The following is a 55,368-nucleotide window of genomic DNA, read 5'->3' on the forward strand; positions in this document are numbered from 1 at the left end:
ACGTTACTCACCCACCCATGACCTAAGTCAGGTTTGAGTGTGTGACGACACAGCTGGCGGGGTGGCGGACTCCCCACAGTGCCCTTAAATGCAGGGCTGATTCCTAGGAATAGACCTTGAGCCCGAAGTGATTCATGATGTGACCTAATTCCATAGCCATCGTAATCCGGTTATCTGTGGTCAGAGAGCCGGAGTAGATACCCACGGGGTAGTACTGACCATCAATGAGCGCATAGACTGCCCCGCCACTATCACCGAAATAGCCGTCGTTTCCGAAGAAGAAGGCACCGATCTCTGGTTTCGCAGTGAGGTAATTGCCGCAGGAGTACCCGCGGGTAGCACCAATGCGACAGATGGTTGGCTTTATCCGATCGACTTGTTCGAGGGACAACCAACCATTGACCTTGCCCTTGAGCGCTGGTGTCGCGGAGTACTGCGCGGCGGGGTTGGTGATCTGGATAAGGCCGATGTCAGGTGAAGAGATATAACCGTCCCGGTTGGTGTTGCGGGTCTCTACGGTCATCTGGCCGAAGAACACGGGGTTGCCCGCGCGGTCTCGGTAGTAGAAGCGGTGACCGGGATTGCCGCAGTGCCCAGCGGTGACAACAAAAACGTTGTGCCCATCGCCCACAATATGACCTGCAGAGCATTTCTTCTGTTCGTCGTGGTTGTAGATTGCAGATCCAGGCTCGACGCGTCCAGCGTTGGTGAAGTACTGAGCAGCATTCCGGTCGGAGACATAAATCTCCGGCTGCAGGTTTCCTGGAAGCGTGATGCCGCCATCCCCTGTGGGAGCAAAGGCATCAGCGAGGCCACCTATATCAAGCTGCGATGACCCTGAGCTGAGCTGCGCCAAGCCCATCTGGGCCTGTGCTGCAGGAGCCCAGAGGCTCACAGCGATGGCAGCTGCGGTGACTGTAGAGAGAATGCGAGAGAGAAGTTTCATGAGAGAGTAGTCCTGTTGGGGGTCTAGCCCAGCTTGCCGCGACCTAATCGGAGCAGAGCAGAGGCAATGGAGGGGCCTTCCTCACCAAGCTCATCACGGAACTCATTGAGAATGGCAATCTCGCGGGTATGAACCAGACGTGTACCGCCGGAGCTCATGCGAGTCTTACCTATTGTGCGTGAAATATCAGTGCGGCGCTTGATAGCGTCAAGAATAACGCGGTCAAGCCGGTTAATTTCTTCGCGGTAGCGCTGAATTTCGGCATCGCTTAACGGATCGTCCGTCCCAGACGGCATACGGATGTCAAGCCCGTTATCCACCACGTTGGGGTCGTGGTGCTCTGGGTTCAGACTCGCGGAGGAAGAATCAGCATGTGAAGCGCTCATGGCATCAGATTTTGCCACCCCTCCAGACAAAAAGGAATCACTTCTGGTGGTTCCGTGGTTTGTGCAGGTGACATGTTGTTTAGGGGGAATGTCCGGCGGGGCTAGTAGGTTGGAGAGCATTATGAACAACGAATCTCCTTTTAGCCCTCGTCCCTCCGCGCCACAGTCCTCTTCACCGTTTAGCCCTGCCCCTAAGGAACCAGTTGCAGACGACGCCTTGTTTGGTCTGCCGCCAGAGCCACCAATGGAGCCGGAACCAGAACCAGAAGAGCCGGAAAGGGGCGTTGATCCCCTGCTGGAAGGACTTAACCCACAGCAGGCAGAGGCCGTAACCCATTCTGGCTCGCCGCTGCTTATTGTTGCCGGTGCAGGATCCGGCAAGACGGCAGTGTTGACGCGACGCATCGCCTTTCTTATGCGCTCGCGCGGAGTAGCTCCTTGGCAGATTCTCGCTATCACCTTTACCAACAAGGCAGCTGCAGAGATGAAGGAGCGCGTCGGCCAGCTTGTCGGCCCGGTGGCTGAGCGCATGTGGGTCTCAACGTTTCACTCCATTTGTGTACGCATCTTGCGTAACAATGCGCAGCTCGTGCCGGGGCTGAACACGAACTTCACCATTTATGACGGTGATGATGCACGCCGGTTGCTCACCATGATTGCCAAAGACATGCAGCTGGACCTTAAGAAATACTCTGCTCGCGTTCTGGCTAATCAAATTTCGAACCGCAAGAATGAACTTATCTCTCCAGAGGAGGCACGCGCTGAAGCGGAGAAGACGAAGAATCCCTTCGAACTCACCGTGGCGAAGGTTTTCGAAGAGTACCAGCGCCGCCTGCGTGCAGCGAACTCAGTGGATTTTGATGACCTCATTGGTGAGGTTGTGCGCATCTTCAACCAGCACCCACAGGTGGTGGAGTTCTATCGTCGCCGCTTTAGGCATGTGCTTATCGACGAATACCAGGACACCAACCACGCGCAGTACGCTCTCGTATCTGCCTTGGTAGGTAGGGGAGAGCTTCCCCACGATGCCCCTGAATTGTGCGTGGTGGGTGACTCGGACCAGTCCATTTATGCCTTCCGCGGAGCCACGATTCGTAATATCCAAGAATTCGAGCGTGACTACCCGCAAGCACACACGATTCTTCTGGAGCAGAATTACCGGTCGACCCAAACCATTTTGAATGCAGCGAATGCGGTCATCGCCAAGAACGAGGGCCGGCGCAAGAAGAATCTGTGGACGGCACACGGCGAAGGCGAGCAGATTGTTGGATACGTGGCGGATAACGAGCACGATGAAGCTCGCTACATCGCTTCTGAAATCGATTCTCTTGCGGATAAAGGGAAGTCCTATTCCGATATTGCGATCATGTATCGCACGAATAATGCCTCCCGTGCGCTTGAGGATGTGTTCGTGCGTTCCGGCATTCCCTACAAGGTGGTAGGCGGAACACGCTTCTACGAGCGCCGCGAGATTCGAGACCTCGTGGCTTACCTGCGCATTATGGATAACCCAGATGACACGGTGAGCCTGCGCCGCATTATCAATGTTCCCAAGCGCGCCATCGGTGACAAAGCCCAAGCACAGATTGCCCTGCATGCGGAGAACCTAGGCATCAGTTTTGGTGCTGCTCTGCGGGATGCTGCGGAAGGACAAGTCGCTGGGCTGGGCACACGCGCGGTCAATGCCGTAAGCAAATTTAACGAGATGATGGACGGCGTGCGTGAACAGCTGCCGGGCATGACCAATGAGGTCACCGGCCAGCCGGACCTAGGGGAGCTGCTGAATGCACTGCTTGATGCCACCGGCTACCGCGCCGAACTGGAAAACTCTAACGACCCGCAGGACGGGGCCCGTCTGGATAACCTCAACGAGTTGGTGTCCGTGGCTCGTGAATTCAGTTCAGAGGCAGCCAACCAGATGGCGTTTACGGGCGCGGATGCGCAGGAGACTCCTGAGCTTGCGGAGGGCGAAGCCGCGCCGGGTTCGTTGCAGGCCTTCCTTGAAAAAGTCTCGCTCGTGGCGGACGCGGATCAGATTCCGGACCACGAATCCGGAGTCGTCACACTGATGACTCTGCACACCGCAAAGGGCCTGGAATTCCCGGTGGTCTTCCTGACCGGCTGGGAGGACGGCCAGTTCCCGCACATGCGCTCTTTAGGTGACCCGAAAGAGCTCAGTGAGGAACGCCGCCTTGCCTACGTGGGTATTACCCGCGCTCGGGAGCAGCTCTACCTCACGCGCGCGATTCTTCGTTCGTCGTGGGGCAACCCGGTGACGAACCCGGCCAGCCGCTTCCTCGCCGAGGTCCCGGAGGACCTCATCGACTGGCGCCGTGAAGAACCAGACAGCTCGCTGTCCAGCGCGTGGGGCGGAGATGATTCTTACCAGTATGGGCGCAGCTTTGGCTCGGACAGCGGATTCTTCCGCTCCCGAGGACGCGGCGGCCAAGGCGGCTACGGCTCGCGAGGCGCTACGTCTTCCCCTTCGCAGCGCAAGCGCAAGCCAGCTTCGGCCACATCAATGCCGAAGAATAACCATCTCAATTTAGTTGTAGGGGACCGCGTCAACCATGCGAAGTACGGGCTGGGCACGGTCATCGAGGCCTCCGGAACCGGTGCGCGCGCAACGGTTACCGTGGACTTCGGTTCAGCGGGCAAAGTCCGCCTCATGCTCATCGGCGGTGTGCCGATGGAAAAGCTCTAAACGAGCTTCTAGATGAGGATGCCGCGCTCGGCGAACCACTCCACTGGGTCAACGGCTGCGCCGCCGCCTGGGTGAACCTCGAAGTGCAGGTGCGGGCCGGTGGAGTGGCCCTCGTTGCCAATGACAGAAATCTGGTCGCCGGCTTCCACGCGGTCGCCCACGTTGACCAGGAGCTGGTCGCTGGGCATGTGGCCGTAGACCGTGATGGTTCCGTCATCGTGCTGAATGCGAATCCAGTTGCCAAAGCCCTGGGCTGCGCCAGAGGAAATGACCTCGCCGTCCATGACGGCGTAGATCGGGGTGCCGATGGGGTTCGCCACATCGATACCGTTGTGGAAGGTACCCCAGCGTGGGCCGAAGCCAGAGGTGAACGTGCCGGACGTCGGAAACACCACGGTGTTGCCATTCGCATCCTCGCCGCGAGTAGGGGTGAGACCGGAGTGATCGCCATCGGGGGCGAAGGCCTCTGCGAGTCCAGGAATACTAGATGGGTCAAGAACGATGTCGTATCCGCTCTCAGTGGCATTGACGGTAGGGACGGATGCGCCGTTCAAAGCGCCGGCCGTTGAGGTGAGCAGTCCCGTGACAGCCTTGAAGAGGTCTACTTTGGACTCTTCGTTGATGTCCGTCTCGACAGTCCCCTTGGAGGAGCCATCGGAAACGTCCACGCTCGCTGCGGGTTCGGCGGCGAACGCCGGTGCTGCAACGGTCGCGGTCGCGCTTGCGGCCACGGCGGCGAGTGCGCAGAGGGTGCGCTTCATAACTTCACGTCCTTATGTGCTGCTCTGGCTTGCTGTATCGGTGTCTCTCAGCGAGGCGGTCCTCGCACGGAAACCTGTGAGTGATGGGATGCGGCCATAACAGCCGCTGTGTGCCGCCCGGCCAGCGACACGCCAACGCTGAAACGCCGTCGTGTGAGCCCGTGTGGCAACGAGATACAAACTATCCCGGGCAGACCCCCTGCGCAATGGGAGAAAATGCAGGTAAACACAGGGATTGTTCGAAAATTTATCGAACAGCCCTGCATGTTACGTGTGTGACGGGAGTGAAAATTGTTACAAGGGTGAAGTAAAGGTTTAAAGAATGGGGGTGAGTAATGGGGGTGTACTCATGACCAAAGCCCTGGCCCACCTAATGGTGAGCCAGGGCAGAGGTTGAGGACATTAGCGTGACAGTAGGGTCACGATGGGGCCTCTATGTCAAAGACCTACTCTCACTACGATCACGGGCAGTCAGTGCTGCTCCCTCGCGCGTCCGGTTTACGGCGGCGGCAAGCGCGGCAGCCACCAGCGGAACCACGAGCACTGCGAGGAGTGACCACCAGTCCGGCACGAAGTAATCCTGTCCGCGCAGCGCGTATGGCGGTGGATCGAATAGATAGCGGGGGTTGTCTGCAAAGACATAGGCGCCTATGTGACCGGTCAGCACACCGAAGAGCATGCTTGCTGTGGCCACCAGCCACGTCTGCCAAGCCGATACTCGAGACATGAGTGTGGGCTCAGCGCCGATGGATTGGAAAACATTGTTCTCCTGCCGCATGCTCGTCGCAGCGTTGGCAATGATGAGCACCAACACAATCAGGCAGATTAGCCCCATAGCGAGTGCGGGGTAGAAGCGCACGTCTTCGACGGGCGTCGAGGCCCAGCTCAAGAAGTACTGGGAGTGGGAGGCTTGGGTGGCGACGTCGTCAAGCTCCTGGCGAGTCTTGTCATCCGGAACCTCGTTAAAGGCAATCGCTCGACCAACGTAGAACGGCTCCATCCCCAACGCCGCACCTGCTTGCGGGCTTACCAGCGCGATATCGCGCGCCATGGTGGGCAGAGCCTCCGCGATAGGAACGGTGGCAGAGGTTGTGTCGCTCTTCTCTGTAGCCGAGAAATCCTTAAAGGTGTCCACAGTGACCGTGCCCTCAGTGTGCTCGCCCACGTGGGAATTGTGGGGCAGGACAATGCCTCCGGCATCGAGCGTGCGGGCAGCAGCCTGGCGATCCTGCTCCGAGTCGAAGTGCCACAAATCTAGCTGCGTGGAGTCAGCCTGGATAAGCCGTGAGTCATTGGTTAACGGGTTGTAGACAAACATGGTCATCATCTCGTGCGCGCACTCTTCACGGGCCTCCGGTGATTCATCAGTGCGGCGGCCTTGAGAGTCGATGAAGACAGCCCTTTCCACGGGAACCGTGATGTCAACCTGCTTGCAAACAAAATCAAACTCGGTGCTCAGGCTGTACACCTCTCCCGCATCCTGATCCCAGTAGGACGCGTTTTGGGAAGGATAGACGTAGTAGGGGTGAATAGAGCCGGGGGAAGTGTTGGTTGCGGCCTCGGCAGCCGCACGTTCGTCCTCATTCGACTCCTTTACCGGTTCGCCATAAAGCCCTCCCTGAATAAGTGCGGAGGTCTCTGGCATGACGGTCCGCTCCTCGGCGCGGCTCTTGGCGTTGGCGGTCATGATGGATACGCCGAAGACTGTGGTGGTGAAGGTGATGGCAACGATAGCGATGGCCGTCGGCAAGGCATGCATACTGCGACGAGTGAGCCCGCGGCCGGCAAGGCGCAGGGGCAAAGGCCCGCGGCGAACAACCGTCGAACACAGGAACACGAGAGCCGGCGCCGAGCCAGCGATGGCGATAACGCCAAAAAGCACAATGAGGGTAGGGAAGGACTCGCCCATCCTGGTGAAACTAAAAAGCAGGAGCAGTGGCAGCACCACAGGGCCGATGGCCATCCACGGCCGGAAACGCAGCAGGCGGTCGGGAGCGCCGCCCTGAATCGCTTGGGCTAAGGCACTGCGCTGCGCCAGCCACGCCGGGACGATGGAAACGATGACCGAACCAACGACGGCGACCAGCCAAGCGCCCACGCACTCAGCCCATGGCAAGCGGATGGGGAAGTCCGGATAGCGCACCAGCCATGCGATCCATCCGCCACTCAGTCCCACGGCAAGTCCGAGTGTGGCACCGATGATGCCCATGAAAAAGCCGTAGGCCATGACCGCCAGCATGATGTGGCGTGGCAACGCGCCCTGGCTCGACATGAGCGCGTAAAGGCGGGTATTGCGCCCCATGGCGAGGGTGAACACAGGAGCAAGGAGGAAAAGGATGAGCAGGCCAGCAATGATGTAGATGCTGGCGAAGAACACAAAGAACACAATGGCTTCGAGTGCTTCCGAAACCGACGGGTGATCGCTCTGAGTCGGAAGGGATCTGTCGAGCTCTGGTCCCCATAGGCCGAGGCCCTTCTCGGCGGCCTGTGCCTCCATCTCCGGGGTGAGCGGCTCAGTGCCGTCGATAACCCAGGTAGTGTGCGATGACGCAGACGCATGCTCCGGGATATCACCCAACGCAGGGGCGGTGACGAAATCGGCGTTATCGGGCCCAATGGCGGCCACCGTGGCCTGACGCTCGCCCTCAATGTCTCGGCCGAGGAACGTGACGGTATCACCCACCTTTGCGTCAAGGTCACGGGCAGACTTGCGGGAGAGGACGATCTCGCTGGGGCCGAGGCCGAGCTTATCGACGACCTCTTGGATCTTCTCCGGCGGGTTTTCCGCATCGAACTGTGCGAGCCAGGAGTTGGTGGAACTCTCACCCCGCAGAATCGAGGTGTTGTAGTAGGTAGTGATGGGCGAGATGGTGGAACCCGGGGGAAGAATGTCAGCAGCTAGCTGGGGCACATCCGCGTTGGTGACGTCCTTCTGGTCTTGGCGCACCTGAATGCTGCGATCCACGGAAAAGAGCGAAGTAGTCAGGCTAGTTGATTGTTGAAACAGTGAGAAACCAACCACGAGCGCAACCGGCAAAGCAATGAGGATGACCGCCGCGAACGTGCGCCACGGGTGACGCCAGAGGTCACGTCGTGTTGGGCGGGTGGCAGCATTAATGGCTGACATGTTAACGCGCCTCCTCGCCGGTGAGGCGGCCATCGCGGACCATGACTACACGATCGGCCCAGCCGGCAAAGCGCGGTTCGTGGGTGACCAAGATGCCTGATGCACCGGCGTCAATGCGAGAGCGCAGGACCTTCATGATGTCCTCACTCGTTGCGGTATCGAGGGCGCCGGTCGGCTCATCAGCGAGCAGCACCTTGCGTGGGCCGATGAGCGCGCGAGCGATGGCGACGCGCTGCGCTTGGCCACCAGAGATCTCCTCGGGGAAGCGGTCGATGGTGCCGTCAAGGCCGACCTCACTGAGTGCTTCCTCAACTGCCTCGCGGCATTGCGCAGGATTGAGGCCGTCCAGTTCCAGAGGAAGGGCGACATTCTCGCCGACAGTGAGCGACGAGACCAGGTTGAAGTGCTGGAATACGAGGCCCAAATGGCGGCGGCGGGCAAGCGCGGCCTTGGACTTGGAGAGCTGGGAGGCATCGGCGCCGTCGAGAAGCACGCGGCCCGACGTCGGCGGTTGAAGCAGGCCAGCGACATTGAGCAGCGTGGACTTACCCGAACCGGACGGTCCCATAACGGCGACGAGTTCGCCGGGGGACAGTTGGAGGTTTACAGAATCCAAGGCAGTGACCTGACGGGCACCGCTACCAAAGACACAGGTGATGTTCTCGAGTTCGAGCGGGTAGGGCGTGTTCCGGGATGCTGGCACTGATTCTGGGGTCATTTCGGGGCCTCTTCTGAAGACGTGGGGGCGGATGGGTTGGTGAGGGATTCCACGCGGTCGAGCCAGCGTGAGAGGGATTCCAGGTCGAAAATTTGCCGTTCAACAGCGAGGCGTTGAGCGCTGCGTTCGGCAGGAAGTTCAGCGGCCTGACGGTTGAGCTCACGGAGTTGGCGAACGGTGGCGAAGCGCTGGGCGTCTAGCACGGCGATGACATCGACGTCTGAGCGGCGAGCCGCGAGGGTGACTTTCAGAACGAGCTCGTCGCGCTCGATGCTGTCTTTGTGGGTCGTGGACGTCCACCATTCGGTAAGCTCGGTGCGCCCGGTGTCGGTGATGGCGTAGCTCGTCGCACGGCGCCCGGTAGGCCCAGTGAGCTCACCATCGGTGGCGATGAGACCATCGCGCTCGAGGCGGCTCAAGGTCTGTGCTACCTGGCCCATGTTGAGTGGCCACAGGCCATCGAAGGAATCAGCAAAGCGGGTTTTGATGTGGCTGGCTGTAGCGGGTTCCCCGCTGAGAAGAGCGAGGACGGAGTGTTTAACGGACATGGTCACCTCCTGGCGGAGATGCGGAGAAAAGTTGGTGCATACCCGGTAAGTTACTCGGTAACCTTCGGTGTGGTCAAGGGTTTGGGTTAAGACGGGGGTAAAAGGTTAAAACGCCGAACGGCGGCCCGGAACATGTCTGCTCGGAGCCGCCGTTCGGCGTAAAGGAAGGTCTATAAAGCAGTGAAAGCTTTAGGAGATGTTGACGCCGCGCTCTGCGAGCCACGGGATGGGGTCTACAGCGCCTTCACCGGTGGGGTGAATTTCGAAGTGAAGGTGGGAGCCGGTGGAAAAGCCCTCGGAACCCATGCCTGCAATCTTCTGGCCGGCATGCACGCGCTCGCCCACAGCAACGTCGAGGGTCTGCATGTGGCCGTAGACGCTCATGGAGCCATCATCGTGCTTGATGCGGATCCACTGGCCGAAGCCGGAAGCCGGGCCGGAGTCGATGACGGTGCCGTCCATGACGGAAAGGATGGGAGTGCCGACTGCGTTAGCGATATCGATGCCAGAGTGGAAGGAACCCCAGCGCGTGCCGAAGCCAGAGGTGAATACACCCTCGGCCGGGCGAGCGACGGAAGGCGCACGGTTGGCCTCATCGGCCGCGGCGCGGGCATTGGCGGCCTGGATGGCCTTGTCGAGCTGTGCGGAGAGATCTGCAACCGGCTTAGACTCGGCGATGGCGAGAATCTGGGGTGCGGCATCCTCGATGGACGTCTGAACGTCCTTCAGCGGATCGGTATCTGCCTGAAGGGCGTAGTCGATGGACTGAGTCTTGGTCTCCTCAGCTCCACCCGACTGGATGGTGCCTGCGGCTGCACCACCTACGCCAGCGGTGGATACGGCACCAGCGGCGACGGTGACGACTGCAATGCGTCCCTTCGCGGTCTGCGAGGTGGTGATCTTGCGGTGGCGACCTGCGCTCCGCTGAGTCTTGCTTCGCATGAACTCTACTTCCGTCTTCATTCACTATCGTCCGTCCGGCGCAAACGTTACGTTCTCTGCCGGTTGGTTATCCGATTGTGACCTTCCTGTTACCAACGGAATGTAACAGTAGCGTCTCAGGAAAGTTAGAGCAACCCGGTTTGCGGTTTTTCTTGTTTATGTGCCGTAAATCCTAATAGTAGTGGTACTGGATGTAATCTGTGTGAAGACTGTGGTGACCAAGCGGGGGTAGCGCAAGTGAATTTGCAATTATCTTAGAGTTTAAGGCTGCAGGCTTAAAAATTGCAGGCGCTGCTGGGGCTTTTGGCCCTCCTTTTTCGAGTGCCAACCACGGCCTGGCAATCATTTGGCTCTAACCTCGCCGCGCCACCCCCGACGGGGGAGGGGAGCGTGGCAAAGTGGACGCCAATGAATAAGAACACGAGTCCCCAGTCACGGTCGGCCACGCGGCCGCGCAGCCAGATGCGCGGACATGGCCAGGATAGTGAGCGAACTGAGCGCCCCACGCGCCGCGATCGCCGCGCGCCGGCGCAACGGATTAAGGGTGCCGAGTCCGCTAAGGCGAAAGCTCGTCGCGCCCAGGGGCCCACCACGCTGCGGGAGCGTATCCGGCGCATGCTCATGGTGGTCGCCGTTCCCAATCTGGTGGTCGTGCTGAGCATCATCGTTGTGGTCATTGCCGCACTGTTGCTCACGAGTTCGCCCTCGGCGTGGTTTAACACCATCGTCGCGGAAGCCTGGATGGTCTTTAACCTTGCACCCATTCGGGCCGGGGGAATTGACCTCGGTTTCTTGCCTGGTCTGCCCGCGGTGTTGCTGGCATGGTTGGTTGGCCGCCGCGTACGGGTGGCTATTAAAGACAAGGTCAGTATCAATGACCTCCTCGTGCTGACCGCCTGCGTCTTCGCGGTTCCTTTAGCGTTAACGTGCCTTGCGTGGCTGATGCTGTGGGACGCGGGCAAGGCCTATGACGTCTCCCCGCCGGCCCTCTATGTTGTGCTACCTCGCATGCTGTTGCTCCATGCGGCTGCTCTCATTGGCGGTATGGGCACTCGCCTGTGGAAGGCTCTGGCCAAGCGCAGTGGGGTGCCGCGTGTGCTTGTCGACGCCTCCCGGATCGGCCTTAGCTACCTCGGCTACCTGGCCATCGTGAGCCTTGTCCTCGTTCTCGTTCTGTGGGCGGTGGGCTGGCAGCGCCAAGCCGACATGCTGGCTGCGTATCCGGTCCTCGACGCGATGGGCACGGCTGGGCTAGTCTTGCTCAGCATTCTTTATCTGCCCAATGCCGTCATTGCTGCGGCTTCCGTGCTGAGTGGCTCCGAGCTACACGTGGGGCCGGACACGAGTATCAGCTTGTTTAGCGGCCATATGGTGCCGCTGCCGCCGCTGCCACTGGCAGCCGCAGTACCGCCGAGTATTAGCTCCTGGGCTGTTGCGCTTTTCGTGCTTCCCGCGATTGCTGCCGGCGTGGCCTTCGCGCGGCGCCGAGCGATCGTGAATTTTCAGGTGGCCTTGGTCGCAGCCGTTGTTGCCGCTGTCGCTGCTTTCGCTGCAATTTACGGTACCTCTGGCACTCTCGGCGTCTACGGTTATACCGGCCCTGAACTGTGGACGGCCGTGGGGCTTATTGCCCTGTGGTGCCTTGTCGTCGGTGCTGGTTTCGCCGCCGCTAATGCTCTCATGGCCTGGCTCTCTCGCCGTGGAAGCGAGGGCGACGCCGCGGTTGCCGCAGAGGAACCGTCCTCTGCGAAGGACACTGAGCACACTGAGCGCGCAGGGGATGCAGAGGACGCGAAGAACACAGAACAAACAGAGGGCACTCGCCCCGCGAATGCTGTGCCAGTCTCAGCGCTGCTCGGAGTCAATTCGGAAAGCCCAGAGGACGCATCCGAGAGTTCAGAAGACCCAGATGTTATTGACGCCGAGGTGGTCGATGCGGAAGACGTCGATAAGGACGACGAAGAGCCAGAGGCCGAGGAGCACACTGCGGACGTGACCGACTCGGATGAGTCAGATACTGAGGAGGGTGATGAGGGGGACGTCGCCAAGCGCATGCCCGCAGACCCTGACCTGGATGAGGACGACTCCCAGGGTTAAGTAATTCTCTGTTTGCTCCCCGCAGGCGCTAGGCTGGAGCGCGTGACTACACCGCACCAGCCCGCTGCTTCTGCCCGCCTCAACGTCGTCGTTCTGGTCTCTGGAACCGGCTCTTTGCTGCAGGCCATCCTTGATGGTCAGGACGAGCACTTTGGTGTGGTGAAAGTTATTGCGGACGTGCCTTGTCAGGGCATTGAGCGCGCACAGGCAGCGGGAATCGCCACTGAAGTTGTGGAGATGGGTAAAGATCGCGCCGAATGGAATAGACGTCTGGTTGATGCAGTAGATGCTGCACAGCCAGACGTTGTTGTTTCTGCGGGCTTCATGAAAATCCTAGGTAAGGATTTTCTGGACCGCTTTGAAGGTCGCACCATCAATACTCACCCGGCACTCCTGCCCGCTTTCAAAGGAGCACATGGCGTGCGCGATGCGCTGGCCTACGGTGCCAAGGTCACAGGCTCGACCGTCCACTTTGTAGATGCTGGCGTCGATACGGGCGCCATCATCGCCCAAGAACCCGTGCGCGTGCTGCCAGAGGATGACGAGGCCAGCCTGCACGAGCGCATCAAGGTGGTCGAGCGAGAACTTATTGTCACTGTCCTGCGCGCTATCTGCGTGCAGGACGCAGCAGTGACCATTGAGCTTTAACAATCGCTGCAACAAACGTTAGGAAGGCTAGAGTCCCCACACCATGAGCGAGGATCGTAAGAACATCAAACGCGCACTCATTAGCGTCTACGACAAGACCGGTTTGGAGGACCTTGCCCAGGCCCTCGACAAGGCCGGCGTGGAGATTGTCTCCACCGGTTCCACCGCGAAGAAGATCGCGGATCTGGGCATCGAGGTCACCCCGGTGGAAAAGCTCACCGGCTTCCCCGAGTGTCTGGAAGGCCGCGTCAAGACCCTGCACCCGCGCGTGCATGCCGGCATCTTGGCGGATACCCGCAAGGAAGACCACCTCAATCAGCTCTCCGAGCTCGAGGTTGAACCTTTCCAGCTCGTCGTGGTGAACCTGTACCCCTTCCGTGAGACCGTGGCTTCCGGCGCTGACTTCGATGGCTGCGTGGAGCAGATCGATATCGGCGGCCCGTCCATGGTGCGCGCGGCCGCGAAGAATCACCCATCGGTTGCCGTGGTGGTGGACCCGGCTCGCTACAGTGATGTGGCCGATGCTGTGGCTAAGGGTGGCTTCACTCTGGATGAGCGCCGTGGCCTTGCCCGCGATGCCTTCTTGCACACCGCTGATTACGACGCCGCGGTGTCTGCATGGTTCGTTGACCAGCTCAGCGAGGGGGAGGCGACCACCCCGCTGCGCTACGGCGAGAACTCTCACCAAAAGGCCACCGTGACCCGCATTGGTACCACCGGTTTGGCCAATGCGAAGCAGTTCAACGGCAAAGAGATGAGCTACAACAACTACCAGGACGCCGACGCCGCCTGGCGCGCCGCCTGGGACCACGAGCGCCCCTGCGTGGCCATTATCAAGCACGCCAACCCGTGCGGCATCGCGGTGTCTGAGGAGTCGATTGCTGCTGCTCACCGCGCGGCCCATGCCTGCGACCCGATGTCCGCCTTCGGCGGCGTTATCGCCGTCAACCGGGAGGTCACCGTGGAGATGGCGGAGCAGGTCAAGGAGATTTTCACCGAGGTCATCGTGGCGCCGTCCTATGAAGAAGGCGCCATCGAGGTTCTTAAGGCCAAGAAGAACCTGCGCGTGCTGCAGGCAGAGCACGAAGCACCGGAGGAAGAAGTTAAATTCATCTCCGGCGGCATGCTCACCCAGGAGCCGGATACCTACCAGGCCGAGGGCGATAACCCGGCCAACTGGACGCTGGCTGCGGGCGAGGCTCTCAACGAGTCCGATCTTGCGCAGCTCGAGTTCGCCTGGCGCTCCGTTCGTGCGGTGAAGTCCAACGCCATCCTTTTGGCTAAGGACAATGCCACCGTCGGGGTGGGCATGGGCCAGGTTAACCGCGTGGATTCCGCCAAGCTCGCTGTCGAGCGCGCCAACACGCTGGCCGACGGCACCAACCGCACCGAGGGATCCTTCGCCGCTTCCGATGCCTTCTTCCCGTTTGCTGATGGCCTAGAGGTTCTCCTCGAGGCTGGTATTAAGGCCGTGGTTCAGCCGGGCGGATCCATCCGCGATGAAGAGGTCATTGAGGCCGCCAAGAAGGCTGGCGTGACCATGTACTTCACCGGAACCCGCCACTTCTTCCACTAGAACTTTGCCGGTGGCGTCACTGCGCGTTTAGTGAGGCCACCGCAAAGCCAGTATTGTCAGCGGGGTTTCCGTCTTTATCTTTGTACGTAAAGGTAAACCGCAGCTCCTGATGCTCGCCGACGTGGATGGGCATTTCAAGGGCCTCATCCGCGGGGACATCGAAGGTTGCGAGCTCGGAGCCGTCGCTCCCAGTGACGGTAACACTCGCGGTGGCCACGTCCGTGTTGACGCGGTCATCGATAAAACCAAAGACCGCATTGAGCTGGCTTTGACCTTGTGCCAGCTGGATATCGGCGATATTGGTGCTGCCCCCGCGGGAGACATAGGAATCCGGGAACAGTGTACGAGCGATGACCGCATCTTCCTCGGTGAGGTCGGTATTGATGCCTCCGTGCGCGCCAATCGGGTTTCCCGCTAATGCGGCAGTTGTCGTCGGTTCTGCGGATGCGCCTGCTTGTTCACTTTCTGAGGAGTCGCGTCCCCAGATAAACCAGGCGCCTACTCCCAATGCAATAGCGAGGACGACCAATATGGCGATGAGCGCGGCTATCGCGCCACTAAACTTTCCTTTGCCCTTCGGGGAAGATGGGGTGGAGTACGGCGTTGCTTGTGGGGGCTGCGGTTGGCCCGGGTAGTGAGAGTGTCCCGGCGGTGGAGTAGGCGCGCCACCAAAGACTGGCTGAGCGTTCGCACCACCTCCACCGGCAGGGGAGCCTGAATGAGGGCTCTGATACGCCCCCGCTGTGTGCGGGCGGCTTCCGAACGGCGGCGGGGCACCAAAACCACCGGGCGTGCCGGGGTTATTGGTGCCACCACCTGGCTGACCAAAGCCGGGGCGGGGAGCACCAAAACCGGAGTTAGACCCGGAGTGTCCTGGTGGCGTGCCTGAAGGTCCAGGAGAAAAAGTCATGGGTTCGTGAAAGCCTTTCCGCAAGCGAGGGAAGTGTCTTTAAACAACTTAAACCGTATCGCGCACAACGCGCGGGCGTCCCGGCAGATTCGAGGGATACTCCCCGTGGGTGTGGGGCTGGGCTAGAAGTTTAATCACTATAGTCAGGGCAACACTGTGCAAAGATAGAAGACACCGTATATGCGGTAGCGACAGGCACTACAGACACTGTAGAAACGGAGGCTCCGGTGACTGACTCAGAACACAACCACGGTTTCGGTGCGCCCCGGCCGCAGGGACACGGCGGTCAACCGAACCAGAACCGCAAGGACACGCACCCAGAAACCGTGGACTTTGAATCCCCGCTGTCACAAGAGCGCCAATACTCCAATCCTTTCGCCGCGCCAGCTGATCAGCAGCCCACCCAACACTTTTCCGCCCCGCAGGCACAGCCGGGCCAGCCGGGCCATCAAGACTGGACTGGCCACCAGGGGCAGCAGAACCAGCAGGGCTGGGCTGGTCACCAGGTACAGCAGGATCAGTGGAGCGACCAACAGCCACCGGCCGGCGGCTATAACGCTGCGTACCCGCAGCAGGCCGCTGCCCACTCCGGGTCCTCCAACGGCGGAAAGATTATCCTCATCGCCGTCCTTATCCTGGCCGTTCTGCTCGTCATTGCTGCGCTGGCCTACCTCTTCTTCTTTAAGAACTCCGCGACCAGCAATCAGGCCCAGCCGCCGCTGACCACCGAGGCGCAAGTCTCTGAGGAGACCGCCGGCGGCGAAGAAGAGGCAACCTCCGCCGCAGAGACAACGACCTCCGAAGAAAAGACCACCAGTGCCGAACCGGAAAAGCGCCCCGAACACCCAGCGCTTCCCGACGGCGCACAGCCGGTCAACGATGCTGCACGTAACAACGAACCCGGCGGCGATTTCAATAATGTCTACCGCGGATCCTCGGTAACGACCGAACCTTTCGCCAACATCGTGCGTGATGAGTACGTCAAGCACTACGTGGATACAAAGGAGCTTAACGCGACTATCGACGCCTACAGTCCCATCACCGAGCAGACCTACAGAATGGACTGCTCCGACAACGGTAAGTTTGTCACCTGCAAGGGTGGCAATAACGCGATTGTGTACATCGTCTAATGCGCCGCATCCACAACATTCGCACAGCCGCGCTCGCCACTGCGACCGCCATGTCCGTCGCCCTGCTGAGCGCCTGCACTATTGGTGATGTCTCCGGTAACAACGATGCCGAGACCGCTCCCCGGGGCGCCGAAGGGGAATCGGCGCCGCAGCCCACGCTGCCTGAATCCACAACCGCACCCGCACCCGTCACCACGGAGGACCTGCCCGTGATTGAGGCCACTGACCCGCAAGAAGCCCTCGACGCCATTGCTGCGGACAATCCCGGAACGGGCATCGCCGTGGCCGGTGGGGGAGGAGTATTCGCTGCTGGCATGACGGATCCCGTTGCCGCGTGGTCAACCGCGAAGGTTCCCCTCGCCATCGCCGCTGAGCACGCCGGGGTAGCGGAAGAAGGCACTGTCACCCAGGCAATTACATACTCCGACAATGCTGCTGCTGACTCGTTATGGGAAGCCCTGGGCGGCGGACAGGAGGCAGCACAGGCCACGCAAGAAGTCATCGGTGGAACCTCGGTGCCCGCCACCCCGCCGCGCCCAGGGTTTAGTGCCGTTGGTCAAACGCAGTGGTCGGTAACGCAGCAAGCAGAGTTCGTGGCATCCCTTGGCTGTATGGACGGCGCGGAGCCAGTCCTCGCCGCCATGGGCCAGCCCGATCCCGCCCAGAGCTACGGCCTGGGCACCCTTGAGGGCGCCGTCAAGAAAGGTGGCTGGGGCCCAGCCGAAGATGGATCCTATGAAGCGCGTCAGATGGGCCTTGTGACCCTCGGCGGCCACACCGTTGCCGTGGCCATCTACGCCAGCGCCGACTCCGGGGACTACGGCGATGCCCAGCAGATGCTCACGCGCCTCGCCGCCCAGCTTGAGTCGGCTGAGGTCGAGTGGCCGGCAGCTGGCTGCCAGCAGGGAGCGGTGTAGCTACCGGCGCCATGCCCCTCGACCACGGCTGGACTTACTTTGGCCAGTAGACGTCAAAATCTCCGGTCTTGCCATCAATGTCGTAGTGCTCGCTATGGATGGTGAGTACCGAGCCGGTATCGGCACCACTCGTGGGATCGAGAATCGCAACGCTAAAGTCGGTCCCCTCACCCTTCGCTGGGCCAAAGGCAGCGCCGCTGGACCAGATGCCGCGGTAGAAGAGAGAATCCTTGCTCTCGCAGATGACAATGTGCGAATCATCATCCGCGCTAGCAGCGGCAAAGACCATTTCTTCGCCTTGCTGGCAGCGTGCCTCGGGAATATCTGACCAGCCAGCAGCAGTCAGTCCAGGCGGCACGTCGGCGGTATCAGCGGATTCCTGCGGCGCATCCTCGGAAGCGCTAGCTTTCCCACTTACATCGTCTTCCGAGGAATCGGAGCCGGACTCGGTTTCTGACTCCATCGTCATGGGAGCAGCGTCGGAGGATTGCCCGCTCGTTGGTACCTCCTGGCTGGTGGATCGCACGTCATTCCAAATGATGAAGCCAGAGATAGTCAACGCAATGAGGATGGCGATGGCACAAATAATTGGCACGTTGTTGCGCTGCTCAGAGGCAGTCGACGCCGGGAGAGCAGAAGCCGGGGTAGGGGTAGGGTGCTCGGAAAAAGAATTGTTGCCAAATCCTGGGGTGGTCATAGAGTCCTTGGAAAGACGATTGAGAACAACAGAAATCATAATCGTTGAGTCCGAACCACCATTATCCCAGGGGGAGTACCCTCCATTCGGGGGAGACGCGACACGGCAACATCATGAGACCTAGTGCATATGGTGCAATGGTGCGGTGACTAGTTCCTATTTCGTTCAGTGGCTAACCCAGCATAAGCGCTACACCACGGTGTACCTGCTGGGTGAAGGCGGCATGGGTCAAGTCTTTCACGCAACGGATCCAGATCTCTCCCGTGAGCTAGCGGTTAAGGTGCTGCTGGACGACGTCCGCGATGAAGCCTCCCGCGCTCGTTTCCACAACGAGATGAAGGCGCTTACCCGCATTGGTAGCCACCCGGGCGTGGTGCAGTTCTATTCCAAAGAATCGACGCCGCGTGGCGACGATGTCATGGTCATGGCGTTTATTAACGGTGGAACGCTGGCGCATGCGATTAAAGATCGCGCTCGTACTGGCCAAGGATTCACCGTGAAGGAGGTCGTGTACTACCTCACGCCGATTGCCTCAGCCTTGGACTATATGCATCATGAGCTGCATCCCGGATGGGTGCATCGCGATGTTAAGCCCGCAAATATCCTACTCAGGAAGAATCCCGGTAGCCTTCCGCCGGCTGTGCTTTCAGATTTTGGCATCAGCATTGAGGAAGGGCAGTCACGCCTGACCAAAATTGGGCACATCGTGGGAACGGAGAAGTATCTAGCGCCGGAGAATAAAGGTCATGCTTACGGCGATGATGATTTGTCTGCGCGTGCCGACGACTACTCTTTGGCGCTCATCGCTTTCGAAATGCTCACGCTCCATCACCTCAAGGACACGATGCCACGCAGCGAGTGGCGTAGTGAGCGCCGCCTTCCAGACCTATCGAGTGCGGCTTTTTCAGATGTACTAGCCCCCGACACCGCTGCAGTGGCTAGCCAGGTACAAGATGTGCTGAGTAAGGCCCTCGATAGTGTGCCTATGCAGCGCTATGCCACAGCAGAAGAGTTCATTCAAGCACTGGAGAAGATATCAAGCACTTCTTCATCTAACGTGCCCCAGAATTCGACCACGGCACATCGGGAACCGCGCTCGGAGCAAGCATCACCTTCGGCGCCTACGCAGAAGTGGCCAGAGCCCCCGCAGCCCACCGAAAACATGCGGCCTACTGGATTCGTGGCACCCGCAAATCCCATTTCCACAACCGCGCATGTGCGGCCATCAACTCCCGTGACTCCGCCAAGTCCCGTAGCCCGGAGACAGTCGGGGGGTTCTTTGGCACTGAGCTCAGCGCCGAAGAAAGATAACGGCAACGCCCTAATCATCACCGCAACAGTCGTGGTCATCATCCTTATTTTCCTGGTGACCTGGGCAATCGTGGCATAAAAGGAAGTGTCCTAGAAGCTGGGTGGAAGTTCCCGCTACACTGAAGGACAATTTTTGCGGTACAACTTTCGCGTTGTGTCCGGAGTGTTTTTAACGGAGGTGACTATGAACACGCAACAGACACCCCAGCCGCAGCAGGTGGCACGGGGCCCGAGGCTGCGTATCGATGACCTGATCGGCGGCGTGAGGATTGTCGCACCAGGAGAAGAAGTTATCGTCGGCCGCGCAGGTGATTTCCGCGTGGGCGAGGGAGACCTTACCCTTCACCGCCACCTCTTCCAACTGTGGTACGGCGGGCAGGGATGGATGATCAGCAACATTGGTAGCCACATCCCGTTGCGCATCGAGCTACGTGGAGTCAAGGGGTTCTCCCGTATCGACCTTGGACCGCGAGCAGTGGCTGCGGTTCCACCAGGACCGTCTCGAATTACATTTGAGACTCCGGAATGCCCCTATGAGCTGTACATCGACGTCGAGAACTCCAATGTTGCGCGGCGTACAAGGCGCGAGCAGGAGATGGAGGAGGAGCGTACCCGCACCCGGCATGTGCCCAATGATGAGCAGGAAGAGCTGTTGCGCCAGCTAGCCAGCTACCTTAAAAAGCCAGGCTCGTCAGACGCTGATATCCCTTCAGTGCGCGAGATCTCCGATGCCCTCGAATGGACAGAAAAGAAGACGAACCACAAGATGGATCGCCTCGTCGACAGCCTCAAAGCGGATGGAGAGAAAGTCTATAAACCCTATAAGACGTTCTTGGCGCACTACGCCATCCGCCACGGACGCTAAAAGCGGCCTAAGACCGTTGGGGTTTAGGCGCTGGGGCTTTGGACTGCTGGGGCCGCGCTAGCGCGTGGCCTTCTTGCGGTCCGCGGCGGCAGCGGCGGCCGAGGAGATGGAGTCGTTACGGTTCTTGAGCAGCTCCAGAGTCGTTGCCTCTGCATTGTCCGGGGGAGTGGCGCCGAGGACGGCCAAGGCGGCGTCGGCAAGCATGGCGGATTGCTCCGGTACCCGCTGCGCGGCATCAAACGGCGCGGTGCCGTTGTTGGGGCGCATCTCAATAACTGACAGTGCGATATGGAAGGGCAGCTCGATGCGCGGGTCATCCGTGCCCACAAGGCCGGCGGCGGCGGAACGGAAATGTTCCTTCAGGCGGTCACGCTGCACGTGGTACTCACCAAATTCGGGGGAATTAGCCACCGGCAGCTGGTACAGGCGGCCTACGTTCCACGCAGAGGTCAGCAGCAGACGGGACTCCGCAGCAACGAGGGACCACAGGCGTTGCGCTGGCGCCGCATCGGAGGCGGCGAGCTCTTCTGCGAGCTCAAGAGAAGGCTCAATAGTGGAGTTCAGCAGAGTAAGGAAAATATCCGTCTTGGACGGGAAGTGATAGTACAGCGAAGCCTGACGGATACCTACGGCATCGGCAATCTGGTGCGTGGAAGTCGTGGCGAAACCCTGTGTGGTGAACAGCTCGGATGAGGCGTCGAGGATTTCCTCGCGCGCGGTGTTGCCCCGGCGGCGCGGGCTATTCTTACGCGGCCTGCCAACGGTACCTGCCATCAGGCGGACTCCCTTCGGTGAGCGTCACTCATTAATTATTTTCAGCTTAACTATCGTACTCCCTACAGCGGGAAGCAGTGAATTCACTACCCAGCTATACTGCCTACCACCCTACCGTGCCGTGCCACAATGGCTTCCACAGTTGCAGAAACCGTTCGGCACGCGGAACCATAAGCGGTGCGATCCAATGGGGGAAGGTCACCAAGGGCGACGCTGTGCTTGTCGACGCCCTCGTACCAGCGCCCCAACTCCAGCGCCATGCCCGTGCCCCACGCTAGGCTCAGGCCTTCGGCCTCACTGGCGGTGAGCAGTTCGCGCTCGACACCAATAGCCAAACGGTCCGGTGTCGGGCGCGGGGCCGGGGCAGCCCAGCGCGCAATGGCTGACACGGGAGCTAGCAACGTGGCACGGATGGCGACGTCTGCGGCGCGGTCAGGCAACCCATCAACGAGAGTGAGCGGGGCTGGGCGCTTCGCCAAGGCATCGGCGTACAGTTCCTCTTCACCGCCATGACCCACGGGTAATCCAGCATCGGCGCGCGCGGACGTGGTTTCCTCCACCGCAGAACACTTCAGCCCGGCCTCAGTAATGACACCTTCGAGCTGCTCATCCTCACCGAGCCACGTGATGCGCATAGAAGGGAGCAAATCGCCGCGAGCAGCTGGCCCGGTCAGGCGCACTGGGCTGGAGAGGCCCGGAGACCGCACGAGATCTGTCACGATGCGGGAAAACCAGGCTGCGAGTTCGAGGCTATCGGCGCGGTGCGCTGTGGCATTACGCAGGAGGTCCTGTGCCTCTTCCAAAAGGCCGCGGGCATGCGCGGGGGAGTGGCAGTGGGCAGCTAGCTCGCTCAGATCAGTCAACGACTCGTGCAGCGACATGAGGTTCAACGCCCCTTTCGGTCAGGGTGATTCTTGTCTTCAATGTAGCAGCACAAGGGGCACGAGCAGCGCGGTGGGTGGTCTGAGTTAGGTGTGCGGCTGCGGGCGGAAGCGAAGAAAACGACAATCGCCGCCCCAGTTCCTCCATATGAGAAACGAGGCGGCGATTGAGAAGCTCTTTTGTCCTGTCCTAGTGAGTCACGAGTACAGCGGCAAAAGTGCGCTGTTGAAACCAGCTAGTGTTTAGCGGGACGTGAACGGCAGGAGAGCCATTTCGCGTGCGTTCTTGACGGCAGTAGCAACCTGACGCTGCTGCTGCGGGGTCAGACCGGTGACGCGACGGGAGCGGATCTTGCCACGATCGGAGATGAACAGACGCAGGGTCTTGATCTCCTTGTAGTCAACCTGCTCGATGCCTTCAGCCTTGAGCGGGTTCTTCTTCGGGCGGCGGGTCTGCTCCATACGGAACTTCTTGTGGTTATTACGCTTGACAGCCATTGTGTGGTTACCCCTTTACCAGCTGGACTTGCGAACGCCCGGCAGCTCACCACGGTGAGCCATGCCGCGCATACGGACACGGGACAGACCGAACTTGCGGAGGTAACCGCGCGGGCGGCCATCGGCGGCGTCGCGGTTACGGACGCGGACGCGGGCGGCGTCGCGCGGCTGACGGTTCAGCTCGAACTGCGCCTCGAGGCGCTCGTCGTCCGGGGTGTTCGGGTTCTTGATGATTGCCTTGAGCTCAGCGCGACGCTCCGCGTAGCGGGCGACGATTTCCTTGCGCTGCTCGTTCTTGGCGATCTTAGACTTCTTAGCCATAGATTATCGCTCCTCGCGGAATTCGACGTGCTTGCGGACAATCGGATCGAACTTCTTGAGAGTGATGCGATCCGGGTTGTTGCGCTTGTTCTTGCGGGTCACGTAGGTGTAGCCGGTGCCCGCGGTGGACTTCAGTTTGATGATTGGACGGATATCATTACGTGCCATCGTTAGATCTTCTCCCCACGTGCGCGAATCTTGGCCACAACGGACTCGATGCCGTCACGGTCGATGATCTTCATGCCCTTGGTGGAAACAGTCAGGGTGATGGTACGGCCCTCGGAGGGCAGGTAGTACCGACGACGCTGCACGTTGGGGTTCCAACGGCGCGAGGTGCGGCGGTGCGAGTGCGAGACCTGCTTGCCGAATTCCGGCTTGCGGCCCGTTACCTGGCAAATAGCCGACATGGGTCTTCTTTCTCCTAGCCGCCCACATCGAAAGCGACTAACGGAGTGCCTAATCCGCGGTGAGGCGCGGCGCTCGAAAAGTGAGGTTGAGCAGGAGGCATAATTCCGTTGAACACCAGTTGATGAGGGCGTAAAACGATTACTTTGACAACAGCAAGGGGAAATCTTACATGCCAGCCAGCTCAGAACCTAATCGCTGATCAGTGCCGCGGAGATACCTGCTGGGGAATTGCAGGGTGGATAACGCCATTATAGAGGTAAGGGAGTAAGCGGCTACGCGCCGATTTAGGTTTTAGGGCCGGTGGCCTGTAGGATATTCCGAGTTGTCGGCGCAAGCCGCACAGTTTGTAAGCATTGAGACCCAACTCGGGCACGATCCTTACGCGCACAGTTGAATATCGTCAGCGCAGCAACTCAAGCAATGCGCAGGCCATGTTCCTATCGTGCGGAGAGAGGGAACCGACCCGTAGTTCAACCCTGAGGGAATCGACATATGAAGAAAGATATCCACCCGGATTACCACCCGGTGGTCTTCAAGGACGCCGGTACCGGCCACTCCTTCCTGACCAAGTCCACCGCTACCTCCGACCGCACCGTTGAGTGGGAAGACGGCAACGAGTACCCGCTCATCGTCGTTGACGTGACTGCTGAGTCCCATCCGTTCTGGACCGGTGCACAGCGCGTCATGGATACCGCTGGTCGTGTTGAGAAGTTCAACCAGCGCTTCGGCGCAATGGCTCGCCGCAAGAAGAAGAACGCGTAAGGAGGATAGGAAAAGATGGCAACTCCTAAGTTTAAGAAGTCCCGCGCGAATACCCACTCTCGCCGTTCCCAGTGGAAGGCCGACAACGTCGCCCTCCAGGAAGTCACCATTGACGGCCAGACCGTTCGCATCCCGCGTCGTCTGGTGAAGGCTGCCAAGCTCGGCCTCATCGACGTCGAGCAGTTCTAAGGTATTAAGCCTGCTGCGTGACTAGCATCCCCGGAGCATTCATTCATCCTGAGTGAATGTCCGGGGATTTTTGCTTCTTTTACTCGCCTTTCCTCTCTTACTACCGATGTTAACGTCCGTGCAATGGAAGAGGATGTGACTTTTTCCCTTAAGGGGGGATTTAAGGGGGCGAAAAAATTCTCTTCGCTTCGTGAAAATGCCCTTCATAAGTCATAATTGGCTCTATGAAGATTCTAGTCGTGGATGATGAGCAAGCCGTACGCGAATCGCTTCGCCGATCCTTGAAGTTCAATGGCTACGATGTAGCGTTGGCTGCCGATGGTGTACAGGCTGTTGAGGCAGTGCACCGGGATAACCCTGAATTGCTCATCCTCGACGTCATGATGCCGAACATGGACGGCCTTGAGGTGTGCCGCACTCTGCGCAGTGAAGGCTGGGACCGTCCAATCCTCGTGTTGACCGCTCGCGATGGCGTTTCTGACCGTGTCGCCGGCCTTGACGCAGGCGCCGATGATTACCTGCCCAAGCCTTTCGCGCTGGAGGAGCTCCTTGCCCGAGTGCGTTCCTTGGTACGCCGTGCGGCAGCTGACTCCATTGGCTCCAAGCAGCCGGTCGAGACTCAGCTGAGCTTTGAGGACCTGAAACTCGATGCTGATACACGTGAGGTAACTCGTGGCAGCCGTCAGATTTCTCTGACCCGCACGGAGTTCGCTCTGTTGCATCTGCTGATGGAGAACCCCCGCAAGGTGCTTTCCCGCAACACCATCCTCGAAGAGGTGTGGGGTTACGATTTCCCGACCTCGGGCAATGCGCTGGAAGTCTACATTGGTTACCTGCGTAAGAAGACTGAAGAAGATGGCGAACCCCGACTCATCCATACCGTGCGTGGCGTGGGCTACGTGATGAGGGAGGCCACCGCGTGATTCTCCGAAGGCCCGCGCCTCCCGCGGTGCCTTCTGAAGCTTCATCGGCTACCACTGAGGTAGCCATGACACCCGGTCGCGGGTGGGCTTCACGGGCGTCACTGCGATGGCGCCTTTCTCTCGTTACCGGTGTCGTAGTAGCCGTCTCTGTGGCGGTCACGACGTTGGTGACGTACTGGTTGGTAGCAGTGTCGATGACCGCCAGCGTGGACAAGCACATGGACCAGCAGGCCGGTGTGTTGATTCGCCAGGCCCAGGACCCGAGCTTTGTCGACAACATTGACCAGGTGATCGCGTCATTCAAGTTCTATAACCCTGACACGCGGGTGTCTATCTCCCCGGCATCGGAAACCTTTGCGTATGGCGATGCGCTTCCAGTTGGCGGCGATTTTAAGCGTGATGGTGACACTACGGAGACTTCCATCCGTACGGTGGGCGGCGAGCGTGTCTTGGCCAGGATTCATGATGGCGGGGCCGCAGTGGTGTTGGCGCAAGACCTAAAGCCTACCGAAGAGTTGATCTCTGCTGTTGGCTCCGCCTTGCTCATGATTGTGGCCTTCGGTGTATTGTTGGCCATTTTTGCCGGCATGGTGGTGTCGAAGACAGGCATGCAGCCGATTGCACGCCTCAAGCGCGCCGTGGATTACGTCACCCAGACCAACGACCTGCGCCCGATTGAAGTTGTGAGCAACGATGAGATGGCGCAGCTGACGGTGTCCTTCAACCGAATGCTGAGTGCCCTCCGGCACGCACGTGTGCAGCAGTCCCAGTTTGTCGCGGATGCCGGCCATGAGCTTAAGACCCCGCTGACCTCGATGCGTACCAACATCGAGTTGCTCATGATGCTGAACAAGTCTGGTGGCGGCTTCGGCATTAGCGACGAAGATCGCCGTGACCTTGAAGAAGACGTGATGGCGCAGATGTCAGAGCTCTCCACGCTTATTGGTGACCTCGTGGACCTTGCCCGCGAGGATGCGACGGAGAAGGAGCCAGAACCAGTCGAACTTCATGAGGTTCTGGAAAACTCCCTCAACCGTGCTCGCCGTCGCCGCCCAGACGTTGACTTCCGTGTGCGCTTTATCCCGTGGGGGCTTGACGGTGACCCCTTCGCCTTGGGGCGCGCCACGCTCAACCTCATGGACAACGCCGCTAAATGGTCCCCGCCCACCGGCACGGTACGCGTATCCATGCGCCAGGTGGCAGAGGATAAGGTGTGTTTGCGTGTCGACGACTCCGGTCCAGGTATTGCTCCGGAAGAGCGCGAAAAGGTCTTTGAACGCTTTTATCGCTCCGCGGAGGCTCGCTCGATGCCGGGTTCCGGTTTGGGCTTGGCCATCGTCAAGGCCGTTGTTGAGCGCCACAATGGCGTCATCACCATCAAGGAATCCGCTGATGGCGGTACACGTATGGAGGTCATTTTGCCCGGCTATCCGGTCGAGGGCGATGCCATGGTGGATGGCCTCGAAGAGCAGCCCAATGAATTTCAGGCAGCGAACTCTGCTGACCGTGGTCAGATCTTCGCGGAGCGCTGGTTCAACCAAGGCTAGTTTGGGTGTTCCATCCCAGTTCATTGCACACAGGAAATGTTCAGCATCTCGTAGCAGAAAAGCAGTGCAGCTACAGATCTACGCCAGCACAGTAGGGCACACTAGATGGCATGAACATGAGGAACTCAAACATGGATAACTCGCAGGATCCCCGCCGCACTCACGCGGGAAGCGAGTCTACTGGTTGGAACCAGCCCCGCACTGATGCTCAAGGCGCACAAGGCTCCAACGGTTTTGGTAACCGTCCGAGTGGCGGCCACCACATGAACCAGATGAACCAGGGCGCAACGGGAGCTCCGTCCTCGCCAGCATCCCGCACCCCCCAGGCCCCGTACAGTGGCCAGACACCCGCCAACAACCAGGGGCCGTACAACGGCGGCACCTATGGCTTTGGCGGACAGCGTCCCCAGACCCAGCAACCTTACGCTGGTCGCGGTTTCGAGACTCCTCAGTCGACGCTTCAGAACGAGCAAGCATCTGAGAACCAGCAAGCATCTGGTGTACACATTGTGCCGAATGAGCAGCAAGATAAGCCCAAGCGCAAGATGGGATTGGGCACGGCACTGGCGATGATGCTCGTGGGAGCAGTGGCAGTCGGAGGTGTCACCGGCGCTGTCGTGGGTGCGATGGGCACTAATGGCGACTCCACCTCAACCGTCAACGAGGTTCTGCAAAATCAGCCGGTGGCCAACAGTACCGGCAAAGAACCTGCAGCAGGTTCAGTGGAGGACGTCGCATCGAAGGTACTACCTGCAGTGGTATCCATCTTCAGTATCACTCGTTCAGGTGGTGCTGAAGGTTCTGGCTCTATCATTTCCCCGGACGGCTACGTATTGACTAACCACCACGTGGTTGCCGGTGCTGACCAAGGCGGACGCCTTGAGGTCACGATGAATGACGGTTCACACCACACCGCGACTTTTGTGGCGTCGGATGCAACGACGGACGTTGCGGTCATTAAGATTGATGACGCCAAGGATCTTCCTTTCCTGCAGTTTGGTGATTCCGACTCAGCAGCTGTGGGTCAGGAAGTCGTGGCAGTGGGTTCCCCGCTGGGACTCAATGCAACGGTGACGTCTGGCATCGTCTCAGCGAAGAACCGTCCGGTGCGTGCTTCACAGGAGGGCGGTGAGTCATCGCTTATCGACGCCATCCAGACCGACGCCGCGGTCAACCCCGGCAACTCAGGTGGTCCATTGGTGGACATGGAAGGCAACATCATCGGTATGAACTCGATGATTGCCTCGCTGTCGGGTGGTACGGGTTCAGAAGGCGGTTCTATCGGTCTGGGCTTTGCCATCCCGTCAAACTTTGCCAAGCGTATGGCCGATGAGCTTATTAACAATGGCAAAGTGAAGCACCCCACTTTGGGTGTGAAGGTACGTGCACAAAGCGATGTCTATGGCGCTGAAATCGTTGAGGTTGACCCCGATAGTCCAGCGGATAAGGCGGGGCTGAAGTCAGGCGATGTTGTCACTCGTGTCGATGACCGTCTCATTGAGAGTTCTGATTCCCTCATCGCGGCAACACGCTCGCAGGAATTTGGTGCGACCGTCACTCTTGAGGTGACGAGCCGAGACGGTGAAGATTCGCGAAAGGTAGAGGTAACGCTGGCGAGCGAGTAAGTTTACAGATAACCGCGCGGCCTAGAAGCCTCTGTTCCTCTAGGCCGCGTAGCGACCACCAGACGCCCGACATAGAGACGACGCAAAACAACACCGAGACGACACTAAGCCTTCGGTCTTAAGGAGACACCGCCTTGGCAGAGACAACCGACACCACAGACTTGCTGGGACGCGACGCCCCCCACGAGTTGGATGACGTCAACGAACCCGATGATGCGTTCCTTTTCGCCAGTGAACAAGAACAGAGCCTCCAGGCGCCGCGCCGCGCGCTTATCGTCATCGTTACGGACCATCCGGATGACACTGCACAAGATACTTCCCGCTTGGCAGGTGAGCTGCTGGCGGAAGCCAATTTCACCGTCGATGGTGCGGTGATTGTTCGCTCGAAGAAATCCAAGATTCGCCAGGCCATTGAGACTGGTGTTGTCGGTGGAGTGGATCTTGTCCTCACGATTGGCGGTACCGGCGTGGGCCCGCGTGATAAGACTCCGGAAGCTACTCGGGCGGTGTTGGACCAGATGGTCCCCGGAATTGCACAGGCACTGCGTTCCTCCGGCCAGGCCTGTGGAGCAGTGGATGCGTGTACGTCCCGCGGAATCTCTGGTGTGTCTGGCTCCACCGTAATTGTGAATGTGGCCTCCTCTCGCGCCGCTGTGCGCGACGGTATGGCCACGCTGACCCCGTTGGTGCACCACCTTGTTGACCAGCTCCAGAAGTCAAGCGTCTAATGGCACAATCTGAGCAGCGTCCTGCGCGCCGTCGCCGTCGCGCGCAGCGCCCGTCCACTGCGGAGAATTATGACCGCAGTTTTGATGCCCCCACCGCAGGTGCTCGTACTACCGAGAGCGATGGGGGAGAAGATGAACTACGAAGTGTCTCCTTCGATGAAGCGGCGGCCGTGGGCGGCGATGACGATCCCACCGGGGAAGCTTTTTACCGCGAGAATATGCCGCCACACTTTGGTTCCACTCAATAGGGGGCTAGAGGGGCAAGGGACACAAGAGTTACAAGCTCAGAGAAGGCTGCTGCCCTAGGAAGCAGAAGAGGGCCAGCCCCTTCGCGGAGAAAGAGCCGGCCCTACAACAAGCTTGAAAGCTTGTGAACGGTCGAACCTACTTGGTGGTCGTGGTGGTGCCACCATTCTCAGCAGCGAGAAGGTCGCGGATCTCGCTCAGCAGCTGCTCGGTGGTCGGGGCAGCTTCCTCCGGGTCCACACCCTGGCGGCGCTTAGCGCGCTCGGTCAGAGCGTTCATCGGAGCAACGATGCCGAAGTAGACCACAGCAGCGATGATGAGGAAGTTGATGGCGGCGGTGATCACTGCACCGAAATCGAGAAAGGTGTCTGGGTTGTCAGTGATAGCGAAGCCGAGGGCACCCATGTCTGCAGAACCGAAAGAGTTGATGAGCGGCTGGATGAGGTGATCCGTCACGGCGGTGACAATGGCGGTGAAGGCAGAACCGATGATGACTGCTACGGCCAGTTCGATGACGTTGCCGCGCATGATGAAATCTTTAAAGCCCTTGAGCATGGAAATGTCCTTATCTGCTATAGCCTCGCGCCTCACTGAGGCGCTCGAACGCAGGGCGATCGGTGCGGCAGTGGGCAAACGCTAGGGGGAAGCGAGGCTGAGTGGAAAACTACTGTGTGTTGAGAGGCCACGTGGCGGCGCGGTGCCGGCAGCAGCGTCTGCGCTGTTGGGCTGTGGCGCCTGGGTGGACAGAGCTACCGTAGTCTGATTGTGGTGATGCCAGCAAGATGTAGAGACAGCGGCGCACCTAAACGAGCTGATTATCACAGTTGAGGTCAGCTGTGTGCTCGGTCGCCCACAATGACGACCGTAAGCGGCTGAGCTAGGGAGGCCGCCGCGACGGCTTCGGCAGCATCAGCTGGTAGCGCAACGAGCAATGTGCGTCCCCGCGCGCCGTCATCACTTGTGCCAACGGAAATTACACGGGCACCGCTAGCGATAGTTGAACCATGTATAGCCGAATGTTCAAAGTCCAGCGTTTCTTCCTCGCCGGTGCTTCCGCCAACGATATTGACTGTATCGCCGTGGTGCAGGTTGGAGGCAATCTCGGGTTCAGCCAATGTGAGTGGGATGAGATGGGCATCCTCCATGCCGAAGTTTGCGATGAGGTCTGAGCTCAGTAGGCGCGTCGTCGTGAGAATCTCTCCTGGACTGGCAGATGCTAGGAGCACTCGGCCCACGACGTCATCTGGGGTGCCGCCCACAGCAGTGGCGGGAAGTAGGGAGGAAGGGACGCGAGCCAGGGAGACATCATTACGGGTGAGTTTCTCACCTGCGCTGACCTCTCGAGCCATGACAATGGCGCGGGGCTGCTCACGCGTTGAAGCCACAGCGCTGAGGCCAGCGGCCACGAGCAGGACGCAGGCCAGTACGCGGCGCAGGAGCACGCTGCGTCGGTGGCCTGGTGTGCGTAGAAGCTGGAGAAGGTCCATGCCTTCTTAGACTGGGATTAGCACCAGTCGGTTCCCAGAGCGCTATTCCCAGAGCTCTATATCCAGTGCATCTCGCGCTCGGTAAGGATGCCGTCCACAGGGCGATCATGCTTCTCAAAAGGAACCTCGCGAACCTCTGTGGAGTGCACGAGCGCGACAACCGGTGGGTGCCCAGTGGGAAGCGGGCTGAGGGCGCGGTCGTAGTAGCCGGCACCTTTACCGAGTCGCATGCCGGAGGGGCTCACAGCCATGGCCGGTGCCAGGATGAGATCCACCGTAGCCAGAATCGCACTTGAGTGGCGCTCGCCTTGGGGCTCCGCAATGCCAAGCGCGCCGGGACGCATGGAGTCTGGGCCGTCGTACCGCGTCCACAGCAGTAGGCCTTTCGGCGCGGAGATGGGCAGATATACCTCCGCGCAGGCAGCCTTGATAGTCTCCACAAACTCGGAGCCACCGGGCTCAGTTCCCAGTGGATAGTAAGCCGCGACGGTCATTTCGGGAGTCAGCAGGGCGCGTACCCCTTTACACCAGGCTTTATTATCCTCAGCGCGCTGCTCGGCACTACGTGTGCGTCGGGCATGGAGAAGCTGAGCTCTGAGAGTATCCTTAGCGGAAGTTGTCATGGATATAAATCATAGAATGGTTGCGTAGCGCAGTGCAGTGACACGGAGGGTGCATTGTAAACTGGAATCTATGGCTATTGCACATGAGGATTCCCCGACGGGAATCGCCACGGTTGTTGTTCCCGCTGCCGGCATGGGCACCCGCTTTCTGCCCGCCACTAAGACTGTGCCGAAGGAGCTGCTCCCCGTCGTTGATACGCCGGGTATTGAGCTGATCGCGGAGGAAGCCGCGTCCGTCGGCGCCCAGCGCCTGGCTGTTATCACCGCACCGAACAAACAGGAAGTGATGCGTCACTTCGAGGAGTTTCCTGAACTCGTCGATACACTTGATGCTCGCGGTAAAGACGAGCAGGTAGGAAAGGTTAAGCGCGCTGCCCAACTAATTCACCCCATTTCCGTCCCTCAGGAAAAGCCGCTGGGTTTGGGACACGCGGTGGGGCTGGCAGAATCCGTTTTGGATGATGACGAGGAGTACTTCGCCGTCATGCTGCCGGATGACATTGTTCTGCCTGCCACCGTCATGGGGGAGATGGCACGCGTGCGAGCTGCACTAGGCGGCAGCGTGCTGTGTGCTTTCGAGGTCTCCCGCGAAGAGACCTTTAATTACGGCGTCTTTGATGTGGAAGACACCAATGTCCCGGGAGTCAAGAAGGTTGTCGGCATGGTGGAAAAGCCCGACCCCGAGGACGCGCCGTCGAATCTCGTGGCAACTGGCCGCTATCTGCTCGACCGCAAGATTTTTGATGCTTTGCGCCGCATTAAGCCCGGTAAGGGTGGCGAGCTGCAGCTCACGGATGCTATCGAGCTGCTTATCACCGAAGGTCACCCGGTTCACGTCGTGGTACACCAAGGCAAGCGCCATGACTTGGGTAACCCAGGCGGCTATATCCCAGCTAACGTTGATTTTGGTCTACGAGATGAGAAGTACGGTCCGGCGCTGTACAAGGCGATTAAGCAGATCCTGGATGAGTACGAGGCAGAGAACGGCCTGAAGGGTTAGCCTCTGCACATTATGATTTAGTCCATCCCTGAAGAGCCCACAGCAAAGGTAGGCGGTATATGCGTTCGGTCGATGACCAGATGGCATTCATTCTTGATGCAGCGGTGACTCCAGAACCGGTGCGCATCGCTATCGCGAATGCTCTGGGCCTCAAATGCGCCGAGGAGGTGCAGGCCAACCAACCATTGCCGGGATTTCCGCAGGCAGCGATTGACGGCTATGCTGTTCGTGCCGTCGACGTGGGAGGCGAACGAGCACTCAAGGCCCGCTCGCGACCGTCTGAGGAGGACGCCGATGGCTCTGCTACGGAGCCAGAGATCGAGCGCTCGCTGCCTGTGGTCGGCGAGGTACCTGCAGGCTCCCGCCAGCCGCTACGCCTGCAGCCCAAGCAGGCGGTTCGTGTCTATACGGGTGCACCGTTGCCGACGTTGGCTGACGCCGTCCTTCCACTCGAATGGTCTGACCGCGGACGCAAGCGCGTCACCTCACATCGTCCAGTGCGTTCGGGTGATTTCGTGCGCCGAGTAGGCGATGATATACAGCCGGGTGACGTGGCGGTGTCGTCGGGAACCATCCTGGGGCCAGCACAGATTGGATTGCTCGCCGCAGTGGGCCGTTCCAAGGTTCTGGCTTATCCGCGCCCGCGCGTGACCATCGTGTCCTACGGCAAAGAGCTCGTCGACATTGATCGCGAACCTGGCCTAGGCCAAGTCTTCGACGTCAACTCCTATTCGTTGGCGGCTGCCGCGAAAGAGGCAGGAGCTGACGTACAGCGCGTGGGTATTGCGGCAGGCGAACCGCGCCGCGTGCGCGAAGCCCTAGAGACTTATCTGGCGCGCAGCGAAGTCCTAGTCATTTCAGGTGCCGTGGGCGGTGCCGGCGCGGAGGAGATCCGTGAGGTCCTAGATGAGCTGGGTGATGTCGATACCTCTCGCGTCGCAATGCACCCAGGCTCAGTTCAGGGCTTTGGCCTTTTGGGTGAGGAGCGCATTCCTACCTTCTTGTTGCCTTCAAATCCGGTCTCGGCTCTCGTCATTTTTGAAGTGTTCGTTCGCCCACTCATCAAGCTGTCACTGGGCAAACGTTCTGGTCAGCGCCGCGTGGTACGAGCACGCGTACTTAACCATGTGGAATCCCGCCCCGGCCGTCGTGGATTTATTCGTGCACGTCTTATGCGAGATGCGGAAACGTCAGATTACCTGGTGGAAGGCCTCGGCGGTGCCACGGGCGCGCCGGCCCATTTGCTCGCCGGCTTGTCCGAGGCCAACGCCATGATTCGTATTCCCGAGGACGTGACGGAGATTCGCCCGGGCGATGTCGTTGACGTCATGTTCCTAACCCAACGCAGCTAGGACCATGCTCGATCCATTTGGAACCGCCGCTGGGCGGCTGTCGAGCCCTGCCAGCGGCGCGGTCAATCCTGACCACCCTGGCTGGCCGGAGGCCACGCCGTCACTAAGAATGCGGGGCACCACGGCTTTCCCTCAGGGCTTGAACGTTCGGCTGCGTCCATTGCTGCGCAGCGACGGTAGCGCGTGGCGTCAGCAGCGCATTGAGGACCGTGATTTTCTCAAGCCTGTGGAACCAACGCTTCCGACAGAGTGGACCTCCGCGCACTCCCAGTCCGCCTGGTGGAACCATCTGATGTTCTTGCGTGAATCGGCACGCTCAGGGACGGTCGTTCCCCTCGTCATTGAGGTCGATGGTCATTTTCGTGGCCAGCTGACCTTAGGCAATATTCAGCACGGCGGGGTCAGTGAATGTTGGATTGGCTACTGGGTGCATTCGGGTGTACACCGCGCCGGCATCGCTACCGCCGCCTGTGCCTTGGGGGTGGATCATGCTTTTTACCGTGTTGGCTTGCACCGCGTCACCGCGACGTACCTCCCAGAAAATCCTGCCTCCGGCAAAGTGCTGCACAATAACGGCTTCCGAGATGAAGGTTTTCTGCGCCGCAATCTCCATATTGACGGTGCGTGGCGTGATCATCACTTCTTGGCGCTTAACCGGGAAGACTTTGCGTCCAGCGCTGTGGAGCGTCTTAGGGCTGCCGGCCGAGTTGTCTAAAGCTTAACTACCTCTGCTTTCACATAAGTCACAACCTTGTAATTTTGTGGCTGACAATGCCCGAAGTGGGCCCGTAGGCGGCTAGAGTGGGGGCCTAGTTGTACTCCCTTTTCGTCGACCCTGGAAAGTGGGACCCTTCCTCATGATGACCACTGTGCCTATCATCCTCGTCATTGTGGTGTGGCTTTTCATCCTCGCCCCTTGGCTGCTGCGCTCCCAGCGCCCAATGAGCCACACTGGTGAGGCATTCGAAGAGACCCGTGTGCTTTTTGAGGGCGATTCCGGTTCGGTTCCCGGGCGCCGCAAGCCCCGACTCAGCAAAGAAGATGTGCGCCCGAGCAGCTACAGTGCAGCCGACGACGCAGACGCTGATTATGAGCTAGTGATTGCTGATGATCCCGCTGCGGATCACACCCACTTCGCTGAGCCTTCCCACGGGGAGGCGGATGATGCTGATGCTGTTGCCGCGACTATCGACGGTGAAGTTGTCGAAGCAGCCTCTGAGTCTGACACAGTGTCTGAAGATGGCATCGAAAGTAACGCGGGCGCAGATGCTGCGCAGGTGCAGGCGGTGCCTGCTAGCGCTGCGAAGTCTGACACGCAAACCGACGACGGAGATGACGACGATGCCGTAATCGTGGATGAGGAACGTGTAGAAGACGCAGAGGGTGCTGAGAACGACGCTGACCACGTTGACGCTTCTGCGGCCGAGGTTTTCACAGTTCCAGCTAATGCTTCCGTGGCTGAGGACGCTTACGCACACGATGAAACTTACACTTCACCGGTGGACCTTCTGTACCCAGGCGCTATCGATGCGTCGGATAGCGCAGACGTGGCCATTGGTGCGAACGCAGCGGCCGATTCTGACGGCGCTGTGGAGGCCGGGGAATCGGACGCCGCTGAGTCTGGCGTTGCCCTACCCATGAGCGAGACCATCACGGCGGACTCGGACTCGGACGTTGACGAGCAGCCGACCAGTGACTCCGATACTGAACTGTCTGCGGAAGAGCTTGCTTTCGCACAACGCCGCCTCGGACGTGGCGGCTGGGACCCCGTCAAGGAGAAGGAAGCCTCGGCGACTCGCTATCAGCGCCGCCAGCGCACGCTCATTGGCTTGGCCATCGCCGTGGTAGCCACTGTGTGCCTCGGCATCGTGGTGGGTGGATGGACCTGGTGGTTCGCCGGCATTACGGGTGCCATTACCTTTATCTACTTGGTAGCTTTGCGTTCCCAGGTGCGCCGTGAACAAGAGCTGTTGCGTCGCCGTGTCTACCACCTGCGCCGCGCCCGCCTAGGAGTCCGTAACGCGGACAACCCGGCCGAATCCCTGCCACCGAACCTTCGCCGACCGGGCGCACTCGTCTTGGAAATCGACGATGAAAGCCCTGATTTCGACTACCTGCCGGTCTATGACGAGGACGATAGCGATGGTGGCTTTGACGGCCCACACAGCTCACCACGTCAACGCCGTGATGACCTCGCCGCCCGCCGCGTGGGTTAGTTCCACAAGCACTGGCGTCTCTAGCGCTGCGAGGTCCTCGGGGGGTGTCCGGGCGGCTGGCTAAGCCGGCCAGATTCCAGAGGTTCCGCGGCGGTGCGAGCCCACGAGGTGGGCATCGACCATGCCGATGGCCTCCATGAGAGAAAAGCACGTTACCGGGCCGACAAACTTGAAACCAGCTTTCTTGAGAGCCTTGGACATGTCTTGAGCTTCCTGCGTGTATTTGGGGATATCTTCCTCCCGCTCAGGTGCGATGGTCTCCTCTGGGAGGAAGCTCCATATAAACTCATCGAGCCCGCCTTCCTCGCGCAAGGCCACCGTGGCCTTGGCGTTGGTGAGCACAGAGGTAATCTTCAGCCGGTTGCGGATAATGCGCTCATTGTCCATGAGACGTTCAACTTCTTCGTCACCAAAGCTGGCGAGTAAATCCGCATCAAATCCAACAAAGGCCTCGCGAAAAGCCTCCCGCTTGCGCAACACAAGCTCCCAGCTCAATCCAGCTTGAAAGCCCTCGAGGCATAGGCGCTCCAGCAAGCCTGATTCTTCGTGGATGGGCATACCCCATTCCGTGTCGTAATAGTGTTTGAGGAGCGGTGAGGCCACTGCCCATGCAGGGCGGCCGAGGCCGTCTCCGTCGTACACCAGTCCCGTGTCATTCGTCATCTCTGTATTCGTCATCTCTGTAACAGTCATACCTTCTTAGACTGCGCACACCTCTCAACGGTTCCCGCTGGAGAGCTCTCGACTGTGGCGTTCTTCAAGCTCTAAGAGGAATTTCTTGGTTTCTGGGCCGCCACGGTAAGCGCCAATGTGACCGTCCGCGCGCACCACGCGGTGACAGGGAACTACGATGGGCAGCGGGTTGGTGGCGCAGGCACTACCCGCTGCACGTACCGCACCTTCGCTTCCCGCTGCCTGGGCTAGCTGGGCATACGTCCAGCGCGTGCCATAGGGAATGCTTCTTAGCGCATGCTGGGCGCGGCTGCGGAAGGTGAGTGGGGGAGTGGGGACGTCGACAAGCAGCTCAAAACTCTTTCGGTTCCCGGCGAAGTACTCGGCGAGTTGCCGGGAGGCGTCGTTGAGCACCGTCAACGCTGTGTCCTCACACTGATCGTTGTGGGCAAGCGCAGATTCCGTGGCATGAGTGGCTTTCGTGGCCGTGTTGAGGACCGGTTCCTCGGAAGAAAAATACACGTGGGACAAGCCCTGAGCGCTCGCGACGAGGGTAAGCGGGCCAACTGGTGAATCCACGGTGAGCCAAGTGCACATGGTGTGGGAGTCCTTTCGTGGGGCAGTGGGCATCCAGGGTAGTCTATGAAGCATGAATCGACCCGCCGTTCGCGATGCCGCACTGCTCATCCTCCGCGCAGTGCTGGGAATCATCTTTGTGGCACACGGCGTGGACAAAATGTTTTTTACCGGTATGGATGAAACCACCGGACAATTTTCTGCACTGGGCATTCCGCAGCCGCAGTTGTCGGCCTACTTGGCCAGCATCGCGGAAATGATTGGTGGGGCGGCCCTCGTCGTGGGGTTGCTCACCACGTTTGTGGCAGGTGCATTGGCCCTTCTTATGGCCTGTGCCCTGTATTTTGTCCACTTGGGCAATGGGCTCTTTAGCGCAGATGGCGGCATTGAATACCCGCTGGTTCTCATCGTGTCTCTGCTCATGATCGTCGTGTTCGGCTCCGGCCGTGCCAGCGTAGATGGAGTGTTGAGCCGTGCTGACGCATGAGCAAGTGCAGGCGGCTATTTCCGCACAGCTTGATGGTGAAGTCCCTCAATTGTCACCAGACGTTATCGATGCCCATGTTTCTGGCTGTGCGGAGTGTGCTGCATTCCGGGATAAGGCTGCTGCGTTGTCGCGGTCGCTGAGTCAAGTGGAACCGGCTGGGGCACCACCCCGAGATTTGTCTGAAGTGATCCTCGCCGGTGTGGAACCGGAATGGCAGCGCGCCTCCAGTGCTCGTCAGGCGTCACTAACGCTGGCACGGGTAAGCCTTGGTGCCCTGTCCGCTGTTTTTCTCGTATGGGCCGTCGTGGTTGTGGTGAGTGCTTCCGGCCTGACCACCACTGGCACAGAGGGAACCCTAGCGGAAGGCGCGGACCCAGAGCGGGCCCGCCTGCTCATGGAAGCAGCCGCGTTGCGTTTCGGTCTGGCTAGTGGATTAGGTTTTGCCGCATGGCGTCCGGCATCGGCGCCTGGCCTGTTGCCGGTGGCCTGCACCATGTTTGCCTTCCTCTTTGGATTCACCATGCGCGACATCGCCTTGGGCACCGTGGGCGCTGGACAGATCTACATTCTCATCGCTACTGGTTTGGCTGCTGCCGGACTTGGCTGGGCGTGGGCCGCAGACCGAGGCTTTGTGTTGCGCGATGTGTACCGCGCGCTTACTGCGAGCCCCCGCTAGGGACTAGGTCCACGACGGTAGCCACATCATCGACTGATACCAGGACTCGGGAATCATGAATCCGTAGAGGATAGGGGAGAAGTACGCGAACATGGCTACCACCAGCGCGGCATAGCACACTGTGAGGAAGGTGCCCAGGGGGACCGCGGAGCCAAAGAGCGACGTAATCCACGGCCATGTGAGTTCGCGTCCACGACCAATCATCTGACCCAAAGCGAGGGCGATAAGCACGATGACAAAGGGGATAAAAGCCGTGGCATAGAAGAAGTACATCTGGCGGTCAAAAACCATGAGCCACGGCAAGAAACCGGCTGCCGCGCCCACGAGTGGAACAAGGAAAGCTCGGTTGCGGCGCACGAGGAGCGACCACAGGCCCCACAGCACAGCGGGGATCACCAGCCACCAAATGGCGGGAGTACCAAAGAGGAACAGCATCTTGCGGCACTCGCCACCTCCCCGGCAGGTGAGGTCGGTGGAGGAATAATAGAGAATGGGGCGTGCTGCCACCAGCCAGGCCCACGGCTTGGAGTCCCACGGGTGGCTGTGGCCGCCTGAGGATGTCAGCGAGGCGTGAAACTCCAGCACAGAGGTGTGGTAGTAGAACCAGCCAGCGATAGGCTCGGGGAGGTGAAGGAGCCAGGATCCCTCCTCAATGGTGCCGTCGACCTTGGCGTGACGGTATACAGCAGTTTCATCGGCGAACCACGCGCGCCATGACCACGCATAGAGTGCTACCGGCACAGCAACAAGGGAGGCCAGTGCCGCCGGGGTATCGCGAATCAGGGTGCCCACGACATAGCGGCGAACACCGTATAGGCGGCGCAGGGCCAGATCGGAAAAGACGCTCATGAGCCCGAAGAACATGATGTAGTACAGGCCTGACCACTTCACCGACAGAGTAAGTCCCAAGAAAACGCCGGCGGTGAAGCGCCACCAACGGAAACCAAAACGCGGGCCGAAGTCGGACGTTCCCATCGTCCCGTTCACAAAGGCGGTGTGCAGACGCTCACGCATCTGCTGGTGATCGCGCGCCAGCGCCCACGCGGCAGCGACGACGAAGAAGACCTGGAAAATATCGAGCATGCCGAACTTCGAGGACACCAGCAGCACACCATCACATACTGCTAGGAGACCCGCCAGGAAACCTACCTGCCAGGAACCAGAAAGACGGCGAGCCAGCGCCATGGTGAGCAGCACGGTACCGACGCCAAAGAGTGCGGTCATACAACGCCAGCCCAGCGGTGTATAGCCAAAGACTGATTCGGAGAGCGCCACAATTTGCTTGGCTAGCGGCGGGTGTACCACAAGGCCGTATCCAGGATTGGATTCGATGCCGCCCAAAAAGAGGTTGTGCCAGCTGGTGACCATGTCCCAGGCTTGAGGAACGTAGTGCTTCTCATCGAAGACCGGGGTTCCTTCAGACACAGGGCTGGTAAGGCCCGCGAAACGCGTGATGAACGCCAGCACGGCGATAATGGCCGTACTGATCGTGTCCGAACGGGTCCACACGTAGGGACGGGGTGCGGGCGGTGCTGGGCGCGCGTGGCGACCGGACACAGCCGTGCGGTCCTGTCGGACGGGTCGGGCGATGGACTCTGCGATACTCACTCGGAAGAGTTTAGCGTGCGTGTGCCATGCTGGGGAGTATGAGTCTTCAGCTTGAACCTTTGCCGCGCGGTGTCATTCTCGCCGCGACACCCCTGGGCAATCCTGGTGATGCGTCCGCACGCCTCATTCAGGCCTTGAGCCATGCCGATATTATTGCCGCGGAAGATACCCGCCGCGTGCGGAATCTGGCCGCTGCCTTAGGGGCGGAGATCCGCGGCAAGGTGGTCTCCAATTTTGACCATAACGAGGCGGAACGCTCCCGCATGCTCGTGGACGCTGCCCGCACGGGCACGGTTCTCGTCGTCTCAGACGCCGGCATGCCGCTCGTGTCCGACCCTGGCCACTCCATTGTGGATGCTGCCGTGGAGGCAGGGGTTCCGGTCACCTGCTTCCCGGGACCTTCGGCAGTGCCTACCGCTTTGGCGCTCTCAGGTCTGGGTGTCGGGCACTTCCTTTTCGATGCCTTCCCTCCGCGCAAGCCCGGACCCCGCAAGGCGTGGCTGGAGTCTTTGGTCGGTGAGCGCCGCGCGATTGCCTTCTTTGAGTCGCCTCACCGCCTGGCGCAGACGCTTGCCGACGCCTCCTTAATCCTCGGCGCCGAACGCCGCGCTGCCGTCTGCCGCGAGCTGACGAAGACCTACGAAGAGATTAAGCGTGGCACCTTGGGCGAGCTCGCGGAGTGGGCCGAAGAGAATGCGCGAGGAGAAATCACCGTGGTCATCGAAGGCGGCGCAGCCGAACCGGCCTCGCTGGACGAGCTCGTCGCGCAGGTCCGCGCCGAAGTAGATCGCGGTGTGCGCGCTAAGGATGCGTGCAAGCAGGTGGCCGCCGGTACCGAGTGGTCAAACCGCGAGGTGTATGACGCGTATCTTGCTGCCCGCGACGAGTAGTGGCCGTGAATGTGGGCTTGTCCAGCACTGACGCATGATGGTGAGCACAGTCTCTTTTACGTCAATTGTTATTGCTTCGTTATAGATCTCGCCTGTGTTTGCTCTGTGCGTTGGCCTAAAATCCGCCGTCAGCTGCGCAGTCGCAGGTGGATGATGGTCTGAAACGGGGATTGGGGAGACGTCGGAAAGCGCAGGCTGGGGCGCCCACTCCAGGCATAACGGCGGGGTACAGTGCATTTTACCTGTCTTGCAGGTTGACTAGTTGGTGGCATAACACCAAGGTCTGAAGCTATGACAGACTCGACCAATGCAGACAACCTAAAGGACACGGAGGTGTCGTCGGCCGTCCCGAGCGGAGCTAGCTCCCCGAGCGCGGTGGACGACTACCACACTGTTGATGAGCGCCTCGAGGCTGCCTCGGCCACGAGCCAGCTCCAAGACATGCTCACCAACAAGTCCTTCAACCCTGAGGCCCACGCGGTTCCGGCAGAGGAGAAGGACACGGAGGACGACAAGTTCGGCCCCGGCGGTATTGACTCGCCGATCGATTGGACCATCGTCAGCTTCGCCGGCATCCTCATCGCCGCCATCGTGGCATGGGGACTGGCGGCACCGGATAACTTTGGTACCTTCGCCAGCAACGCGTTGAACTTTGTGGTCAACGACTTCGGTTGGGCCTACGTGCTCTTCGGCACCATCTTCGTCGTCTTCGTGCTCTTCATTGCGCTGTCGAAATTCGGCACCATCCGCTTGGGTGAAATTAATGAAGAACCCGAGTTCACCACGGTGTCGTGGATTGCCATGATGTTCGCCGCTGGTATGGGCATTGGTCTGATGTTCTATGGTGCGTCCGAGCCGCTCAACTATTTCAAGAACGGCGTTCCCGGCCACGGTGAACATGAAGTCGGTACCTCCATGGCCACTGCCATGTTCCACTGGACGCTGCACCCATGGGCGGTTTACGCCATTGTGGGTCTGGCCATTGCGTACTCCACCTTCCGCATCGGCCGCAAGCAGCTGCTGAGCCAGGCCTTTGTGCCGCTCATTGGTCAGCGCAATGCTGACGGTGCCGTGGGCAAGCTCATTGATATCCTCGCCATTTTTGCCACCGTCTTCGGTACCGCCTGCTCCCTAGGCCTCGGCGCTACTCAGATCCAGGCAGGCCTCGAGGCTTCTGGTCTCATTGAGAATCCTTCCCAGAGCGTGGTCATTGGCATCGTTCTCGTGCTGACCCTAGCCTTCATCCTGTCCGCGATGTCCGGTGTGGGTAAGGGGATTCAGTACCTGTCCAACGCCAACATGATCCTGGCTGCCCTACTGGCCATCTTCGTGTTCATCCTGGGCCCCACGGTGACGATTCTCAACCAGATCCCTGGTTCCATTGGTAACTACTTGGCCAACTTCACCGAGATGATCGCTCGCACCGCCGAGTCCAACAACGGTACTGCTGGTGAGTGGCTATCCACGTGGACCATCTTCTACTGGGCGTGGTGGGTCTCGTGGTCCCCGTTCGTCGGCATGTTCCTGGCCCGCATTTCCCGCGGTCGCTCCGTACGCGAGTTCTGCATCGGCGTGCTTCTCGTTCCGGCTGGTGTGTCCACCGTATGGTTCGCCATCTTCGGCGGCACCGCCATTCATATGGAGCAGAATGGCAATTCCATCTCTGGTGACTCCGCGGAGCAGGAGCTGTTTAACCTACTGCAGAACCTGCCTGGTGGCTTCATCGCTGGCATCGTCGCCGCAATCCTGCTGGCTACCTTCTTCATTACGTCGGCAGACTCCGCGTCCACCGTCATGGGTTCCATGTCCCAGTCTGGTGCCACCACCGCTAAGCCGTGGCTGTCCGCTGTCTGGGGCGTGCTCACCGCGGCGGTTGGCCTGACCCTGCTGCTCTCGAGCGAGGATTCCCTGTCCAACCTGCAGAATGTCACTATCGTGGCAGCCCTGCCCTTCCTCTTCATCGTCGTCGGTCTCATGTTTGCTATCTACAAGGACTTGAGCAACGACGTCATCTACAAGGAATACCGCGAATCCCAGGCCTTCCAGCGCAAGCTGGCTCGTGAGCGTCGTCTGCACCGCGAGTTCCAGCGCGAACAGGCCTACAAGGAGCGCCGCCGCCAGCACAAGCCGAAGCACTAACGCTTAAAGCCCTGGCGAAGAATCGCCCGTCAAGCGCCTCGCTGCGCGCTCTTTTTACACCCCCTCACTGCACGTACGGTGAGGGGGTGTTCGATAGAGTAGAGGGCATGACTGAGACAGTTGTCGTTAATGTTGCTTGGCCTTACGCCAACGGACCCCGCCACATCGGACACGTGGCGGGCTTCGGCGTTCCTTCAGATGTGTTTGCCCGCTTCCAACGAATGCGCGGAAATGATGTTCTCATGGTCTCCGGTACCGATGAACACGGCACCCCGCTGCTCGTTCAGGCGGACAAGGAAGGCGTGACCGTCCGCGAGCTGGCGGACCGCTACAACCGTCAGATTGTTACCGACTTGGCTGGGCTCGGTCTGTCTTATGACCTTTTTACCCGCACCACCACGCGCAACCACTACGCGGTAGTGCAGGAGCTGTTCAAGGGTCTCTACGAGAACGGCTACATGATTAAGGAAACCACCAAGGGTGCCATTTCACCTTCCACGGGCCGTACCTTGCCGGACCGCTACATTGAAGGCACCTGTCCTATTTGTGGCGCCGATGGTGCCCGCGGTGACCAGTGCGATGAGTGTGGCAACCAGCTCGATCCGGTGGACCTCATCAACCCCGTGTCCAAAATTAACGGCGAAACACCGGAATTCATTGAGACCGAGCACTTCCTGCTCGACCTTCCCTCCGTCAAGGATGCGCTTGAGGAGTGGCTCAAGACCCGTGAGGATTGGCGCCCGAACGTACTGAAGTTCTCCCTCAACCTGCTGGAGGATATGCGCCCGCGCACCATGACCCGCGATATTGACTGGGGTATTCCAATTCCGGTTGAGGGCTGGCAGGACAACGGCGCGAAGAAGCTATACGTGTGGTTCGATGCCGTCATCGGCTACCTGTCCTCCTCCATTGAGTGGGCCCACCGCACCGGCAACCCGGATGCGTGGAAGCAGTACTGGCAGAACCCGGAGGCTCGCCACTACTACTTCCAAGGCAAAGACAACATCACCTTTCACTCTCAGATTTGGCCAGCCCAGTTGCTGGGTTATGCCGGCAAGGGAGCCAAGGGCGGCGAGGTACACGCGTATGGTGAGTTGAACCTGCCCACGGAAATCGTCTCCTCGGAGTACCTGACTATGTCGGGATCCAAGTTCTCCTCCTCCAAGGGCGTGGTCATCTACGTCAAGGACTTCCTTAAGGAGTTTGGTCCGGATGCCCTGCGCTACTTCATTGCGGTGGCTGGACCTGAAAACAATGACACCGACTTCACCTGGGATGAGTTCGTCCGCCGTATCAACAATGAGCTGGCGAATGGCTGGGGCAACCTGGTCAACCGCACTGTGTCCATGGCGTTCAAGAACTTCGGCGAAGTACCTGCACCGGCCGCTCTGGAACAGGCCGATAAGGATATTTTGGCGCTGTCTGAGGAGACCTTCGCCACCGCCGCGGAGTTCCTCGAGCAGTCCAAGTTCAAGCAGGCCATGACCGCCATCATGCACGTTGTCGGTGAGGCCAATGCCTACGTTGCCGCCATGGAACCGTGGAAGCTGGCCAAGGATGAGACCCAGCGCGAGCGTCTGGCCACCGTCCTGTGGACAGCACTGCAGGTGGTGTCTGACTGCAACGTCATGCTCACACCTTTTCTGCCGTTTACCGCGCAGAAGGTGCACGAGACCCTAGGCCGTGAGGGCGAGTGGGCCGCGCAGCCACGTGTTGAGGACGTCGTTGACGATATTCCGGTTGAGCTCGTCGGCGTGAATCTCCCACCGGAGAACCACCCGTACCCGATCATCACGGGTGATTACACGGGCCAGCAGGCAGTGTGGCAGCGCATCGATGTCACCCCCGGCACGGTGCTGCAGAAGCCGAAGCCACTCGTGGCCAAACTTGACCCTGAGCTCGGTGAGACCGGCCCGGAGTGGGCCCCAGTTCAGAAATAGTTTGATGGGTCAGGCGTTCCGGCGCACTCTTGCGCCTGCCTTGCTCTTCACCGTCGTGTGCCTCACGGCGGTGAATTTGCGATCCGGCATTGCGTCAGTGGCGCCGGTTTTAGGGCAAATCCAAGACTACTTTGGTATTAGTTCCGGCGCCGCGGGTCTTCTCACTGCGCTGCCTGGATTGTGCTTTGCTGTGATGGGCCTTGCCGCCGTTCCCATTGCGCGCCGCGTGGGACTAAGCCGGACTTTGGCAGCCGGAACGCTCTCGCTCGTTGTGGGGTTGGCGTTGCGCCCGTGGGTAGACAGCTTCCCGCTGTTCGTCGCGCTGACCTTGTGCGTGGTGGCGGGAATTGCGTTGGCGAATGTCCTGCTTCCCGCGTGGATTAAACAGCACGGCTCTGGCCGCACGCTGGTAGCGCTCATGACGACGTACACCACGATGTTGGGTGTCTCCAGCGCGTTGGGACCATTGTCCGCGGTGACCCAGAAGACTTGGCAAGGCGCACTGTGGGTGTGGTGTTTGCCGGCGGTCGCTCAGCTCATCGCGTGGGGCGTGGTGCTGCCGCGCGCTGGTCGCGATGTCGCACAAGGCGCAGTCGATGGCGCTGACACCCCGCGCCCCATGTACACCTCGCCCACTGCCGTGGCCATGCTCTTCTTCTTTGGCCTGCAATCCACCATGGCCTATGTCCAGATGGGCTGGTTGCCGCGCATGCTCGTGGACACAGGCGTGGGGGAGAACACGGCCAGCGTGGCCTTAGCCATTATCGGTGTGTTTAACATTGCCGGCGGTGTAATCATGCCGTGGCTCATTTCACGGCTGGACCGGTTGGCACCTGTGCCCGTGGTGCTAGCCCTGTGCACGTGTGCAGGATGGGCCGGTGTGCTGCTGGCTGCCGACGCTGCCCCGCTGGCCTGGGCATCCCTCATGGGAATCGGCGGCATGTGTTTCCCCTTGGCGCTGGCTCTACTCACCGCCCGGACGCGCAGCGCGCTGACCACTGCGCGCTTGTCCGGCTTCGTTCAGCCCGGCGGCTACATCCTCGCGGGGCTCGTGCCGTTGCTTGTTGGCGTCGTGCGTGGCGCCACCGGCAACTGGACTGCCGTGCTGATGGGCCTCATGGTCCTGTCACTATGCATGCTGGTGGCAGGCCTGCGCGCGACCGCGCGGGTCTATATCGACGACGAGCTCGTTGCCTAGAGAGTTTAGAGTCAAGGAGGTACCCTTTTATCTACAACGAAGAAGTATTTAACGGACCGCGTTATTGACGCGATACGTTATGGGGGGTAGGGTGAGTTTGTGATCCAGTCGTTTGCGGACAAGGACACCGAGCGTTTGTGGAATCGTGAGAGAGTGCGCTCAATCGATCCACGTATTCACTCGGTTGCCCTCCGTAAGCTCAGGCAACTGGGCTATGTCCAGACGTTGGATGAGCTCCGAATACCTCCGGGGAACAGGCTCGAAGCGTTAAAGGGCGATCGGCGGGGTCAGTACAGCATTCGTGTCAATAGTCAATGGCGGATCTGCTTCCGGTGGACCGCTGCAGGTCCACAGGAGGTTGAGATCGTTGACTACCACTAACAAGCTCCCCCCAGTTCATCCCGGTGAGGTTCTTATGGAGGATTTCCTGAAGGAAATGGGGATAACTCAGCACAAACTCGCCGTATCGATTGGAGTTCCGCCACGGCGGATTAATGAAATTGTCCACGGAAAGCGGACTATCACCGCTGATACGGCACTTCGACTGGCCAAATTTTTTGGCATGACTCCGCAGTTTTGGCTAGGTCTCCAGGCGCATTACGACTTGGATGTTGCGGAGGACAAAATCCTCTCGGATTTAGAGGTGATTGAGCCGTTTGAAGCGGCCTCGGCGTAATGAAAAGTGTGGCGGCACCGCGCTAGGAACGGTCGAAGTCGCGCTGCAAGTGAACCAAGCCGAGGCGCACGCCGTCCTTGGTGTGAATGTTGGGCATGCGGCCGGTTTCCACGAAGCCGAACTTCTTGTGCAGGGCAATGGACGCCTCGTTGGTATCCACGATGTAGGTGATCATGGTCTGGACGTAGTCGTTGTCTTGGGCGTGATCCATGAGCGTGGCCATGAGCTCACTGCCCACGCCTTTGCCGCGTGCGGATTCGGCAATGTAGACGGAGTCCTCCGCAGTGCCGTAATAGATGGCGGGAGTAACGAACTGGAAGTACGCGGCCCAGCCGACGATTTCGTCGTCGTCCACGGCGACGAAGACGGGGTAGTCGTCTTTCTCCATCTGTGCCAGCCATTGCTTACGGTCCTCGACGGATTCCTGCCAGGTCACCAGGTTGGCCGCCGGCGTTGCGGCGGACGCGGCGTTGTAGATGGTGGCGATGGAGGGGGCGTCGTCAAGCACTGCGGGACGAACGTGCATACGGGTAATCCTTAAACCATGAGTTGCAAGTGGGCCAAGTCTAACCACTGCCCAGCTTTGCGGCTGACTTCTTTTAGAGTTCCTACAGTGGCAAAACCGAACTTCTCATGCAACTTGATGGATGCGGTGTTGTCCGGCACGATGAGTGCCAGCAGCGTATGAACCTGTTCAGCTTGACGGGCATGCTGAACAACTGCCTCGAGCAGGCGTGTTCCCACCCCTTTCCCGTGGGCCGCGGGATCCACATAAATCGTGGTCTCATAGCACCCCAGCCACACCTTCGGATCGCGGTAGGGGCGGTAGAGCGCCCAGCCTAGGTAGGTGCCATCGTCCGCGTAAGCAACGAAACACGGGCAGTTCTCGCGGCGCAACTGGTGGAGATACTCGGTGCGTTCTTCCACCGTGGCGGGCTCACTACGGAAAATGAAGAGGGTTTCCTGAATAGCCCAATTCAGAGTAGCGGTCATCGCGGGGACGTCGGCGTCCGTCGCTTCACGGATAATCATGCGCGCAAGACTACACTCGCAGCCATGTCTAAGAAGAAGCCACGCCCCACGCCCGTGCCCGCTGAAGGTTTGAGCCAGCTTATCGACGCCCACACGCACCTCGCCTCCTGCCGCGACGCCGACGCTGACCTTGTTGCCCGCGCTCATGCCGCTGGAGTTGAGCGCATTGTCACCGTGGGTGACGGATTGGCTGAGGCGGAGAAGGCGCTGGTCGCAGCGCACGAATTCGGCAACGTGTATGCCGCGTGTGCGATTCACCCGACGAAGGCGCAGAAACTAGATGAGGCCGCCCGTGCACGCCTGAGTGAGATGGCAGCGGACCCGCGCTGCGTGGCCATCGGTGAAACCGGCCTGGACACGTACTGGATCCACCACGAGCCGGAGACCACGGCACCCCTGGAGGTCCAGGAGGAAGCCCTGCGCTGGCACGCCGCGTTGGCGGCGAAAGTAGGAAAGACGCTCATGATCCACAACCGTGAGGCCGATGAGGACCTTATGCGAGTACTAGGGGAGTGTGCGGAGGCGCCGAAGGTGATGCTGCACTGCTTCTCCTCACCGCTGGAAGTGGCCAAGGAAGCTCTTGAGCGCGGCTATGTGTTGTCTTTTGCTGGCAACGTGACCTTCAAGCGTAACGAAGAGATGCGCCAGGCCGCAGCGCTTGCCCCAGCCGGACAGCTGCTCATTGAGACCGACGCTCCGTACATGACTCCGGAGCCTTTCCGCGGTGCGCGCAATGAACCGTCGCTTATTGGCCACACTTATGCCTGTATTGCTGAGGCCCGTGGTCAAGACGTGGAAGAGCTGGCAGCTGAAGTGAAGGAAACCTTCGCGAGCGTGTTTGGAGTGTAGCTACCCGCCCACAGTGTGACGATCTTCACTATTTGAAAACCGGCTGCTCAAGGGTGGCGGGCGTGTTTGGTGTGACGAGTGTGCTGCTAGTGGTTGCGGCGTGTGAGGACTTCTAGATCGTTACGTGCTGTTACCGTATCGTTATCCAAAGTTAGCCCGGCCTTGATGTTGCCGGGGCGCGCATTCTGTCGCGCAGAATCAACTGCTGGGCAGATGCCTGGCACGAAATACTGCAGAGACGAGTAGAGGTTTATGTCCCCGAAGAAGCAGATCAAGCGTATTAACAACTCCCGCTCCCTGCCGCTGCGTATGGCCACCGGCGGCGTCTTGGGCACCCTGGCTGTCGGCGGTGTCGTTGCCGTTGGCGCTCAGAAGGATGTCACCCTTGACGTCAACGGTGAGACGACTACTCTGGCCACCTTTGCGAGTGATGTCAACAGCGCCTTGGAGGCCGCGGGCGTTGACGTGGCGGGCGATGACCTTGTCTACCCGGCCTTGTCCGAGGAACTAGCTGATGGTGACTCCATCACGGTCCGCACCGCCAAGCCGGTTGCTGTGACCATCGACGGCGTGGAAACGCAACTGTCCTCCACTGACCTCACCATTTCCGATCTGCTGGGTGGCCTCGACGGCATCGTGCCTGGCGCTGCGGTAACCTCCGGGTCGAAGACCGTTGAGGACGATGAGGTGGTGACCGAAGGCATGAACATCGAGGTAGTCTCCCCGAAGATCGTGAAGGTCTCCGACGGCGGCTCAGTCTCCTACGCCAGCATCGCTGCCAAGACCGTGGGGGATGCCCTCGAAGCTCGTGGCATCACTGTGGATAAGGATGACCGTGTCAGCCCCGCTCTGGATACCCCGGTCACCGCCGGCATGAGCATCACCGTGGATCGCGTTGAAGTCTCCGAGGAAGAGAAGACCGAAGACTTCGATGCTCCGGCTGACTACTTTGATGATCCGGAGCTTGAGGAAGGCTCTGAAGAGGTCCGTGAGGAGGGAACTCCAGGCTCGCGCACCGTGACCCGCAAGATCGTCAAGGTTAACGGTAAAGAAGAATCCAACGACGTCATCAAGGAAGACGTCCACACTGAACCCGTAGCCGCACGTATTGCCCGCGGCACCAAGCCGAAGTCCACTGCCCCTGCCGTAGCTGAAGGTTCCGTCTGGGATGCTATTGCGCAGTGTGAGGCTACCGGTAACTGGTCTATCAACACCGGTAACGGTTTCTCCGGCGGTCTGCAGTTCACCCCGTCCACCTGGGCCGCCTTCGGCGGTAACGAGTACGCACCGCAGGCATGGCAGGCAACCCGTGAGCAGCAGATTGCAGTGGCTCAGAAGGTCCAGGCAGCTCAGGGCTGGGGCGCATGGCCTGCCTGCACCGCAAAGCTTGGCCTGCGCTAAAACTGCGGCGCGCCGCGTATTAGTCTGGAAGACATGACACAACCCCACCTGCTGGGCCCGGTGGAGATCCGCGAGCTCGCTGCTGAGCTCGACGTCACCCCGACGAAGAAGCTGGGCCAGAACTTTCTCCATGACCCCAACACCATTCGGCGTATCGTTGCCGCCGCGGACCTCTCCGCTGAGGACCGCGTAGTGGAGGTTGGCCCCGGCCTCGGCTCACTGACTTTGGGTCTGCTGGGGGAAGTAGAACACGTCACCGCAGTAGAGATTGACCCGCGCTTAGCGGCCAAGCTCCCGGAGACCGTGGCCCAGCGTGCTCCGGAGCAGGCACACCGCCTGACCTTGGTGGAAAAAGACGCCCTTACCGTGGAAAAGGGCGAGTTGGGCGAGCCTACAGCGCTCGTGGCGAACCTTCCCTATAACGTGGCCGTTCCAGTGTTGCTACACCTGTTGGAGCTGTACCCCTCAATCCGCCGTGTCCTCGTCATGGTTCAGCTGGAAGTGGCCGAGCGCCTCGCGGCCGCGCCGGGAAGCAAGGTCTATGGCGTGCCGAGTGTCAAAGCTGCTTTCTATGGTCCCGTGCGCCAGGCCGGAACAATTGGCAAAAATGTCTTCTGGCCCGCTCCTAAGATCGAGTCCGGTCTCGTGCGCATTGACTGCACGCGTCCCTATGATGAAGCACTGCGTCCGCAGCTTTTCGCGCTTGTCGATGCTGCCTTTGCCCAACGCCGCAAAACTCTGCGTGCGGCACTCGCTGGTCACTATGGCTCCGCCGCAGCTGCCGAAGAAGCACTACACGCAGCCGGCATCGATCCGCGCCTGCGCGGTGAGAAACTCGGTGTGGAGGACTTTGTCCGATTGGCGGGCCAATCATGAGTCAGCCACTCGCGCCGTCCGCACAGCTGTGGCAGGCCCGCGCACACGCCAAAGTCAACCTGCACCTTGGCGTCGGCGATGCCCGCGAGGACGGATTCCATGAACTCGCTACGGTTTTCCAAGCGCTCGAGGTTCATGACGTCGTCAGCTATCGCTGGTCAGAAGACACCACGGTGGAGGTCACCGGCCGCCACGCACAAGGCGTGCCCGCCACGACAGATAACCTGGCTTGGCGGGCTGTGGAGCTGGTCGCACAACGCCTCATGCTCCCAGCGACGGGCATCCTGACGATGGAGAAAAACATCCCGGCTGCCGGTGGCATGGCTGGCGGTTCGGCCGATGCCGCCGCAGCCTTGCTCCTTGCCAACCATGCATTAAGCACCGAATTCTCCAGGGAACCAGTAACCGAGGAGAATCTTTTTGAACTTGCCGCAGAACTAGGCTCCGATGTGCCCTTCACGCTCCTGGGTGGTACCGCCTTGGGTCGGGGGCGTGGCGAACTGCTCACCTCGATGTTGTCGCGCGGACGCTATATCTGGGCCATCATCACTAACGCTGAGGGGCTGTCTACCCCGACGGTCTTCCACAAGCTCGATGAGCTTCGTGCAGCTGGCCGCGGAAGCTCCCCGCACCTCGATACCGAAGCGGTTGGCCAAGCCCTCATAAGCGGCAACCCACGTGAACTTGCCGCAGTCATGCACAATGATCTCCAACCGGCCGCGCTGTCCCTGCGGCCAGACCTGCGCAAAATCCTTGAGACCGGCGAAGCCGCCGGCGCTCTGAAGGGGATTGTCTCTGGCTCTGGCCCTACCTGCGCTTTCCTCTGTGAGGATGAGGAGACAGCAGCTGAGGTCGTGGCTCAAGTCTGTGCCGATAACCGCGGCACCCGCGGCCTGGTGACAACGGGCCCAGCCAGCGGCGCCTCGCTGGTCTAAGTATTCGGCTAAAGGCGTATAGGGGAGGAGCTACATAACCGCCATCTCCACTGGTTTCATCTCCAGCGGAATGCGCTGTGGTTCCTTGTCTCCGAGCAGATCGACGATGACAAGCTCTTCTTTAGCTGCGTCCGTGATGTAGGCATAGCCATTGGCCGCCTTCAGGATAGGTCCGGGCAGCTGCCATTCCTCGTTTTCCTTCCACGGAGCAATAGCGTCGATCTTCTTCGTCACCTCGCCGGATTCAGGGTCAATAATGTTGAGCTTGCCGTCGGTGGTGAGAACCAGTGCTTCCCCAAGCGGGCCGCGGGCCAAGGAGCGGAACCAATAGGATTCCCCGAGCTCGACCTTCTGGGCGGAGTAATCCTCAGTATTAATGAGCGTGACCGAGGTCGGGCGCTCGAATTCGGCGTCCTTATCCGTCTTGTTGTCTGCCAAGATGACGTTGGACTCCTCCGAGCCGGCAGAATTGCCTGAGCGCTGATAGCCGTCTTTGCCGGCATAGGCAGAGACATCTACCTTGTGGAAGTCCGTGCCGTCGAAGACCACCGGTCCGTCTTCGCATCCGAAGAAGAGCGTGCCGTTGCCGGCGGCTGCTTCGCCGTGTACGCCGGGGCATGCGGTAGTCTCCGCCAGGACTTTTCCGGACTTGTCAAGGTGCTGGATGGTGTGGCGTTCGTCTTCAGTGCCCTTGGTGATGACCACGGAGCCGTCCTTGAGCGGCACGGCCACCCCGTGATGTGCTGCGCCGGTCTCAACGGTGTTGACCGGCTCGGCGTCCGCATTGCCGATGTCATCCGTCTTGTAGATTTTCGCCACGCCGTCACCATCGGAAAAGAGCGCGGTAAAGCCGTCATGATGAACAACATGGCCGGCATGAGGGGCATCGAGGGAGTCATCACCAAGCTTCGGCTCCGCCGTGTAATAGTGCTTGTGGTCGCCATGCGGCTTGGTGATGCGCCCAGTGTCGAAGGTGAGGAAGCTATCGCCCTTGGTCACCATGACATGGCGGTTATCGCCGGCATCACTGAGGCGTAGAAAGGCCTTCATGTCCTCGGTGCCAATGACTTCGCCGGTTTCGCCGTCAATAGTGGTGAGACCATCTTTGTGGGAGAGCACAATACGTGTGGGCAGCTGCGCTACCTCGGTCTCGCCCTCAGCGGACTCGAATCCATCGTGGCTGTGGGCTGAGTCTGCAGAATCAGCAGCTGAGGGTTCAGTACTGCTTGGGGGAGTGCTGTCGTTATCAGGGGCGGAGCAAGACGTAATGGCGATGGCCGCTGCGGATAGTGCAGCGCACAGGGTAAGGGTGTGGTTCTTCATACAGAATGACAGTATTGCAAGTGAAAATCACTAGCAATAAGTTTCTGAGTGCGGGGGTAACCGTGGCGAGGCACTAAGATAGATCCTCGTTATGGCGAACCTCATCAACCTCGAAAACGTAACCAAATCTTTTGGTCTCAAGACCCTTCTCAACGGGGTCTCCCTCGGCGTCCAAACCGGCGACCGGATTGGCATCGTCGGTGTTAACGGTGGCGGCAAGACCACGCTGCTGGAGGTCCTCACCGGCATCGAGCCGCCGGACTCAGGCCGAGTATCTCACAACTCGGATTTGCGTATGGCTGTGGTGACGCAGCGTTTTGAGGTCGACGAGTCTCTCACCATCTCCCAAGTCATCATCGAGCCGTTGGGTTTGGAGACTTTCGAGTGGGCCTCTAATGCCAAGGTGCGCGATGTCTTGGGTGGTCTGGGCATTGTTGACCTCGGACTCGACACGAAGGTGGGCTCACTATCTGGTGGTGAGCGCCGCCGCGTCAACCTGGCCGCAGCGCTCGTGCAGGATCTCGACGCCGTGGTGCTCGATGAGCCCACCAACCACTTGGATGTGGAAGGTGTGCAGTGGCTGGCCAATCATCTACTGTCCCGCAAACTGGCGGTTATCGTCGTGACGCACGACCGCTGGTTCCTCGACACCGTGGCTACAACCACCTGGGAAGTTCACGACGGTGTTGTTGATGCTTATGAAGGCGGCTACAACGACTGGACCTTTGCCCGCGCTGAGCGTGCCCGCCAGGCCGATGCTATCGAGCAGCGCCGCCAGAACTTGGCCCGCAAGGAACTGGCGTGGTTGCGCCGCGGTGCACCGGCCCGCACGTCCAAGCCGCGCTACCGTATCGAGGCTGCCGAGGCGATTATTGCGGACGTCCCAGCACCGCGCGACAAGGTTGAGCTCATGGCCTTCTCCAAGCAACGCCAGGGTCGCGTCGTTATTGAGCTCGAGGATGCACAGATCACCACGCCGGATGGCCGCACGCTGGTAGACCACCTCACGTGGAGGCTGGCTCCAGGCGAGCGCATCGGCCTCGTCGGCGTCAACGGTTCTGGAAAGACCACGCTCCTGCGCGCCCTCGCAGGCGAGGTGGAACTGGCAGCCGGCAAACGCATTGAGGGAAAGACCGTGCGCCTGGGGTGGTTGCGCCAGGAACTTGATGATTTGGATCCGGAGCGCAGGCTTCTCGACGCCGTCGAGGACGTCGCCACCTATATCCAGTTGGGCAAGAAGGAGCTGTCTGCTTCCCAATTGGCTGAGCGTCTAGGCTTTTCGGCCAAGCGCCAGCGCACTCCGGTGGGCGACCTCTCGGGTGGTGAACGTCGCCGACTGCAACTGACTCGTGTTCTCATGGCAGAACCAAACGTGCTGCTTCTCGACGAGCCCACAAACGACCTCGATATCGACACCCTCCAGGAACTGGAGTCGCTCCTAGATTCTTGGCCGGGCACCATGGTGGTCATTTCGCACGACCGCTACCTCATTGAGCGCATTGCGGATAGCACCTATGCCATGTTTGGGGATGGCAAGCTCACCAACCTGCCGGGCGGAATCGAGGAGTACCTGCGCCGCCGCCAGCAAATGGAGGCGGCTGCTTCCCGCGGTGTTATTGACCTCGGCGAGAAGACTACTTCGACGGGCTCTGGCGAAGATAGCATCACGGGTGATGCGACCACGGCGGAAAACGCCGCACCGACGAAGCGCTTGAGCTCCCAAGAAGAACGCGAGCTGACTAAGAAGATGAACGCGCTGGAGCGCAAAATGGCCAAGCTCGATGAGAAGACTTCACAGCTCAACGAGAAGATGGCCGATGCGGCCGAGAAAATGGCCTCCGGCGACGGTGACTCCGCAGAGCTCTCCCGACTGGATTCTGAGCTCAAGACTGTAGCTGCCGAGCGCGAAGAACTGGAAATGGAATGGCTCGAGCTAGGGGAGCAGCTCGAAGGCTAGGGAGAAAGAAGCGGAAAGCGGACCTTAGCCGAAAAGTGCGGCGATGCCTAGCATGGCAGGCAAAGAGAGGAACGTGGTGAGGAACACCGTATCGCGCGCCACGGTTTCTCCCACCTGGTAGGTGGCCGCGTAGTTGTAGACATTCTGCGCGGTCGGAAGCGCCGCCAAAATCAGCGCTGCGTAGAGCTCGTCGCCGCTGAGGCCAAAAGCTAAACCTGCGACGAAAGCGATGGCTGGCATACCAATGAGCTTGAGCGCCGTTGCCACGAT

General features: G+C 59.9%; 57 protein-coding genes (1 of these 57 only partly in view). 32 read left to right on the forward strand and 25 right to left on the reverse strand.

Translation table 11 applies throughout. The annotated features are described in order from the left end of the window. Positions 1-103: 103 nt before the first annotated feature. The gene (locus HMPREF2875_RS06905) at positions 104-946 is read right to left on the reverse strand and encodes a chymotrypsin family serine protease (protein WP_070671524.1); all 843 of its coding nucleotides are present in this window, start codon (positions 944-946) and stop codon (positions 104-106) included. Positions 947-969: 23 nt separating this feature from the next. After that, positions 970-1,332 carry a chorismate mutase gene (locus HMPREF2875_RS06910; protein ID WP_070671692.1) on the reverse strand — a complete coding sequence of 121 codons (363 nt, stop codon included), beginning with the start codon at positions 1,330-1,332 and terminating at the stop codon, positions 970-972. A gap of 121 nt (positions 1,333-1,453) precedes the next feature. Here HMPREF2875_RS06910 and pcrA point away from each other — a divergent pair, with 121 nt between their 5' ends. Then, a complete protein-coding gene (gene pcrA, locus HMPREF2875_RS06915) occupies positions 1,454-4,036 on the forward strand; it encodes a DNA helicase PcrA (RefSeq protein WP_070671526.1) in 2,583 nt (860 codons plus the stop codon). 8 nt (positions 4,037-4,044) lie between these two features. Here pcrA and HMPREF2875_RS06920 read toward each other — a convergent pair whose 3' ends face one another. The 5 genes from HMPREF2875_RS06920 to HMPREF2875_RS06940 form a co-directional block, all read right to left on the reverse strand. Continuing rightward, positions 4,045-4,797, reverse strand: a complete 753-nt coding sequence (locus tag HMPREF2875_RS06920; RefSeq protein WP_070671528.1) for a M23 family metallopeptidase — start codon at positions 4,795-4,797, stop codon at positions 4,045-4,047. Between the two features lie 433 nt (positions 4,798-5,230). Next, positions 5,231-7,924: an FtsX-like permease family protein gene (locus HMPREF2875_RS06925; RefSeq protein ID WP_070671531.1), complete on the reverse strand. Its 2,694-nt coding sequence runs from the start codon at positions 7,922-7,924 to the stop codon at positions 5,231-5,233. A gap of 1 nt (position 7,925) precedes the next feature. Further along, a complete protein-coding gene (locus tag HMPREF2875_RS06930; protein ID WP_070671533.1) occupies positions 7,926-8,642 on the reverse strand; it encodes an ABC transporter ATP-binding protein in 717 nt (238 codons plus the stop codon). Then, positions 8,639-9,190: a PadR family transcriptional regulator gene (locus tag HMPREF2875_RS06935; protein WP_070671534.1), complete on the reverse strand. Its 552-nt coding sequence runs from the start codon at positions 9,188-9,190 to the stop codon at positions 8,639-8,641. The genes HMPREF2875_RS06930 and HMPREF2875_RS06935 overlap by 4 nt, the downstream gene beginning before the upstream one ends. A 189-nt stretch (positions 9,191-9,379) precedes the next feature. Next, positions 9,380-10,132: a M23 family metallopeptidase gene (locus HMPREF2875_RS06940; RefSeq protein WP_070671693.1), complete on the reverse strand. Its 753-nt coding sequence runs from the start codon at positions 10,130-10,132 to the stop codon at positions 9,380-9,382. A 408-nt stretch (positions 10,133-10,540) separates the two neighbouring features. On the opposite strand from HMPREF2875_RS06940, the gene HMPREF2875_RS06945 reads away from it, so the two are divergent. From HMPREF2875_RS06945 to purH, 3 genes are read left to right on the forward strand one after another with little or no spacing between them, the layout of a single operon-like run. After that, positions 10,541-12,229, forward strand: coding sequence for a cell division protein PerM (locus tag HMPREF2875_RS06945; protein ID WP_141754592.1), 1,689 nt, complete (start codon positions 10,541-10,543; stop codon positions 12,227-12,229). Positions 12,230-12,271: 42 nt separating this feature from the next. Beyond that, positions 12,272-12,877: a phosphoribosylglycinamide formyltransferase gene (purN, locus tag HMPREF2875_RS06950; protein WP_070671538.1), complete on the forward strand. Its 606-nt coding sequence runs from the start codon at positions 12,272-12,274 to the stop codon at positions 12,875-12,877. Positions 12,878-12,920: 43 nt separating this feature from the next. Further along, complete coding sequence (purH, locus tag HMPREF2875_RS06955; protein ID WP_070671540.1) at positions 12,921-14,453, forward strand: bifunctional phosphoribosylaminoimidazolecarboxamide formyltransferase/IMP cyclohydrolase; 1,533 nt, start codon at positions 12,921-12,923, stop codon at positions 14,451-14,453. 16 nt (positions 14,454-14,469) lie between these two features. Here the strand turns inward: purH and HMPREF2875_RS06960 are convergent, their stop codons facing one another. Beyond that, complete coding sequence (locus HMPREF2875_RS06960) at positions 14,470-15,363, reverse strand: flagellar basal body-associated FliL family protein (protein WP_070671542.1); 894 nt, start codon at positions 15,361-15,363, stop codon at positions 14,470-14,472. Between the two features lie 227 nt (positions 15,364-15,590). Here HMPREF2875_RS06960 and HMPREF2875_RS06965 point away from each other — a divergent pair, with 227 nt between their 5' ends. Together HMPREF2875_RS06965 and HMPREF2875_RS06970 are read left to right on the forward strand one after the other, a co-directional pair. Next, positions 15,591-16,493, forward strand: coding sequence for a hypothetical protein (locus HMPREF2875_RS06965; protein ID WP_070671544.1), 903 nt, complete (start codon positions 15,591-15,593; stop codon positions 16,491-16,493). Then, the gene (locus HMPREF2875_RS06970) at positions 16,493-17,410 is read left to right on the forward strand and encodes a serine hydrolase family protein (RefSeq protein ID WP_070671546.1); all 918 of its coding nucleotides are present in this window, start codon (positions 16,493-16,495) and stop codon (positions 17,408-17,410) included. The genes HMPREF2875_RS06965 and HMPREF2875_RS06970 overlap by 1 nt, the downstream gene beginning before the upstream one ends. Before the next feature lie 34 nt (positions 17,411-17,444). Here the strand turns inward: HMPREF2875_RS06970 and HMPREF2875_RS06975 are convergent, their stop codons facing one another. After that, positions 17,445-18,107, reverse strand: coding sequence for a hypothetical protein (locus HMPREF2875_RS06975; protein ID WP_070671548.1), 663 nt, complete (start codon positions 18,105-18,107; stop codon positions 17,445-17,447). Positions 18,108-18,252: 145 nt separating this feature from the next. On the opposite strand from HMPREF2875_RS06975, the gene HMPREF2875_RS06980 reads away from it, so the two are divergent. Together HMPREF2875_RS06980 and HMPREF2875_RS06985 are read left to right on the forward strand one after the other, a co-directional pair. After that, positions 18,253-19,497: a serine/threonine-protein kinase gene (locus tag HMPREF2875_RS06980; RefSeq protein WP_070671549.1), complete on the forward strand. Its 1,245-nt coding sequence runs from the start codon at positions 18,253-18,255 to the stop codon at positions 19,495-19,497. A 105-nt stretch (positions 19,498-19,602) separates the two neighbouring features. Beyond that, entirely contained in the window at positions 19,603-20,283 is a 681-nt protein-coding gene (locus tag HMPREF2875_RS06985; protein WP_070671551.1) for a hypothetical protein, read from the forward strand. Positions 20,284-20,340: 57 nt separating this feature from the next. Here the strand turns inward: HMPREF2875_RS06985 and HMPREF2875_RS06990 are convergent, their stop codons facing one another. From HMPREF2875_RS06990 to rpmB, 6 genes are all read right to left on the reverse strand, one after another. After that, positions 20,341-21,057, reverse strand: coding sequence for a TetR/AcrR family transcriptional regulator (locus tag HMPREF2875_RS06990; protein WP_070671553.1), 717 nt, complete (start codon positions 21,055-21,057; stop codon positions 20,341-20,343). A gap of 86 nt (positions 21,058-21,143) precedes the next feature. Next, the gene (locus HMPREF2875_RS06995) at positions 21,144-21,938 is read right to left on the reverse strand and encodes a hypothetical protein (RefSeq protein ID WP_070671556.1); all 795 of its coding nucleotides are present in this window, start codon (positions 21,936-21,938) and stop codon (positions 21,144-21,146) included. A gap of 243 nt (positions 21,939-22,181) precedes the next feature. After that, positions 22,182-22,436: a 30S ribosomal protein S18 gene (rpsR, locus tag HMPREF2875_RS07000; RefSeq protein ID WP_039674516.1), complete on the reverse strand. Its 255-nt coding sequence runs from the start codon at positions 22,434-22,436 to the stop codon at positions 22,182-22,184. Positions 22,437-22,451: 15 nt separating this feature from the next. After that, a complete protein-coding gene (gene rpsN / locus HMPREF2875_RS07005; protein WP_042530056.1) occupies positions 22,452-22,757 on the reverse strand; it encodes a 30S ribosomal protein S14 in 306 nt (101 codons plus the stop codon). Between the two features lie 3 nt (positions 22,758-22,760). Continuing rightward, positions 22,761-22,925 carry a 50S ribosomal protein L33 gene (gene rpmG, locus HMPREF2875_RS07010; RefSeq protein WP_010187624.1) on the reverse strand — a complete coding sequence of 55 codons (165 nt, stop codon included), beginning with the start codon at positions 22,923-22,925 and terminating at the stop codon, positions 22,761-22,763. A gap of 2 nt (positions 22,926-22,927) precedes the next feature. Further along, a complete protein-coding gene (gene rpmB / locus HMPREF2875_RS07015) occupies positions 22,928-23,164 on the reverse strand; it encodes a 50S ribosomal protein L28 (protein WP_010187623.1) in 237 nt (78 codons plus the stop codon). Positions 23,165-23,657: 493 nt separating this feature from the next. On the opposite strand from rpmB, the gene HMPREF2875_RS07020 reads away from it, so the two are divergent. From HMPREF2875_RS07020 to HMPREF2875_RS07050, 7 genes are all read left to right on the forward strand, one after another. Then, on the forward strand, positions 23,658-23,927 hold the full coding sequence (locus tag HMPREF2875_RS07020) for a type B 50S ribosomal protein L31 (protein ID WP_005530151.1): 270 nt from the start codon (positions 23,658-23,660) through the stop codon (positions 23,925-23,927). A gap of 15 nt (positions 23,928-23,942) precedes the next feature. After that, positions 23,943-24,116, forward strand: a complete 174-nt coding sequence (gene rpmF, locus HMPREF2875_RS07025; protein ID WP_039674524.1) for a 50S ribosomal protein L32 — start codon at positions 23,943-23,945, stop codon at positions 24,114-24,116. A 224-nt stretch (positions 24,117-24,340) separates the two neighbouring features. Next, complete coding sequence (locus tag HMPREF2875_RS07030; protein ID WP_070671558.1) at positions 24,341-25,039, forward strand: response regulator transcription factor; 699 nt, start codon at positions 24,341-24,343, stop codon at positions 25,037-25,039. A 65-nt stretch (positions 25,040-25,104) separates the two neighbouring features. Continuing rightward, a complete protein-coding gene (locus HMPREF2875_RS07035) occupies positions 25,105-26,586 on the forward strand; it encodes a HAMP domain-containing sensor histidine kinase (protein WP_246817056.1) in 1,482 nt (493 codons plus the stop codon). A 272-nt stretch (positions 26,587-26,858) separates the two neighbouring features. Next, the gene (locus HMPREF2875_RS07040) at positions 26,859-28,211 is read left to right on the forward strand and encodes a S1C family serine protease (protein WP_083311882.1); all 1,353 of its coding nucleotides are present in this window, start codon (positions 26,859-26,861) and stop codon (positions 28,209-28,211) included. 134 nt (positions 28,212-28,345) lie between these two features. Continuing rightward, positions 28,346-28,939: a MogA/MoaB family molybdenum cofactor biosynthesis protein gene (locus HMPREF2875_RS07045; RefSeq protein WP_070671562.1), complete on the forward strand. Its 594-nt coding sequence runs from the start codon at positions 28,346-28,348 to the stop codon at positions 28,937-28,939. Then, a complete protein-coding gene (locus HMPREF2875_RS07050; protein WP_070671564.1) occupies positions 28,939-29,187 on the forward strand; it encodes a hypothetical protein in 249 nt (82 codons plus the stop codon). The genes HMPREF2875_RS07045 and HMPREF2875_RS07050 overlap by 1 nt, the downstream gene beginning before the upstream one ends. Before the next feature lie 136 nt (positions 29,188-29,323). Here HMPREF2875_RS07050 and mscL read toward each other — a convergent pair whose 3' ends face one another. The 3 genes from mscL to HMPREF2875_RS07065 form a co-directional block, all read right to left on the reverse strand. After that, on the reverse strand, positions 29,324-29,740 hold the full coding sequence (gene mscL / locus HMPREF2875_RS07055) for a large conductance mechanosensitive channel protein MscL (protein WP_070671565.1): 417 nt from the start codon (positions 29,738-29,740) through the stop codon (positions 29,324-29,326). A 275-nt stretch (positions 29,741-30,015) separates the two neighbouring features. Next, complete coding sequence (locus HMPREF2875_RS07060) at positions 30,016-30,672, reverse strand: SAF domain-containing protein (protein ID WP_070671567.1); 657 nt, start codon at positions 30,670-30,672, stop codon at positions 30,016-30,018. A gap of 56 nt (positions 30,673-30,728) precedes the next feature. Continuing rightward, the gene (locus HMPREF2875_RS07065) at positions 30,729-31,295 is read right to left on the reverse strand and encodes a 5-formyltetrahydrofolate cyclo-ligase (RefSeq protein ID WP_070671569.1); all 567 of its coding nucleotides are present in this window, start codon (positions 31,293-31,295) and stop codon (positions 30,729-30,731) included. A gap of 70 nt (positions 31,296-31,365) precedes the next feature. Between HMPREF2875_RS07065 and HMPREF2875_RS07070 the strand changes: the two genes are divergently transcribed. The 4 genes from HMPREF2875_RS07070 to glpR all read left to right on the forward strand — a co-directional run bounded on the left by HMPREF2875_RS07070 (position 31,366) and on the right by glpR (position 35,863). Continuing rightward, a complete protein-coding gene (locus tag HMPREF2875_RS07070) occupies positions 31,366-32,295 on the forward strand; it encodes a UTP--glucose-1-phosphate uridylyltransferase (protein ID WP_070671571.1) in 930 nt (309 codons plus the stop codon). 59 nt (positions 32,296-32,354) lie between these two features. Then, a complete protein-coding gene (glp, locus tag HMPREF2875_RS07075) occupies positions 32,355-33,647 on the forward strand; it encodes a molybdotransferase-like divisome protein Glp (RefSeq protein ID WP_070671573.1) in 1,293 nt (430 codons plus the stop codon). Between the two features lie 4 nt (positions 33,648-33,651). Beyond that, positions 33,652-34,362 carry a GNAT family N-acetyltransferase gene (locus tag HMPREF2875_RS07080; protein WP_070671575.1) on the forward strand — a complete coding sequence of 237 codons (711 nt, stop codon included), beginning with the start codon at positions 33,652-33,654 and terminating at the stop codon, positions 34,360-34,362. 142 nt (positions 34,363-34,504) lie between these two features. Beyond that, positions 34,505-35,863, forward strand: coding sequence for a divisome protein SepX/GlpR (gene glpR, locus HMPREF2875_RS07085; RefSeq protein ID WP_070671577.1), 1,359 nt, complete (start codon positions 34,505-34,507; stop codon positions 35,861-35,863). 60 nt (positions 35,864-35,923) lie between these two features. Here glpR and HMPREF2875_RS07090 read toward each other — a convergent pair whose 3' ends face one another. Both HMPREF2875_RS07090 and HMPREF2875_RS07095 read right to left on the reverse strand, forming a co-directional pair. Then, the gene (locus HMPREF2875_RS07090) at positions 35,924-36,556 is read right to left on the reverse strand and encodes a DNA-3-methyladenine glycosylase I (RefSeq protein ID WP_246817058.1); all 633 of its coding nucleotides are present in this window, start codon (positions 36,554-36,556) and stop codon (positions 35,924-35,926) included. Between the two features lie 24 nt (positions 36,557-36,580). After that, the gene (locus tag HMPREF2875_RS07095) at positions 36,581-37,165 is read right to left on the reverse strand and encodes a methylated-DNA--[protein]-cysteine S-methyltransferase (protein ID WP_246817059.1); all 585 of its coding nucleotides are present in this window, start codon (positions 37,163-37,165) and stop codon (positions 36,581-36,583) included. Between the two features lie 19 nt (positions 37,166-37,184). On the opposite strand from HMPREF2875_RS07095, the gene HMPREF2875_RS07100 reads away from it, so the two are divergent. Together HMPREF2875_RS07100 and HMPREF2875_RS07105 are read left to right on the forward strand one after the other, a co-directional pair. Continuing rightward, on the forward strand, positions 37,185-37,598 hold the full coding sequence (locus tag HMPREF2875_RS07100; RefSeq protein ID WP_039674551.1) for a DoxX family protein: 414 nt from the start codon (positions 37,185-37,187) through the stop codon (positions 37,596-37,598). Next, positions 37,585-38,274 carry a zf-HC2 domain-containing protein gene (locus tag HMPREF2875_RS07105; protein ID WP_070671580.1) on the forward strand — a complete coding sequence of 230 codons (690 nt, stop codon included), beginning with the start codon at positions 37,585-37,587 and terminating at the stop codon, positions 38,272-38,274. The genes HMPREF2875_RS07100 and HMPREF2875_RS07105 overlap by 14 nt, the downstream gene beginning before the upstream one ends. A gap of 3 nt (positions 38,275-38,277) precedes the next feature. Here the strand turns inward: HMPREF2875_RS07105 and HMPREF2875_RS07110 are convergent, their stop codons facing one another. Further along, positions 38,278-39,876 (reverse strand): dolichyl-phosphate-mannose--protein mannosyltransferase, encoded by a 1,599-nt coding sequence (locus tag HMPREF2875_RS07110; RefSeq protein ID WP_371327563.1) that lies wholly within the window; start codon positions 39,874-39,876, stop codon positions 38,278-38,280. Positions 39,877-39,920: 44 nt separating this feature from the next. On the opposite strand from HMPREF2875_RS07110, the gene rsmI reads away from it, so the two are divergent. The 6 genes from rsmI to HMPREF2875_RS07140 all read left to right on the forward strand — a co-directional run bounded on the left by rsmI (position 39,921) and on the right by HMPREF2875_RS07140 (position 46,725). Further along, positions 39,921-40,772 carry a 16S rRNA (cytidine(1402)-2'-O)-methyltransferase gene (rsmI, locus tag HMPREF2875_RS07115; protein ID WP_070671586.1) on the forward strand — a complete coding sequence of 284 codons (852 nt, stop codon included), beginning with the start codon at positions 39,921-39,923 and terminating at the stop codon, positions 40,770-40,772. Positions 40,773-41,063: 291 nt separating this feature from the next. Further along, positions 41,064-42,911 (forward strand): BCCT family transporter, encoded by a 1,848-nt coding sequence (locus HMPREF2875_RS07120; RefSeq protein ID WP_070671588.1) that lies wholly within the window; start codon positions 41,064-41,066, stop codon positions 42,909-42,911. Between the two features lie 107 nt (positions 42,912-43,018). Continuing rightward, complete coding sequence (gene metG, locus HMPREF2875_RS07125) at positions 43,019-44,851, forward strand: methionine--tRNA ligase (protein WP_070671590.1); 1,833 nt, start codon at positions 43,019-43,021, stop codon at positions 44,849-44,851. Positions 44,852-44,855: 4 nt separating this feature from the next. Further along, on the forward strand, positions 44,856-46,049 hold the full coding sequence (locus HMPREF2875_RS07130; RefSeq protein ID WP_070671592.1) for an MFS transporter: 1,194 nt from the start codon (positions 44,856-44,858) through the stop codon (positions 46,047-46,049). 99 nt (positions 46,050-46,148) lie between these two features. After that, positions 46,149-46,430 (forward strand): type II toxin-antitoxin system RelE/ParE family toxin, encoded by a 282-nt coding sequence (locus HMPREF2875_RS07135; RefSeq protein WP_070671594.1) that lies wholly within the window; start codon positions 46,149-46,151, stop codon positions 46,428-46,430. A gap of 34 nt (positions 46,431-46,464) precedes the next feature. Further along, positions 46,465-46,725 carry a HigA family addiction module antitoxin gene (locus HMPREF2875_RS07140; RefSeq protein ID WP_070671596.1) on the forward strand — a complete coding sequence of 87 codons (261 nt, stop codon included), beginning with the start codon at positions 46,465-46,467 and terminating at the stop codon, positions 46,723-46,725. 22 nt (positions 46,726-46,747) lie between these two features. Here HMPREF2875_RS07140 and HMPREF2875_RS07145 read toward each other — a convergent pair whose 3' ends face one another. Together HMPREF2875_RS07145 and HMPREF2875_RS07150 are read right to left on the reverse strand one after the other, a co-directional pair. Continuing rightward, positions 46,748-47,251: a GNAT family N-acetyltransferase gene (locus HMPREF2875_RS07145; protein WP_070671598.1), complete on the reverse strand. Its 504-nt coding sequence runs from the start codon at positions 47,249-47,251 to the stop codon at positions 46,748-46,750. Positions 47,252-47,262: 11 nt separating this feature from the next. Further along, positions 47,263-47,757 carry a GNAT family N-acetyltransferase gene (locus HMPREF2875_RS07150; RefSeq protein ID WP_083311878.1) on the reverse strand — a complete coding sequence of 165 codons (495 nt, stop codon included), beginning with the start codon at positions 47,755-47,757 and terminating at the stop codon, positions 47,263-47,265. 24 nt (positions 47,758-47,781) lie between these two features. Here HMPREF2875_RS07150 and HMPREF2875_RS07155 point away from each other — a divergent pair, with 24 nt between their 5' ends. The 4 genes from HMPREF2875_RS07155 (at position 47,782) to HMPREF2875_RS07170 (ending at position 51,818) form a co-directional block, all read left to right on the forward strand. After that, on the forward strand, positions 47,782-48,606 hold the full coding sequence (locus HMPREF2875_RS07155) for a TatD family hydrolase (protein WP_070671601.1): 825 nt from the start codon (positions 47,782-47,784) through the stop codon (positions 48,604-48,606). A gap of 252 nt (positions 48,607-48,858) precedes the next feature. After that, entirely contained in the window at positions 48,859-50,007 is a 1,149-nt protein-coding gene (locus HMPREF2875_RS07160; RefSeq protein WP_070671603.1) for a resuscitation-promoting factor, read from the forward strand. A gap of 33 nt (positions 50,008-50,040) precedes the next feature. Next, positions 50,041-50,883, forward strand: a complete 843-nt coding sequence (rsmA, locus tag HMPREF2875_RS07165; protein WP_070671606.1) for a 16S rRNA (adenine(1518)-N(6)/adenine(1519)-N(6))-dimethyltransferase RsmA — start codon at positions 50,041-50,043, stop codon at positions 50,881-50,883. Next, entirely contained in the window at positions 50,880-51,818 is a 939-nt protein-coding gene (locus tag HMPREF2875_RS07170; RefSeq protein WP_070671608.1) for a 4-(cytidine 5'-diphospho)-2-C-methyl-D-erythritol kinase, read from the forward strand. Before rsmA ends, HMPREF2875_RS07170 begins: the two co-directional genes overlap by 4 nt. A 30-nt stretch (positions 51,819-51,848) precedes the next feature. Here HMPREF2875_RS07170 and HMPREF2875_RS07175 read toward each other — a convergent pair whose 3' ends face one another. Further along, a complete protein-coding gene (locus tag HMPREF2875_RS07175) occupies positions 51,849-53,141 on the reverse strand; it encodes a hypothetical protein (protein WP_070671610.1) in 1,293 nt (430 codons plus the stop codon). Positions 53,142-53,232: 91 nt separating this feature from the next. Between HMPREF2875_RS07175 and HMPREF2875_RS07180 the strand changes: the two genes are divergently transcribed. Next, positions 53,233-55,098: an ABC-F family ATP-binding cassette domain-containing protein gene (locus tag HMPREF2875_RS07180; protein ID WP_070671611.1), complete on the forward strand. Its 1,866-nt coding sequence runs from the start codon at positions 53,233-53,235 to the stop codon at positions 55,096-55,098. A gap of 24 nt (positions 55,099-55,122) precedes the next feature. Here HMPREF2875_RS07180 and HMPREF2875_RS07185 read toward each other — a convergent pair whose 3' ends face one another. Next, on the reverse strand, positions 55,123-55,368 hold the 3' portion of the coding sequence (locus HMPREF2875_RS07185) for an AEC family transporter (RefSeq protein ID WP_070671613.1). 669 nt of this gene lie beyond the right edge of the window; only the last 246 of its 915 coding nucleotides appear in the window; its start codon lies beyond the right edge, outside the window — the gene reads right to left on this strand; it ends in the stop codon at positions 55,123-55,125.

It is taken from the genome of Corynebacterium sp. HMSC078H07, assembly GCF_001812805.1.
Classification (GTDB): Bacteria; Actinomycetota; Actinomycetes; order Mycobacteriales; family Mycobacteriaceae; genus Corynebacterium.

Coding starts and splice junctions, on each gene's coding strand:
- HMPREF2875_RS06905 (WP_070671524.1), bottom strand. CDS start 946: ATGAAACTTCTCTCTCGCATTCTCTCTACAGTCACCGCAGCTGCCATC.
- HMPREF2875_RS06910 (WP_070671692.1), bottom strand. CDS start 1,332: ATGAGCGCTTCACATGCTGATTCTTCCTCCGCGAGTCTGAACCCAGAG.
- pcrA (WP_070671526.1), top strand. CDS start 1,454: ATGAACAACGAATCTCCTTTTAGCCCTCGTCCCTCCGCGCCACAGTCC.
- HMPREF2875_RS06920 (WP_070671528.1), bottom strand. CDS start 4,797: ATGAAGCGCACCCTCTGCGCACTCGCCGCCGTGGCCGCAAGCGCGACC.
- HMPREF2875_RS06925 (WP_070671531.1), bottom strand. CDS start 7,924: ATGTCAGCCATTAATGCTGCCACCCGCCCAACACGACGTGACCTCTGG.
- HMPREF2875_RS06930 (WP_070671533.1), bottom strand. CDS start 8,642: ATGACCCCAGAATCAGTGCCAGCATCCCGGAACACGCCCTACCCGCTC.
- HMPREF2875_RS06935 (WP_070671534.1), bottom strand. CDS start 9,190: ATGTCCGTTAAACACTCCGTCCTCGCTCTTCTCAGCGGGGAACCCGCT.
- HMPREF2875_RS06940 (WP_070671693.1), bottom strand. CDS start 10,132: ATGCGAAGCAAGACTCAGCGGAGCGCAGGTCGCCACCGCAAGATCACC.
- HMPREF2875_RS06945 (WP_141754592.1), top strand. CDS start 10,541: ATGAATAAGAACACGAGTCCCCAGTCACGGTCGGCCACGCGGCCGCGC.
- purH (WP_070671540.1), top strand. CDS start 12,921: ATGAGCGAGGATCGTAAGAACATCAAACGCGCACTCATTAGCGTCTAC.
- HMPREF2875_RS06960 (WP_070671542.1), bottom strand. CDS start 15,363: ATGACTTTTTCTCCTGGACCTTCAGGCACGCCACCAGGACACTCCGGG.
- HMPREF2875_RS06970 (WP_070671546.1), top strand. CDS start 16,493: ATGCGCCGCATCCACAACATTCGCACAGCCGCGCTCGCCACTGCGACC.
- HMPREF2875_RS06975 (WP_070671548.1), bottom strand. CDS start 18,107: ATGACCACCCCAGGATTTGGCAACAATTCTTTTTCCGAGCACCCTACC.
- HMPREF2875_RS06985 (WP_070671551.1), top strand. CDS start 19,603: ATGAACACGCAACAGACACCCCAGCCGCAGCAGGTGGCACGGGGCCCG.
- HMPREF2875_RS06990 (WP_070671553.1), bottom strand. CDS start 21,057: ATGGCAGGTACCGTTGGCAGGCCGCGTAAGAATAGCCCGCGCCGCCGG.
- HMPREF2875_RS06995 (WP_070671556.1), bottom strand. CDS start 21,938: ATGTCGCTGCACGAGTCGTTGACTGATCTGAGCGAGCTAGCTGCCCAC.
- rpsR (WP_039674516.1), bottom strand. CDS start 22,436: ATGGCTGTCAAGCGTAATAACCACAAGAAGTTCCGTATGGAGCAGACC.
- rpsN (WP_042530056.1), bottom strand. CDS start 22,757: ATGGCTAAGAAGTCTAAGATCGCCAAGAACGAGCAGCGCAAGGAAATC.
- rpmG (WP_010187624.1), bottom strand. CDS start 22,925: ATGGCACGTAATGATATCCGTCCAATCATCAAACTGAAGTCCACCGCG.
- rpmB (WP_010187623.1), bottom strand. CDS start 23,164: ATGTCGGCTATTTGCCAGGTAACGGGCCGCAAGCCGGAATTCGGCAAG.
- HMPREF2875_RS07020 (WP_005530151.1), top strand. CDS start 23,658: ATGAAGAAAGATATCCACCCGGATTACCACCCGGTGGTCTTCAAGGAC.
- rpmF (WP_039674524.1), top strand. CDS start 23,943: ATGGCAACTCCTAAGTTTAAGAAGTCCCGCGCGAATACCCACTCTCGC.
- HMPREF2875_RS07030 (WP_070671558.1), top strand. CDS start 24,341: ATGAAGATTCTAGTCGTGGATGATGAGCAAGCCGTACGCGAATCGCTT.
- HMPREF2875_RS07035 (WP_246817056.1), top strand. CDS start 25,105: ATGACACCCGGTCGCGGGTGGGCTTCACGGGCGTCACTGCGATGGCGC.
- HMPREF2875_RS07040 (WP_083311882.1), top strand. CDS start 26,859: ATGAACCAGGGCGCAACGGGAGCTCCGTCCTCGCCAGCATCCCGCACC.
- HMPREF2875_RS07050 (WP_070671564.1), top strand. CDS start 28,939: ATGGCACAATCTGAGCAGCGTCCTGCGCGCCGTCGCCGTCGCGCGCAG.
- mscL (WP_070671565.1), bottom strand. CDS start 29,740: ATGCTCAAGGGCTTTAAAGATTTCATCATGCGCGGCAACGTCATCGAA.
- HMPREF2875_RS07060 (WP_070671567.1), bottom strand. CDS start 30,672: ATGGACCTTCTCCAGCTTCTACGCACACCAGGCCACCGACGCAGCGTG.
- HMPREF2875_RS07065 (WP_070671569.1), bottom strand. CDS start 31,295: ATGACAACTTCCGCTAAGGATACTCTCAGAGCTCAGCTTCTCCATGCC.
- HMPREF2875_RS07070 (WP_070671571.1), top strand. CDS start 31,366: ATGGCTATTGCACATGAGGATTCCCCGACGGGAATCGCCACGGTTGTT.
- glp (WP_070671573.1), top strand. CDS start 32,355: ATGCGTTCGGTCGATGACCAGATGGCATTCATTCTTGATGCAGCGGTG.
- HMPREF2875_RS07080 (WP_070671575.1), top strand. CDS start 33,652: ATGCTCGATCCATTTGGAACCGCCGCTGGGCGGCTGTCGAGCCCTGCC.
- glpR (WP_070671577.1), top strand. CDS start 34,505: ATGATGACCACTGTGCCTATCATCCTCGTCATTGTGGTGTGGCTTTTC.
- HMPREF2875_RS07090 (WP_246817058.1), bottom strand. CDS start 36,556: ATGACTGTTACAGAGATGACGAATACAGAGATGACGAATGACACGGGA.
- HMPREF2875_RS07095 (WP_246817059.1), bottom strand. CDS start 37,165: ATGCCCACTGCCCCACGAAAGGACTCCCACACCATGTGCACTTGGCTC.
- HMPREF2875_RS07100 (WP_039674551.1), top strand. CDS start 37,185: ATGAATCGACCCGCCGTTCGCGATGCCGCACTGCTCATCCTCCGCGCA.
- rsmI (WP_070671586.1), top strand. CDS start 39,921: ATGAGTCTTCAGCTTGAACCTTTGCCGCGCGGTGTCATTCTCGCCGCG.
- HMPREF2875_RS07120 (WP_070671588.1), top strand. CDS start 41,064: ATGACAGACTCGACCAATGCAGACAACCTAAAGGACACGGAGGTGTCG.
- metG (WP_070671590.1), top strand. CDS start 43,019: ATGACTGAGACAGTTGTCGTTAATGTTGCTTGGCCTTACGCCAACGGA.
- HMPREF2875_RS07130 (WP_070671592.1), top strand. CDS start 44,856: ATGGGTCAGGCGTTCCGGCGCACTCTTGCGCCTGCCTTGCTCTTCACC.
- HMPREF2875_RS07140 (WP_070671596.1), top strand. CDS start 46,465: ATGGAGGATTTCCTGAAGGAAATGGGGATAACTCAGCACAAACTCGCC.
- HMPREF2875_RS07145 (WP_070671598.1), bottom strand. CDS start 47,251: ATGCACGTTCGTCCCGCAGTGCTTGACGACGCCCCCTCCATCGCCACC.
- HMPREF2875_RS07150 (WP_083311878.1), bottom strand. CDS start 47,757: ATGATTATCCGTGAAGCGACGGACGCCGACGTCCCCGCGATGACCGCT.
- HMPREF2875_RS07155 (WP_070671601.1), top strand. CDS start 47,782: ATGTCTAAGAAGAAGCCACGCCCCACGCCCGTGCCCGCTGAAGGTTTG.
- HMPREF2875_RS07160 (WP_070671603.1), top strand. CDS start 48,859: ATGTCCCCGAAGAAGCAGATCAAGCGTATTAACAACTCCCGCTCCCTG.
- rsmA (WP_070671606.1), top strand. CDS start 50,041: ATGACACAACCCCACCTGCTGGGCCCGGTGGAGATCCGCGAGCTCGCT.
- HMPREF2875_RS07170 (WP_070671608.1), top strand. CDS start 50,880: ATGAGTCAGCCACTCGCGCCGTCCGCACAGCTGTGGCAGGCCCGCGCA.
- HMPREF2875_RS07175 (WP_070671610.1), bottom strand. CDS start 53,141: ATGAAGAACCACACCCTTACCCTGTGCGCTGCACTATCCGCAGCGGCC.
- HMPREF2875_RS07180 (WP_070671611.1), top strand. CDS start 53,233: ATGGCGAACCTCATCAACCTCGAAAACGTAACCAAATCTTTTGGTCTC.